58 protein-coding genes (2 of these 58 only partly in view) are annotated in these 54,775 nt (G+C 72.1%); 32 read left to right on the top strand and 26 right to left on the bottom strand.

Features of this window, described 5'->3' with window-relative positions; translation table 11 throughout:
* Positions 1-427: the start of a glycosyltransferase family 4 protein gene (locus IF61_RS0122920; RefSeq protein ID WP_030368390.1), read on the bottom strand. It extends 1,718 nt beyond the left edge of the window; the window shows 427 of its 2,145 coding nt (coding positions 1-427); its start codon is at positions 425-427; its stop codon lies beyond the left edge, outside the window.
* 147 nt (positions 428-574) lie between these two features.
* A complete protein-coding gene (locus tag IF61_RS0122915; RefSeq protein WP_030368389.1) occupies positions 575-2,740 on the bottom strand; it encodes a glycosyltransferase family 4 protein in 2,166 nt (721 codons plus the stop codon).
* A 176-nt stretch (positions 2,741-2,916) separates the two neighbouring features.
* On the opposite strand from IF61_RS0122915, the gene IF61_RS0122910 reads away from it, so the two are divergent.
* Positions 2,917-3,738, top strand: coding sequence for a hypothetical protein (locus IF61_RS0122910; protein ID WP_030368388.1), 822 nt, complete (start codon positions 2,917-2,919; stop codon positions 3,736-3,738).
* A 223-nt stretch (positions 3,739-3,961) separates the two neighbouring features.
* Here IF61_RS0122910 and IF61_RS32570 read toward each other — a convergent pair whose 3' ends face one another.
* Positions 3,962-4,972, bottom strand: a complete 1,011-nt coding sequence (locus tag IF61_RS32570; RefSeq protein WP_245684585.1) for a hypothetical protein — start codon at positions 4,970-4,972, stop codon at positions 3,962-3,964.
* A gap of 65 nt (positions 4,973-5,037) precedes the next feature.
* On the opposite strand from IF61_RS32570, the gene IF61_RS0122900 reads away from it, so the two are divergent.
* The 4 genes from IF61_RS0122900 to glmM all read left to right on the top strand — a co-directional run bounded on the left by IF61_RS0122900 (position 5,038) and on the right by glmM (position 9,475).
* Positions 5,038-6,666, top strand: a complete 1,629-nt coding sequence (locus tag IF61_RS0122900; RefSeq protein WP_030368386.1) for an ABC-F family ATP-binding cassette domain-containing protein — start codon at positions 5,038-5,040, stop codon at positions 6,664-6,666.
* Between the two features lie 253 nt (positions 6,667-6,919).
* Positions 6,920-7,366 (top strand): 50S ribosomal protein L13, encoded by a 447-nt coding sequence (gene rplM / locus IF61_RS0122895; protein WP_030368385.1) that lies wholly within the window; start codon positions 6,920-6,922, stop codon positions 7,364-7,366.
* Positions 7,367-7,412: 46 nt separating this feature from the next.
* Complete coding sequence (gene rpsI, locus IF61_RS0122890; RefSeq protein ID WP_030368384.1) at positions 7,413-7,922, top strand: 30S ribosomal protein S9; 510 nt, start codon at positions 7,413-7,415, stop codon at positions 7,920-7,922.
* A 194-nt stretch (positions 7,923-8,116) separates the two neighbouring features.
* Complete coding sequence (gene glmM / locus IF61_RS0122885) at positions 8,117-9,475, top strand: phosphoglucosamine mutase (RefSeq protein ID WP_030368383.1); 1,359 nt, start codon at positions 8,117-8,119, stop codon at positions 9,473-9,475.
* A 128-nt stretch (positions 9,476-9,603) separates the two neighbouring features.
* Here glmM and IF61_RS0122880 read toward each other — a convergent pair whose 3' ends face one another.
* Positions 9,604-10,557, bottom strand: a complete 954-nt coding sequence (locus IF61_RS0122880; RefSeq protein ID WP_030368382.1) for a DUF389 domain-containing protein — start codon at positions 10,555-10,557, stop codon at positions 9,604-9,606.
* 27 nt (positions 10,558-10,584) lie between these two features.
* Positions 10,585-11,577, bottom strand: a complete 993-nt coding sequence (gene coaA, locus IF61_RS0122875) for a type I pantothenate kinase (RefSeq protein WP_030368381.1) — start codon at positions 11,575-11,577, stop codon at positions 10,585-10,587.
* Positions 11,578-11,797: 220 nt separating this feature from the next.
* Between coaA and IF61_RS0122870 the strand changes: the two genes are divergently transcribed.
* The 3 genes from IF61_RS0122870 to IF61_RS0122860 all read left to right on the top strand — a co-directional run bounded on the left by IF61_RS0122870 (position 11,798) and on the right by IF61_RS0122860 (position 14,341).
* Complete coding sequence (locus tag IF61_RS0122870; RefSeq protein ID WP_030368380.1) at positions 11,798-12,037, top strand: hypothetical protein; 240 nt, start codon at positions 11,798-11,800, stop codon at positions 12,035-12,037.
* A gap of 91 nt (positions 12,038-12,128) precedes the next feature.
* Positions 12,129-13,976: a glutamine--fructose-6-phosphate transaminase (isomerizing) gene (gene glmS, locus IF61_RS0122865; RefSeq protein WP_030368379.1), complete on the top strand. Its 1,848-nt coding sequence runs from the start codon at positions 12,129-12,131 to the stop codon at positions 13,974-13,976.
* Positions 13,973-14,341: a holo-ACP synthase gene (locus IF61_RS0122860; RefSeq protein ID WP_030368378.1), complete on the top strand. Its 369-nt coding sequence runs from the start codon at positions 13,973-13,975 to the stop codon at positions 14,339-14,341. The genes glmS and IF61_RS0122860 overlap by 4 nt, the downstream gene beginning before the upstream one ends.
* Before the next feature lie 115 nt (positions 14,342-14,456).
* Here IF61_RS0122860 and IF61_RS0122855 read toward each other — a convergent pair whose 3' ends face one another.
* Together IF61_RS0122855 and IF61_RS0122845 are read right to left on the bottom strand one after the other, a co-directional pair.
* Positions 14,457-14,918: a hypothetical protein gene (locus IF61_RS0122855; RefSeq protein ID WP_030368377.1), complete on the bottom strand. Its 462-nt coding sequence runs from the start codon at positions 14,916-14,918 to the stop codon at positions 14,457-14,459.
* Positions 14,919-15,261: 343 nt separating this feature from the next.
* Positions 15,262-15,495, bottom strand: a complete 234-nt coding sequence (locus tag IF61_RS0122845) for a chaplin (protein WP_030368376.1) — start codon at positions 15,493-15,495, stop codon at positions 15,262-15,264.
* A gap of 176 nt (positions 15,496-15,671) precedes the next feature.
* Between IF61_RS0122845 and IF61_RS0122840 the strand changes: the two genes are divergently transcribed.
* Positions 15,672-16,631: a MerR family transcriptional regulator gene (locus IF61_RS0122840; protein WP_030368375.1), complete on the top strand. Its 960-nt coding sequence runs from the start codon at positions 15,672-15,674 to the stop codon at positions 16,629-16,631.
* Between the two features lie 119 nt (positions 16,632-16,750).
* Here the strand turns inward: IF61_RS0122840 and IF61_RS0122835 are convergent, their stop codons facing one another.
* A complete protein-coding gene (locus tag IF61_RS0122835) occupies positions 16,751-17,527 on the bottom strand; it encodes an SDR family NAD(P)-dependent oxidoreductase (RefSeq protein WP_030368374.1) in 777 nt (258 codons plus the stop codon).
* 156 nt (positions 17,528-17,683) lie between these two features.
* On the opposite strand from IF61_RS0122835, the gene IF61_RS37490 reads away from it, so the two are divergent.
* Entirely contained in the window at positions 17,684-21,004 is a 3,321-nt protein-coding gene (locus tag IF61_RS37490) for a serine protease (RefSeq protein WP_107043104.1), read from the top strand.
* A 59-nt stretch (positions 21,005-21,063) separates the two neighbouring features.
* On the opposite strand, the gene IF61_RS0122825 is transcribed toward IF61_RS37490, so the two are convergent.
* From IF61_RS0122825 to IF61_RS0122815, 3 genes are all read right to left on the bottom strand, one after another.
* On the bottom strand, positions 21,064-21,444 hold the full coding sequence (locus IF61_RS0122825) for a PIN domain-containing protein (protein ID WP_030368372.1): 381 nt from the start codon (positions 21,442-21,444) through the stop codon (positions 21,064-21,066).
* Positions 21,441-21,695 carry a hypothetical protein gene (locus tag IF61_RS0122820; protein ID WP_043190259.1) on the bottom strand — a complete coding sequence of 85 codons (255 nt, stop codon included), beginning with the start codon at positions 21,693-21,695 and terminating at the stop codon, positions 21,441-21,443. The genes IF61_RS0122825 and IF61_RS0122820 overlap by 4 nt, the downstream gene beginning before the upstream one ends.
* Positions 21,696-21,805: 110 nt before the next feature.
* On the bottom strand, positions 21,806-23,254 hold the full coding sequence (locus IF61_RS0122815; protein ID WP_030368370.1) for a bifunctional ADP-dependent NAD(P)H-hydrate dehydratase/NAD(P)H-hydrate epimerase: 1,449 nt from the start codon (positions 23,252-23,254) through the stop codon (positions 21,806-21,808).
* Positions 23,255-23,437: 183 nt separating this feature from the next.
* On the opposite strand from IF61_RS0122815, the gene alr reads away from it, so the two are divergent.
* The 4 genes from alr to IF61_RS0122795 all read left to right on the top strand — a co-directional run bounded on the left by alr (position 23,438) and on the right by IF61_RS0122795 (position 27,003).
* Positions 23,438-24,631 carry an alanine racemase gene (alr, locus tag IF61_RS0122810; RefSeq protein WP_030368369.1) on the top strand — a complete coding sequence of 398 codons (1,194 nt, stop codon included), beginning with the start codon at positions 23,438-23,440 and terminating at the stop codon, positions 24,629-24,631.
* A 99-nt stretch (positions 24,632-24,730) separates the two neighbouring features.
* On the top strand, positions 24,731-26,014 hold the full coding sequence (locus IF61_RS0122805) for an alpha/beta fold hydrolase (protein WP_078660419.1): 1,284 nt from the start codon (positions 24,731-24,733) through the stop codon (positions 26,012-26,014).
* 108 nt (positions 26,015-26,122) lie between these two features.
* Entirely contained in the window at positions 26,123-26,665 is a 543-nt protein-coding gene (gene tsaE, locus IF61_RS0122800) for a tRNA (adenosine(37)-N6)-threonylcarbamoyltransferase complex ATPase subunit type 1 TsaE (protein ID WP_030368367.1), read from the top strand.
* A 143-nt stretch (positions 26,666-26,808) separates the two neighbouring features.
* Complete coding sequence (locus IF61_RS0122795; protein WP_030368366.1) at positions 26,809-27,003, top strand: hypothetical protein; 195 nt, start codon at positions 26,809-26,811, stop codon at positions 27,001-27,003.
* Positions 27,004-27,125: 122 nt separating this feature from the next.
* Here the strand turns inward: IF61_RS0122795 and IF61_RS0122790 are convergent, their stop codons facing one another.
* Entirely contained in the window at positions 27,126-27,740 is a 615-nt protein-coding gene (locus tag IF61_RS0122790; RefSeq protein WP_030368365.1) for a hypothetical protein, read from the bottom strand.
* Between the two features lie 239 nt (positions 27,741-27,979).
* On the opposite strand from IF61_RS0122790, the gene tsaB reads away from it, so the two are divergent.
* From tsaB to IF61_RS0122765, 5 genes are all read left to right on the top strand, one after another.
* Positions 27,980-28,648: a tRNA (adenosine(37)-N6)-threonylcarbamoyltransferase complex dimerization subunit type 1 TsaB gene (tsaB, locus tag IF61_RS0122785; protein ID WP_030368364.1), complete on the top strand. Its 669-nt coding sequence runs from the start codon at positions 27,980-27,982 to the stop codon at positions 28,646-28,648.
* Positions 28,649-28,671: 23 nt separating this feature from the next.
* Entirely contained in the window at positions 28,672-29,175 is a 504-nt protein-coding gene (gene rimI, locus IF61_RS0122780) for a ribosomal protein S18-alanine N-acetyltransferase (RefSeq protein ID WP_052392952.1), read from the top strand.
* Complete coding sequence (gene tsaD / locus IF61_RS0122775) at positions 29,159-30,307, top strand: tRNA (adenosine(37)-N6)-threonylcarbamoyltransferase complex transferase subunit TsaD (protein WP_030368362.1); 1,149 nt, start codon at positions 29,159-29,161, stop codon at positions 30,305-30,307. Before rimI ends, tsaD begins: the two co-directional genes overlap by 17 nt.
* A gap of 84 nt (positions 30,308-30,391) precedes the next feature.
* A complete protein-coding gene (locus IF61_RS0122770) occupies positions 30,392-30,946 on the top strand; it encodes a hypothetical protein (RefSeq protein ID WP_052392942.1) in 555 nt (184 codons plus the stop codon).
* A 51-nt stretch (positions 30,947-30,997) separates the two neighbouring features.
* On the top strand, positions 30,998-31,363 hold the full coding sequence (locus tag IF61_RS0122765; protein WP_030368360.1) for a hypothetical protein: 366 nt from the start codon (positions 30,998-31,000) through the stop codon (positions 31,361-31,363).
* 17 nt (positions 31,364-31,380) lie between these two features.
* Here IF61_RS0122765 and IF61_RS0122760 read toward each other — a convergent pair whose 3' ends face one another.
* The 4 genes from IF61_RS0122760 to IF61_RS0122745 form a co-directional block, all read right to left on the bottom strand.
* Positions 31,381-31,668 (bottom strand): hypothetical protein, encoded by a 288-nt coding sequence (locus IF61_RS0122760; protein ID WP_030368359.1) that lies wholly within the window; start codon positions 31,666-31,668, stop codon positions 31,381-31,383.
* Positions 31,665-32,042, bottom strand: coding sequence for a DUF6247 family protein (locus IF61_RS0122755; RefSeq protein ID WP_030368358.1), 378 nt, complete (start codon positions 32,040-32,042; stop codon positions 31,665-31,667). Before IF61_RS0122755 ends, IF61_RS0122760 begins: the two co-directional genes overlap by 4 nt.
* 122 nt (positions 32,043-32,164) lie before the next feature.
* Positions 32,165-32,320 carry a hypothetical protein gene (locus tag IF61_RS35965; protein ID WP_157848651.1) on the bottom strand — a complete coding sequence of 52 codons (156 nt, stop codon included), beginning with the start codon at positions 32,318-32,320 and terminating at the stop codon, positions 32,165-32,167.
* On the bottom strand, positions 32,317-32,535 hold the full coding sequence (locus tag IF61_RS0122745; RefSeq protein WP_052392941.1) for a hypothetical protein: 219 nt from the start codon (positions 32,533-32,535) through the stop codon (positions 32,317-32,319). The genes IF61_RS35965 and IF61_RS0122745 overlap by 4 nt, the downstream gene beginning before the upstream one ends.
* A gap of 105 nt (positions 32,536-32,640) precedes the next feature.
* Here IF61_RS0122745 and IF61_RS0122740 point away from each other — a divergent pair, with 105 nt between their 5' ends.
* The 3 genes from IF61_RS0122740 (at position 32,641) to IF61_RS0122735 (ending at position 34,778) form a co-directional block, all read left to right on the top strand.
* Positions 32,641-33,435, top strand: coding sequence for a helix-turn-helix domain-containing protein (locus tag IF61_RS0122740; RefSeq protein ID WP_030368356.1), 795 nt, complete (start codon positions 32,641-32,643; stop codon positions 33,433-33,435).
* 21 nt (positions 33,436-33,456) lie between these two features.
* Positions 33,457-33,558, top strand: a complete 102-nt coding sequence (locus IF61_RS37485) for a DUF397 domain-containing protein (RefSeq protein WP_078660418.1) — start codon at positions 33,457-33,459, stop codon at positions 33,556-33,558.
* A 266-nt stretch (positions 33,559-33,824) separates the two neighbouring features.
* The gene (locus IF61_RS0122735; RefSeq protein ID WP_030368355.1) at positions 33,825-34,778 is read left to right on the top strand and encodes a hypothetical protein; all 954 of its coding nucleotides are present in this window, start codon (positions 33,825-33,827) and stop codon (positions 34,776-34,778) included.
* Positions 34,779-34,851: 73 nt separating this feature from the next.
* Here IF61_RS0122735 and IF61_RS33495 read toward each other — a convergent pair whose 3' ends face one another.
* The 4 genes from IF61_RS33495 to IF61_RS0122720 all read right to left on the bottom strand — a co-directional run bounded on the left by IF61_RS33495 (position 34,852) and on the right by IF61_RS0122720 (position 37,225).
* Positions 34,852-35,328 carry a hypothetical protein gene (locus IF61_RS33495; protein ID WP_052392939.1) on the bottom strand — a complete coding sequence of 159 codons (477 nt, stop codon included), beginning with the start codon at positions 35,326-35,328 and terminating at the stop codon, positions 34,852-34,854.
* 123 nt (positions 35,329-35,451) lie between these two features.
* Positions 35,452-35,766 carry a hypothetical protein gene (locus tag IF61_RS0122725; protein ID WP_030368353.1) on the bottom strand — a complete coding sequence of 105 codons (315 nt, stop codon included), beginning with the start codon at positions 35,764-35,766 and terminating at the stop codon, positions 35,452-35,454.
* A gap of 109 nt (positions 35,767-35,875) precedes the next feature.
* On the bottom strand, positions 35,876-36,028 hold the full coding sequence (locus tag IF61_RS36615; protein WP_211264923.1) for a hypothetical protein: 153 nt from the start codon (positions 36,026-36,028) through the stop codon (positions 35,876-35,878).
* Positions 36,029-36,034: 6 nt separating this feature from the next.
* Complete coding sequence (locus tag IF61_RS0122720) at positions 36,035-37,225, bottom strand: THUMP-like domain-containing protein (protein WP_043190255.1); 1,191 nt, start codon at positions 37,223-37,225, stop codon at positions 36,035-36,037.
* A gap of 135 nt (positions 37,226-37,360) precedes the next feature.
* On the opposite strand from IF61_RS0122720, the gene IF61_RS0122715 reads away from it, so the two are divergent.
* The 3 genes from IF61_RS0122715 (at position 37,361) to groL (ending at position 40,730) form a co-directional block, all read left to right on the top strand.
* Positions 37,361-38,272 carry a polysaccharide deacetylase family protein gene (locus tag IF61_RS0122715; protein ID WP_107043102.1) on the top strand — a complete coding sequence of 304 codons (912 nt, stop codon included), beginning with the start codon at positions 37,361-37,363 and terminating at the stop codon, positions 38,270-38,272.
* A 432-nt stretch (positions 38,273-38,704) separates the two neighbouring features.
* Positions 38,705-39,013: a co-chaperone GroES gene (gene groES, locus IF61_RS0122710; RefSeq protein WP_030368351.1), complete on the top strand. Its 309-nt coding sequence runs from the start codon at positions 38,705-38,707 to the stop codon at positions 39,011-39,013.
* A gap of 94 nt (positions 39,014-39,107) precedes the next feature.
* Positions 39,108-40,730, top strand: a complete 1,623-nt coding sequence (groL, locus tag IF61_RS0122705) for a chaperonin GroEL (protein WP_030368350.1) — start codon at positions 39,108-39,110, stop codon at positions 40,728-40,730.
* Positions 40,731-40,888: 158 nt separating this feature from the next.
* Here the strand turns inward: groL and IF61_RS0122700 are convergent, their stop codons facing one another.
* The 3 genes from IF61_RS0122700 to IF61_RS0122690 form a co-directional block, all read right to left on the bottom strand.
* Entirely contained in the window at positions 40,889-41,587 is a 699-nt protein-coding gene (locus tag IF61_RS0122700; RefSeq protein WP_030368349.1) for an ester cyclase, read from the bottom strand.
* Positions 41,588-41,678: 91 nt separating this feature from the next.
* A complete protein-coding gene (locus tag IF61_RS0122695; RefSeq protein ID WP_030368348.1) occupies positions 41,679-42,452 on the bottom strand; it encodes an SDR family NAD(P)-dependent oxidoreductase in 774 nt (257 codons plus the stop codon).
* Positions 42,453-42,600: 148 nt separating this feature from the next.
* Positions 42,601-43,275, bottom strand: a complete 675-nt coding sequence (locus tag IF61_RS0122690; RefSeq protein ID WP_030368347.1) for an MOSC domain-containing protein — start codon at positions 43,273-43,275, stop codon at positions 42,601-42,603.
* An 80-nt stretch (positions 43,276-43,355) separates the two neighbouring features.
* Between IF61_RS0122690 and IF61_RS0122685 the strand changes: the two genes are divergently transcribed.
* On the top strand, positions 43,356-44,267 hold the full coding sequence (locus tag IF61_RS0122685; protein WP_030368346.1) for a LysR family transcriptional regulator: 912 nt from the start codon (positions 43,356-43,358) through the stop codon (positions 44,265-44,267).
* Between the two features lie 211 nt (positions 44,268-44,478).
* Here the strand turns inward: IF61_RS0122685 and IF61_RS0122680 are convergent, their stop codons facing one another.
* The gene (locus IF61_RS0122680) at positions 44,479-44,784 is read right to left on the bottom strand and encodes a WhiB family transcriptional regulator (RefSeq protein ID WP_030368345.1); all 306 of its coding nucleotides are present in this window, start codon (positions 44,782-44,784) and stop codon (positions 44,479-44,481) included.
* A 400-nt stretch (positions 44,785-45,184) separates the two neighbouring features.
* Here IF61_RS0122680 and IF61_RS0122675 point away from each other — a divergent pair, with 400 nt between their 5' ends.
* The 4 genes from IF61_RS0122675 (at position 45,185) to IF61_RS0122660 (ending at position 49,690) form a co-directional block, all read left to right on the top strand.
* The gene (locus tag IF61_RS0122675; RefSeq protein ID WP_003948568.1) at positions 45,185-45,796 is read left to right on the top strand and encodes a response regulator transcription factor; all 612 of its coding nucleotides are present in this window, start codon (positions 45,185-45,187) and stop codon (positions 45,794-45,796) included.
* Between the two features lie 368 nt (positions 45,797-46,164).
* Positions 46,165-46,767 (top strand): sigma-70 family RNA polymerase sigma factor, encoded by a 603-nt coding sequence (locus tag IF61_RS0122670; RefSeq protein WP_030368344.1) that lies wholly within the window; start codon positions 46,165-46,167, stop codon positions 46,765-46,767.
* Between the two features lie 163 nt (positions 46,768-46,930).
* Positions 46,931-48,433, top strand: a complete 1,503-nt coding sequence (guaB, locus tag IF61_RS0122665; RefSeq protein ID WP_030368343.1) for an IMP dehydrogenase — start codon at positions 46,931-46,933, stop codon at positions 48,431-48,433.
* Positions 48,434-48,562: 129 nt separating this feature from the next.
* A complete protein-coding gene (locus tag IF61_RS0122660) occupies positions 48,563-49,690 on the top strand; it encodes a GuaB3 family IMP dehydrogenase-related protein (protein ID WP_030368342.1) in 1,128 nt (375 codons plus the stop codon).
* A gap of 91 nt (positions 49,691-49,781) precedes the next feature.
* On the opposite strand, the gene IF61_RS0122655 is transcribed toward IF61_RS0122660, so the two are convergent.
* Positions 49,782-50,369 (bottom strand): hypothetical protein, encoded by a 588-nt coding sequence (locus tag IF61_RS0122655; RefSeq protein ID WP_030368341.1) that lies wholly within the window; start codon positions 50,367-50,369, stop codon positions 49,782-49,784.
* A 152-nt stretch (positions 50,370-50,521) separates the two neighbouring features.
* Here IF61_RS0122655 and IF61_RS0122650 point away from each other — a divergent pair, with 152 nt between their 5' ends.
* Positions 50,522-51,673 (top strand): rod shape-determining protein, encoded by a 1,152-nt coding sequence (locus IF61_RS0122650; RefSeq protein WP_030368340.1) that lies wholly within the window; start codon positions 50,522-50,524, stop codon positions 51,671-51,673.
* Between the two features lie 105 nt (positions 51,674-51,778).
* On the opposite strand, the gene IF61_RS0122645 is transcribed toward IF61_RS0122650, so the two are convergent.
* Entirely contained in the window at positions 51,779-53,050 is a 1,272-nt protein-coding gene (locus IF61_RS0122645; RefSeq protein WP_030368339.1) for a nucleotide sugar dehydrogenase, read from the bottom strand.
* A gap of 220 nt (positions 53,051-53,270) precedes the next feature.
* On the opposite strand from IF61_RS0122645, the gene IF61_RS0122640 reads away from it, so the two are divergent.
* Positions 53,271-54,775, top strand: the 5' portion of a protein-coding gene (locus IF61_RS0122640) for a glycerol-3-phosphate dehydrogenase/oxidase (protein WP_030368338.1). It continues 202 nt past the right edge of the window; only the first 1,505 of its 1,707 coding nucleotides appear in the window; its start codon is at positions 53,271-53,273; its stop codon lies beyond the right edge, outside the window.

Genomic DNA, 54,775 nt, shown 5'->3' with positions numbered 1-54,775 from the left:
GGGTGCCGTAGATCCGGTGCTCCTGGCCGATCCGCAGGTAGCGGTCCTGCCCGAACTCGGCCAGGTACATGACGAGGCCGGGGCGGGTGGCGATGACGACGTCGGCGTCGGTGCGGGCGAGGTGCTCGGCGACGCGCTTGTCGGTCAGGGCGCTGAAGTGGGCGCCCTTGGCCTCGACGGACGGGATGTGGGCGCTGTCCTGCTCCAGCAGGGGGTTGTCCCGGTCGGCGCCGGTCTCGGCACGGGTGTCGATCAGGTGGACCAGCTTCACCTTGCGGTGCAGGGGGAGCTTGGGCGTGCCACCCGTCCTGTGGATCGACACGATCTCCACGTCGTGCCGGGCGGCGAGCGCGCCGGCGACGTTGAAGGTGGAGCGGATCGTGCCGCCGATGCCGTAGGCGTTCTGCAAAAGGAAAGAGATCTTCATGGCGGTGTGTGCGCGGCGCGAGCGGGCGGCGCGTCCGTCCTTCCCCCTGGCCTGGGTGTACGGGTCTCCCCTCGGCCGGACGCCTCGCTGGTCCGGTCCGATCCGTCGGTTAAGACCGTTGGGAGGGATTTCGGTTGCCTGTGCAGGTTACATTGTGGCTTGAGTCACATCGTTCACGTCAAGGGTGAGATCGTTCTCCGGGTCGAAGACGGGGCGCACGGCGACGGTGCCGCGCACGGGGTGTCCGAGGGTCCGCGCCGGGTGGACGTCGGTGCGTTTGCGGTCGACGCCGTCGCCCGTGAGACGCCCGATCGGGACGTGCGGTTCCGCGGGCGCGGGGCGCAGCGCGATGCGCCAAACGTCGTGTGCGGTGCCGCGGCGGGCGAAGAGCAGGTCGTACGGGACGGTGCAGCGCAGCTGCCGCGGGCCGAGGGCGGTGAGCGGCACGTCCACGTCGTACGAGCTGTCCTCGGGTGAGACGAGGACGAGGCGCGAGGCGGGCGTGAGCGGCGCTGCGGTGCCGTGCACGGTGGCGGTCACGGTGAGGGAGGCCTCGCCGACGGTGATCGCGTCGAGTTCGGCGTGGGCGGGGCGGCGCCAGGTGCGCAGGGTCAGCGAGCCGGCGGCGGTGACGTAGGGCACCCACGCCGTGACGTGGCCGTCGGCGTCGAGGCCCAGGGGCAGGGTCAGCAGGCGGGCCTGTTCGACGAGGTCGGCGGCGACGCGGGCACGCTTGCCGTCGTCGGCGCGCTCGGCGAAGAAGTCCCAGCGGCCCTCGGCGAGCGGGGTGGCGGCCCGGTCGAGGACGGCGGTGAGCGCGCCCTTGCCGGTCGCGGGGCGGGTGAGGGGGAGCTCGATGCGCTCGCCCTCGCCGGTGCCGTCGGTGCCGCGCAGGCGGGCCGTGAGCGTCAGCCGCTCGCCCGTGACGCCCGCGCGGGGCAGCCGCACGGCGAGGCCGCCGTCGGCCGTGGCGCGGGCGGAGGCGCGGGGGCGCAGCGGCTTCAGGGGTGCGGGTTCTTCCGGGACGGCCGCGGGCCGGGCCGGGCGGAGGGCCTTGGTCGCCTTGCGGCGCAGTGGCCGTACGAGGCGGGCCGCGGTGCGGCGCAGGGCGGCGGAAGCGGGTGCCGGCGTGGGCGCCGCGGCCTTGTCCACCCGCTCCGGCAGGAGCTCCGGCCGCACCTCGCGCACGATCTGCTCGAACCGTTCGGCGATCTGCGCGGGGGCGTAGCGCTGCGCGGAGGCGCGGGCGGCGCGGCCCATGGAGCGGCGCAGCTCCTCGTCGTCGATGAGCTTCAGGAGGCCCTCGGCGATCGCGCCGGCGTCTCCGGGGCGGACGAGCAGGCCGTCCACGCCGTCCTCGATGATCTCGCGCGGCCCCTGGGGGCAGTCGGTGGCGACGACCGGCACGCCGCAGTGCATGGCCTCGACGATGGTCATGCCGAAGGACTCGAAGTCGGAGGTCACGGCGGCGATCGAGCCCTTGGCCCACTCCGTCTCGATGGGCGAGTGCGGGCCCATGAGCGCGATGTTCTCGCCCAGGCCGAGCGCGTCGATCCGCTCGCGCAGGGCGGTCCGCTCGGGGCCGCGGCCGTAGATGCGCAGGCGCCAGTCGGGGCGCTCGGCGACGACCTCGGCGAAGGCGTCGACCAGCAGCCCGTAGCGCTTGACGGGGATGAGGCGGCCGGCGGCCACGACGAGCTTGGCGGAACCCTCGGAGGGCTCGACGGCGGCGGCCGAGACGCCGTTGGGCAGCGCCGCGATGTGCGTACGGGCCTCCGGCAGCTTTGCGCGGTGCGTGGCCGCGTCGGCCTCGGAGACGGTGGTGAGGGCGTCCAGGAGCGGGATCGCGGCGTCCTGGGCGGCGCGGACCTCCGGGTGGTGGCCGTCGTAGATGAGGTGTTCCTGGCCGATGCGCACGTACGTGCGCTCCGTGGCGAGGCGGGTGAGGTGCACGAGGAGGCCGGGGCGGGTGGCCACGACGACGTCCGCGTCCGTGGCCTCCAGGTACTGGGCGACGCGCAGGTCGGCGAGGCGGGTGAAGGCCTTCACGTCGCGCTCGCGGGCCGGGAGGAGCGCGCTGGGCTGCTGCTGCAGCTCGTTGTCCGTCTCCGAGCCCGGCGCGTCCTTGCGGATGTCGATCAGCGACGTGAGGCGGACGCGGCGGCCGGCGGGGAGCTTCGGGGCGTCCGCGCTGCGGTAGACGGAGACGAGCTCGACGTCGTGGCGGGCGGCGAGGGCGCTCGCGAGGTTGCCGGTCGCGCGGATGGTGCCGCCGATGCCGTAGGCGTTGTGGATCAGGAACGCGATCTTCATGGGCGTGCGGGCGGTCCTCCCTCCGGGGGCGGTGCGTTCTTATGTTCGGGCGAGCGAACTGTAGGGGCAGCCGTGAAGCCCCTGTCAAGCCGTGCGTCGAACGGCAGTCCAGAGGGTAACCGTGTGGCCCAGCGTGGCGCGGGCACGGACCCGGTGGGCGCTGGGACCCTGGGCCTGTGAAGGCGATGGTGGCGGTCTCCGCGGTCGTGGCCCTCGGGCTGACCGCCGGATGCGGCGGCAGCGGCAGTGGTGGCGGGAACGGCGGTCCCGGCGGCGGAGGGAACCGCGGCGGCTCCCGGGGCGAGGCCAAAGGCACGCGCAATGCCGTGCGGATACTGAGCCCCGCCCAGCTGCGGCACGTGGAGCTCGGGGCCCGTGAGGTCCCCGGCTTCCAGATCGAACGCGCCGGCAGCAGCGCGGCGGGCCTCGGGCGGCCCGGTACGGACGCCGCCGCCTGCCGGCCGCTCGTCGACGCCCTCGGCTCCCAGCCGCGGCCCGCGCCGGCCGCGTCCGTCGTCAACACCTTCGCCAAGGCCGGCGAGGACCTCGACTTCCAGGGCCTCATGGGCATGATCCGCGTCTCCGCCTACCGCGGCGACGGCGCCGCCGCCACGCTCCGCGGGCTGCGCTCCGCGGCGGATCGCTGCGCGGGCGGCTTCGCCATGCTCACGGGCGAGGGCGAACCGCAGGAGTTCCGCGCCGTGCGGACCCTCGCCGCGCCGCGGCTGGGCGACGAGGCCGTCGCCTACCGCCTGGAGAACGCGGCGGAACGGGCGCCGAGCCTGATCACGGTCGTCCGGTCCGGAGCGACGCTCGCCATGTTCTTCGCCACGAGCCTCGGCGACCCCGAGAACGTCGAAATCCCGCCGGACCTGGTGGCGGCGCAGGTGGAAAAGGTCGAACGGGCAGGCCGGAAAGCCCCCACGGCGCCGCCGCCGTCATCTCCGATGGCGGCGGGGGAGGGCGGGGAGGCGGGTGACGGGGGTGACGGCGGGTGACGGGGTGACCTGCGGTCGGTCGTGGCTGGTCATGGGTGCCGTGCACCTGTGAATCCGCCGGGTCGCGCCGCGGGGGCTTGGCGCCGTCGCGGCGGGATTTCCTGCCTGCGGCAGAGGGGCGGGGCCGCTGTCCACCGGGCCGGGCCATGGGTGCCGCGCACCTGTGTATCCGTCGCGGCGGCGGGGGTTCTCTGCCTGCGGCAGGGAGGGCGGGCCCGCCCCCTTACGCCTGCTTCTTCGTGCCCGGGGACGGCGTGGCCACCGACGCCGACGCCTGGGCGTTCGCTCGGGCCATGATGCGGCGGAACGTGTAGCCCGCTACGTCGCGGCCCGCCTGGAGGGCTTCCTTGTCGTCGTCGGGGACGGCCTTGCCGTTCGTGTAGCCGGAGACGGTGAAGTACGCGTAGCGCCCCTCCGCATTGGCGGTGAGGCGGCAGGCCGTGGCGCGGCAGAAGGACGGGCCGTCCCCGGCGAGGGACTCGATGTTCCCCGTGGACTGCTCCTTGGCCTTGTCCGCCGCGGCCTTCGTGTCGAAGACGGCGACGCCGACCGTCACCGCGACCCCGTCCCGTACGTACGTGGCCCGCAGCACCTGGCGGCAGCCGTTGCCGGTGAGGACGGAGCCGAGGCCGCCCTGCGCGGCCGTGGCGCAGTCCTCGCTGGTGGCCGTGGCGGTGCGGTCGTACTTGCGCTTGTCGAGGGACGGCTTGCTGTGCGGGAACAGCGTCTTCGTGCTCAGCGGGGCCTTGTCCTTGTCCGCGCTCGCTATGAACTCGCGCGGGTTCGGCGGAGGCGGCGGCGCGACCTGCGAGAACGACGGCTCGGGCGAGCCGGAGGAGCTCGGGAGCTTCTGCGGCGAGGGCAGCCCGGAGGCGCTGCTGCTCTTGTTGGAGCCGACGACGAGCGCCGCCACGGTGCCGGCGACGGCGACCGTGGCCACCGCGCCGCCGCCGACCAGCAGCCACTTGCGGCGGCGGCCGCGGGCGGCGGTGGTGTTCGCGAGGGCGTCCCAGTCGGGCGTCTGCGAGGCCTGGCCCGGGGCGGCGGGCCCCCACGGCGCCGGCGGCTGGGGCAGCGGCTGAGGCTGCTGCGCCTGCTGCGCAGGCTGCTGCGGCGGCAGCACCGGCGGCGGCCCGAACTGCCCGGCCGGTGGCATCGGCTGCCCGCCCGGCTGCGGTCCCGGCTGCTGCGGATCACCCGGGGCCCCGTACGGCCCTCCCTGCCCAAAGCTCATGGCGTGCATCGTAAACCGCGAAAACTGGTTGGTCGCCCCCTGTGGAAACAGGGAGAATCCCGCCCATGGGACATGTCGAAGCGGGCCACCTGGAGTACTACCTCCCTGACGGGAGGGTGCTCCTCGGCGATGTCTCCTTCCGCGTGGGCGAGGGGGCCGCGGTCGCCCTCGTCGGCGCCAACGGCGCGGGCAAGACCACGCTGCTGCGCCTGATCGCGGGCGAGCTGCAGCCGCACGGCGGCGCGGTCTCGGTCAGCGGCGGGCTCGGCGTGATGCCGCAGTTCGTCGGCTCGGTCCGGGACGACCGCACGGTCCGTGACCTGCTGGTCTCCGTCGCCCAGCCCCGTATCCGCGAGGCGGCGAAGGCCGTCGACGAGGCCGAGCTCGCGCTCATGGAGCGTGACGACGAGGCCGCGCAGATGGCGTACGCGCAGGCGCTCTCCGACTGGGCCGAGGCCCGTGGCTACGAGGCCGAGACCGTGTGGGACATGTGCACCACGGCCGCCCTCGGCGTCCCGTACGAGAAGGCGCAGTGGCGCCAGGTCCGCACGCTCTCCGGCGGCGAGCAGAAGCGGCTCGTCCTGGAGTCCCTGCTGCGCGGCACGGACGAGGTCCTGCTGCTGGACGAGCCGGACAACTACCTCGACGTTCCCGGCAAGCGCTGGCTGGAGGAGAAGCTGCGCGAGACGAAGAAGACGGTGCTCTTCGTCTCCCACGACCGCGAGCTGCTGGCCCGCTCCGCCGAGAAGATCATCAGCGTCGAGCCGGGCCCGGCGGGCAGCGACGTCTGGGTGCACGGCGGCGGCTTCGCCACGTACCACGAGGCGCGGAAGGAGCGGTTCGCCCGCTTCGAGGAGCTGCGCCGGCGCTGGGACGAGAAGCACGCCCAGCTGAAGAAGCTCGTGATCACGCTGCGGCAGGCCGCCGCGGTCAGCCACGAAATGGCCTCGCGGTACGCCGCGGCCCAGACCCGGCTGAGGAAGTTCGAGGAGGCGGGCCCGCCGCCGGAGCCGCCGCGCGAGCAGGACATCCGGATGCGGCTGCGCGGCGGGCGCACGGGCGTACGGGCCGTGACCTGCGCCGGGCTGGAGCTGACCGGCCTGATGAAGCCCTTCGACCTGGAGGTCTTCTACGGGGAGCGGGTCGCCGTCCTGGGCTCTAACGGTTCGGGCAAGTCCCACTTCCTGCGGCTCCTGGCCGGGGACGCCGAGAATCCCGTGGCGCACACCGGCTCCTGGAAGCTGGGCGCCCGCGTCGTGCCGGGGCACTTCGCGCAGACGCACGCCCACCCCGAGCTGCTGGGCCGCACGCTCGTCGACATCCTGTGGACGGAGCACGCCAAGGACCGCGGCGGGGCGATGTCCGCCCTGCGGCGGTACGAGCTGGAGAAGCAGGGCGACCAGCCCTTCGAGAAGCTGTCGGGCGGGCAGCAGGCCCGCTTCCAGATCCTGCTGCTGGAGCTGGCCGGCACGACGGCCCTGCTCCTGGACGAGCCCACGGACAACCTGGACCTGGAGAGCGCGGAGGCCCTCCAGGAGGGCCTGGAGGCGTACGAGGGGACGGTGCTCTGCGTCACACACGACCGCTGGTTCGCCCGTACGTTCGATCGCTTCCTGGTCTTCGGGGCGGACGGCCGCGTCCGGGAGGTCCCGGAGCCGGTGTGGGACGAGGGGCGCGTGGCGCGCAGCCGGTAGTGGGCCGGGTGGCCGCGCCCCGGCGCCGGTGAGACCATGTGTTTTGACCCCGCCGGTGGGCGCCCGGTACTCTACGAGTTCGTTATGCGTATTGGCTTGGTCGTTCTCACGCGAGGGGCCCTTACGCTTGCCCACCAGAGTGGCCGCCAGCGGCATGCACCCGGGTTGCGTCCCCGGAGTGCGTCCCTCGCAGGCAGCCGCCTCCGGCGGGCCGTGTCAGGACCCACTCACTGAAGAAGCGAAGGCTACGACCGTGCGTACGTTCAGCCCCAAGCCCGGCGATGTCCAGCGCCAGTGGCACATCATCGACGCGCAGGACGTCGTCCTGGGCCGTCTGGCCTCTCAGGCCGCCAACCTCCTGCGCGGCAAGCACAAGCCCGTGTATGCGCCGCACATGGACATGGGTGACTTCGTCATCATCATCAACGCCGACAAGGTTCACCTGTCCGGCAACAAGAAGACCCAGAAGATGGCCTACCGCCACTCGGGCTTCCCGGGCGGTCTGCGTTCGGTTCGTTACGACGAGCTGCTCGACAAGAACCCGGAGAAGGCCGTCGAGAAGGCCATCAAGGGCATGGTTCCCAAGAACTCCCTGGGCCGTCAGATGCTCTCGAAGCTGAAGGTGTACTCGGGCAGCGAGCACCCGCACGCCGCCCAGCAGCCGGTCCCGTTTGAGATCACCCAGGTCAAGCAGGGCTAGTCCCGGCCACACCGCCGAACCAGACAGAAAGCATCTGAGGAGAATCGTGGCTGAGACCACCGCCGAGACCCCCCTTGAGACCGAGGGCGTCGAGGAGTACACCACCGAGACCGAGGTCGTTGAGTCGGAGTACACCTCCGAGTCCCTCGCGTCCCGCTTCGGCGACCCGCAGCCGGCCGCCGGCCTGGGCCGTCGCAAGAACGCCATTGCCCGCGTCCGGATCGTTCCGGGCACCGGCAAGTGGAAGATCAACGGTCGCACCCTTGAGGACTACTTCCCCAACAAGGTGCACCAGCAGGAAGTCAACGAGCCCTTCAAGGTGCTCGAGCTCGACGACCGCTACGACGTCATCGCCCGCATCGCGGGTGGCGGCGTTTCCGGCCAGGCCGGCGCCCTGCGCCTCGGTGTGGCCCGCGCGCTGAACGAGGCGGACGTGGACAACAACCGCGGCCCGCTGAAGAAGGCCGGCTTCCTGAGCCGCGACGACCGTGCGGTCGAGCGCAAGAAGGCCGGTCTGAAGAAGGCCCGCAAGGCTCCGCAGTACAGCAAGCGCTAATCACGCGGCTTCGCTGCTCTGCTCGAACGCCCCGGCGGCACGCTCCGTGCCCGCCGGGGCGTTTCGGCTATCGGTCACCCGGGACGTATCGGCGTATACCTGAAGTCAACGTTCCGGCTGTGGACCCGACACTTTTGTTTGCGGGGCCCGTTCACAGGCAGGCCCCGTATCCGCGCGTTTTTCGGAGGACACCAGTGGGACGACTCTTCGGTACGGACGGTGTGCGCGGCGTCGCCAACGCCGATCTGACGGCCGAGCTCGCACTCGGCCTGTCGGTCGCTGCGGCGCACGTGCTCGCCGAGGCGGGGACGTTCGAGGGCCACCGCCCGGTGGCCGTCGTGGGCCGTGATCCGCGGGCGTCCGGGGAGTTCCTGGAGGCCGCCGTCGTGGCCGGCCTGGCCAGCGCCGGCGTCGACGTGCTGCGGGTGGGCGTGCTGCCCACGCCCGCCGTCGCCTACCTCACCGGCGCGCTCGGCGCCGACCTCGGCGTGATGCTCTCCGCGAGCCACAACGCCATGCCCGACAACGGCATCAAGTTCTTCGCCCGCGGCGGCCACAAGCTCGCCGACGAGCTCGAGGACCGCATCGAGCAGACCTACCGGGCGCACGCCTCCGGCGAGCCCTGGGACCGGCCCACCGGTGCCGGCGTCGGCCGCGTCCGCGAGTACGACCAGGGCTTCGACAACTACGTCGCCCACCTCATCGGTGTCCTCCCCAACCGCATGGACGGCCTGAAGGTCGTCATCGACGGCGCCCACGGCGCCGCGGCCCGCGTCTCCCCGGAGGCCTTCGCCCGCGCCGGCGCCGAGGTCATCACCATCGGCACCGAGCCCGACGGCCTCAACATCAACCACGAGTGCGGCTCCACGCACCTGGACAAGCTCCGGGCCGCCGTCGTCGAGCACGGCGCCGACCTGGGCGTGGCGCACGACGGCGACGCCGACCGCTGCCTCGCCGTGGACCACAAGGGCAACGAGGTCGACGGCGACCAGATCCTCGCCGTCCTCGCCCTCGCGATGCGCGAGGCGGGCTCGCTGCGCAAGAACACCGTCGTCGCGACCGTGATGTCCAACCTGGGCTTCAAGCTGGCCATGGAGCGCGAGGGCGTCGAGCTCGTCCAGACGGCCGTCGGCGACCGCTACGTCCTGGAGGAGATGAAGGCGCACGGCTTGGCCCTCGGCGGCGAGCAGTCCGGCCACGTCATCGTCCTCGACCACGCCACCACCGGCGACGGCACGCTGACCGGCCTGATGCTGGCCGCCCGCGTCGCCGCCACGGGCCGCTCGCTGGCGGACCTGGCCGGTGTGATGGAGCGCCTGCCGCAGATCCTCATCAACGTCCGCGACGTCGACAAGACCCGGGTGAACTCCTCGGAGGAGCTCGCCGCGGCCGTCGCCGACGCCGAGCAGCAGCTGGGCTCCACCGGCCGGGTGCTGCTGCGCTCGTCCGGCACCGAGCCGCTCGTCCGGGTGATGGTGGAGGCCGCCGACATCGAGCAGGCGCGCACGGTCGCGCAGCGGCTCGCCGACGCGGTGAAGTCGGCGCTGGGGTAGTCCCGGGTTCAGGGCCCGGTTCCGGGCCCTGTCCGGCGCATTCCGCCGGGCCCTCGCCGTGGTGGCGGAGCGCCGTGGCGGCAGCGCGCCGTGGCGGCGGAAGAAGGCGAGCGGGCTTGCCGCCGCCGTCAGCGCTTCAAGTTGCTTCCCCCTGCGGAGCGGCCCCGTTGCCGTATCCAGAACCACTTCTGCGCGAGCAACGTCAGCGTTCCCGCCACCACGATGCCCGCGAGGTTCAGGGCCAGCTGCACGGCCGACCCGCGGGTCTCCGCCCAGTCGCCGTACGACAGGGCGACGGCCGCGTTCGCCGCGGCCGGCACCGTCGTCACCGAGATCGCCACGCCGATCAGCGCTCCGGACTTCGCCGAGGTCAGGGAGAGGATGCCGGCGATCCCGGCCAGGAACGCCACCACGAAGGAGAAGGCGTCCGGTTGCCAGATGAAGGACGTCTGGGGGCGGGGGGCCAGGAACTTCGCCTCGTGGAAGAGCCCGAGCGCGTCCATCAGGAGGCTGAAGCCGCCGGTCAGGAGCATCGCCACGGGGAAGCCCACGAGCAGCGCGGCCATCGACCGCCAGGCCAGCCCCGGCGCCCGTCGCACGATCGCCGTGCACAGCCCGGCCAGCGGGCCGAACTCCGGTCCCACCGCCATCGCGCCCACGATCAGGATCGCGCTGTCCATGATCACGCCGCAGGCGGCCAGCATCGTCGCCACCGTCAGGAACGCCAGGAACGTGACGGTGAGCGTCGACTCCTCGTGGGTCTCCTCGACCAGCGACTCCCACACGATCGCGTCCGCGCCCGAGCCGGGCGCGGCCAGCTCGGCGTGCTGCGCGCGCCGGGAGAGCACCAGGTCGACGTCCTCGACGGCGACCGAGCCGACCTCCGGCAGGCCGCTCGCGCGCAGGGCGCCCAGCAGTTCGTCGGCCGCCTCGCGCGCGACGTCGCACAGCACGATGTCGCCGTGCGGGTCGCGGCCCGCGCCGGGGATGACGGCCAGATGTGTGGCGCCCACGGTCTTCTCGACGAGGGCGACCACGTCGTCGGTGCGCGCGGGCGGGCAGATCATCCGCAGGTGGAGCATGGGCGTCCCGGTCTGGTCGTTGGTCCGTCAGAGCTTGCGCAGCGACAGCCGCTGCACCTTGTGGTCCGGCCCCTTGCGCAGGATCAGGTTCGACCGGCCGCGCGTGGGCGCCACGTTCTCCAGCAGGTTGGGCTTGTTGATGGTCCGCCAGTTGCGGCGCGCGTAGTCCAGGGCCTCCTCCTCGGAGACCTCGGTGTAGCGGCTGAAGTACGAGTCGGGGTCGGTGAAGGCCGTGGCGCGCAGCTTCTTGAACCGCTCGTAGTACCAGCCTTCGATGTCCTCCGCGCGCGCGTCCACGTACACGCTGAAGTCGAAGAAGTCGGCGAGCCCGACGCGCGTGCGGCCGTCCTTGCCGGGCAGGGCCGGCTGGAGGACGTTGAGGCCCTCGATGATGAGGATGTCGGGGCGGTGCACGGTCAGCCGCTCGCCGGGCACGATGTCGTAGATCAGGTGGGAGTAGACGGGGGCGGAGACCTCGTCCTTGCCGGCCTTCACATCGGCGACGAAGCGGGTCAGGGCGCGCCGGTCGTACGACTCGGGGAAACCTTTCCGCGACATCAGGCCGCGGGCGTGCAGCTCGGCGTTGGGCAGCAGGAAGCCGTCCGTGGTGACCAGCTCGACGCGCGGGTGCTCGGGCCAGCGGGCCAGCAGCGCCTGCAGGAGGCGGGCGGTGGTCGACTTGCCGACCGCCACGCTGCCCGCGACCCCTATGACGAAGGGCGTGCCGGGCTGGGAGTGGGAGCCGTGCCCGTCGCCCACGTCGCCCAGGAAGGTGTTCAGCGTGGCGCGCAGCCCGCTGGTGGCCTCGACGTACAGGTGCAGGAGCCGGGACAGCGGCAGGTAGACCTCGCGGACCTCGTCCAGGTCGACTACGTCCCCCAGGCCGCGCAGCCGCTCGACCTCGTCGGCGGTCAGCGGCAGCGGTGTGTCCTCGCGCAGGGCGCTCCACTCGGCGCGGGTCAGGTCCACATAGGGGGACGAGTCGGCGCGGCGGCGCTGCTGCTCTGTGGTGGTCGGCACGGGCCCATTGTGCGCGGCCGGGGCGCCGCGCTCACTTCCGGGTGTCGGGAGCGGGCGTTCTCGTGGGATTTGGGCCCCTCGTACGGGCGGTAACCGGCCGCTCCCGTTGGGTGAACTTTCATCTAACCCTGTACCTACTGACCGGTCAGGCACTACGTTCCGCTCGCAGGCCGCACGCTCACCCGCCCCCCCACGTGGCCGCATCACGCTAGGAACCACCGTGTTCGCTCTCCGAAACCATCCCCGCGGCCCCCGCCGGCGCTCCGCCGAGGCCGACCGGGAGGCCCTCGCCGCCCGAGTGTGCGCCGAGCTGGCCGACGACCTGCCCGACGAGGACCTCACCCAGGACCTGGACGACTGCCTCGACCGCTACGAGCTCGGCAGCAAGCCGCGCTGCGAGGAGGTCGAGTACCTGGAGATGGTGCAGGACGCGATCGACAGGATCGAGCGGGGCCGCTGATCCGCCGGGGTGTCCGATCCGCCGCCGCCGGCGGTGACGGTTGCGCCGTTGCCGCCACGCGCGGGGCCGCCCGGGCCGTAACCTGCTCCGCATGTGCGGAATCGTTGGCTATGTGGGAGGGCAGTCCGCCCTCGATGTCGTATTGGCGGGGCTGCGGCGGCTGGAGTACCGCGGCTATGACTCGGCCGGGGTCGCGGTGCTGGCCGACGGCGGGCTCGCCGCCGCGAAGAAGGCGGGCAAGCTCGCCAACCTGGAGAAGGAGCTGTCCGACCGGCCGCTGCCGTCCGGCCCCACCGGCATCGGCCACACCCGCTGGGCCACGCACGGCGCGCCCAACGACGCCAACGCCCATCCCCACCTGGACAACCCGGGCCGCGTCGCCGTCGTCCACAACGGCATCATCGAGAACTTCGCCGCGCTGCGGGCCGAGCTGACCGAGCGGGGCCACGACCTCGGCTCGGAGACCGACACCGAGGTCGTCGCCCACCTGCTGTCCGAGGCCTTCTCCTCCTGCGGCGACCTCGCCGAGTCGATGCGGCAGGTCTGCCGCCGCCTGGAGGGCGCGTTCACGCTGGTCGCGGTGCACGCGGACGAGCCCGACGTGGTGGTCGGCGCGCGCCGCAACTCCCCGCTCGTCGTCGGTCTCGGCGACGGCGAGTCCTTCCTCGCCTCCGACGTCGCCGCGTTCATCGAGCACACCCGCGAGGCCGTCGAGCTGGGCCAGGACCAGGTCGTCGAGCTGCGCCGCGACGGCGTGACCGTCACCGGCTTCGACGGGGCGCCCGCGGACGTCCGCCCGTACCACGTCGACTGGGACGCCTCGGCCGCCGAGAAGGGCGGCTACGACTACTTCATGCTCAAGGAGATCGCCGAGCAGCCGAAGGCCGTCGCGGACACGCTGCTGGGCCGGATCGACGCCGCGGGGACGCTGTCGCTGGACGAGGTGCGGATCCCGGCGTCCGTGCTGCGCGAGGCCGACAAGATCGTCATCGTGGCGTGCGGCACGGCGTACCACGCGGGGATGATCGCCAAGTACGCGATCGAGCACTGGACCCGCATCCCCTGCGAGACCGAGCTTGCCAGCGAGTTCCGCTACCGGGACCCGATCCTGGACCAGCGGACGCTGGTGATCGCCATCAGCCAGTCCGGCGAGACGATGGACACCCTGATGGCGCTGCGGCACGCGCGGGAGCAGGGCGCGAAGGTCCTCGCCATCTGCAACACCAACGGCTCGACGATCCCGCGAGAGTCGGACGCGGTCCTGTACACGCACGCGGGCCCGGAGGTGGCCGTCGCCTCGACGAAGGCGTTCCTCACGCAGCTGGTGGCCTGCTACCTCGTGGCGCTGTACCTGGGGCAGGTGCGCGGCACCAAGTGGGGCGACGAGGTCGTCTCCGTGATCCGCGAGCTGTCGCAGATCGCGGGGCAGGTGGAGGAGGTCCTGGAGACCATGGAGCCGGTCCGCGAGCTGGCGCGCTCCCTGGCGGACAAGAACACGGTGCTGTTCCTCGGCCGGCACGTGGGCTATCCCGTGGCTCTGGAGGGCGCGCTGAAGCTCAAGGAGCTCGCGTACATGCACGCGGAGGGCTTCGCGGCGGGCGAGCTCAAGCACGGGCCGATCGCGCTGATCGAGAAGGACCTGCCGGTGGTGGTGGTCGTGCCGTCGCCGCGGGGCCGGTCCGTCCTCCACGACAAGATCGTGTCGAACATCCAGGAGATCCGGGCGCGGGGCGCGCGGACGATCGTGATCGCCGAGCGGGGCGACGAGGCGGTGCGGCCGTACGCCGACCACCTCGTCGAGATCCCGCCGACGCCGGTGCTGCTGCAGCCGCTGGTGGCCACGGTGCCGCTGCAGGTCTTCGCGTGCGAGCTGGCGACGGCCCGCGGCAACGAGGTCGACCAGCCGCGCAACCTCGCGAAGTCGGTGACCGTCGAATGATCGTGGGAGTCGGCATCGACGTCGCCGAGATCGACCGCTTCGACGCCGCCCTGAGGCGTACGCCCGGCATGGCGGCGCGGCTGTTCCTGGAGCGGGAGCTGTACCTGCCGAGCGGGGAGCGGCGCGGCATCGCGTCCCTTGCGGTCCGCTTCGCCGCGAAGGAGGCCCTGGCCAAGGCGTTGGGCGCGCCGGGGAACCTGCTGTGGACGGACGCGGAAGTGACGACGGAGACGAGCGGTCAGCCGCGGCTGGTGGTGTCGGGGACGGTCGCGGCGCGGGCCGAGGAGCTCGGCGTGACGTCGTGGCACGTGTCGCTGAGCCATGACGCGGGGGTGGCGTCGGCGGTGGTGATCGCCGAGAAGTAGCCGTTACGTCAGCCGTTACGTCAGTCGCCGCGTCAGCCGCCGCGTACGGAGCCGGGGGAGCTTGCTTGCGGTCTCGTCGTCCGCAGGCAGGCGACGAGATCCCCGGTGGGCGTGATCAGGTACGCCGGGCGGAGAAGGCGGAGCGCATCTGCTTGCCGTTCACGGCCAGTACGACACCGAGCAGCAGGAGCCCGCAGACGGCCTGCTCCGCCTTCAGCCACGCCGGGAACGTGCCGGGCAGCGCGACGATGACGGCGATCGCCACCACCATGGCCGCCGAGGACAGGCGCAGCCGGAGGTACGAGCGGCTGTGGCCGCGGGCCGTCCGGGCGGCGAAGGAGGCCATGAGCAGCGAAGCGGCGACGACGATGCTCGTCCGGACCCAGACCGCGCCGGTCACGATGTCGTGGTGGTCGCGCAGCGCGATGACGGCGGCGAGCGTGCCCACGCTGAGGGCGACGTAGCAGGTGATGAGCCGCTTGGTGCTGCGCAGTGTTCGTTGGACGCGCGGATGGCTCAGGCTCTCGGCGGGGGCGGCTGCGGGGGCGGCGGCTGCGGGTGTCGTGCGGCTTGCCATGGTGATCCTTCCTCTTCCCTGGGGGCCGTCACCAGGATCCGGGCCGTTCGCCGTCAGATCGTCGTTCGCCTGGACGAGTTGCGGCCCTCACGGCCTCAAGGGCCTGCGCGGGGTGACCCCGTAAGGGGATCCCCCATGGGCCTTCAGGGGCGGAGCTCCGGCGGGAAGCCCGTCCAACGGAGCTCCGGGGGAAGGTGGTTCGCGTCGTTGTGGACGAGCCGGCCGGTGAGGAAGCTTCGGGTGACGACGAGCTCGTGGCGGGGCTCGGCGCCCGGGCGCGGGGCCCGTGCGGGGGAGGGGCGCCGCCGGCCGTGGACCGGTTCCCGGCGGCGGCCGGGCGGGGCTAGTCGGTGATGCAGACGTTCCCGGAGGCCTGGTTGAGCAGGCCGACGACGTTGATGGGGAAGGAACACAGTGTGATGGGCACACGGATGGGGATCTGGATCGTGTTGCCCGAGATGACGCCGGGGGACTTGGCGGCGCCGCCGACGGCGACGCTGTCGGCGGTGGCCGCGCCCGAGGCGGCGAGGAGCGTCGCGGTGGCGGCCGCGGTGGCGGCCTTGGCGGAGGGGGTCATGGGAGCTCCCGGGGATGGGGGTTGTTGCGCGGGAAAGTCTCCCGCATAATTCTCCCTTTTTGTCTCATTTGCTGTGTTGTGCCGTATCCCGGCGGGGGTGACGGCGCGCCGGGATACGGAAGGCCCGCGGACCCGGTGTTGACTCTCCAGCGACCGGAGACTCCAAGGTGAGGGACATGGACGACGACACCTCGTACCCCTCGGGTTCCCTGCACTCGATCGGGGAGCTGGCCCGGCTGACCGGGCTGACGGTCAGGACGATCCGGTTCTGGTCCGACACGGGCGTGGTGCCGCCGACCGACCGCACACCCGCGGGCTACCGCCTCTACGGCCCCGACGCGCTCGCGCGCCTCGGTCTCGTGCGGACGCTGCGCGATCTCGGCGTGGGTCTGCCCGTCATCCGGCAGGTGCTGGAGCGGGAGATCACCGTCGCCGAGGTCGCGGCCGTCCACGCCGAGGCCCTGGACGTGCAGATCCGCACCTTGCGGTTGCGTCAGGCCGTGCTGCGGGCGGTGGCCGGGCGCGGGTCGACACCGGAGGAGATGGAACTCATGCACAAGCTCGCGACCCTGTCGGACCAGGAACGGCGCCGGCTGATCAACGAATTCATCGACAGCGCCTTCGAGGGCCTGGACGTCGACCCCGACTTCCTCGCCTCGATGCGGGGCGGCATGCCCGAACTGCCGGAGAACCCCTCGCAGGAGCAGCTCGACGCCTGGGTGGAGCTCGCGGAGCTCGTCCAGGACGAGGGGTTCCGGGCCGGGATCCGGCGGGCGGCCGAGGACCAGACGCGCGTGTGGAAGGAGTCGGGGCGGCCCGACGGCGAGCGGACGAAGCGGGCCGCGCAGGCGATCAAGGAGAGGTCGGAGGTCGCGCGGCAGGCCGGGATCGCGCCGGACAGCCCGGAAGCCCGGCCGCACGTCGACGAGATGGCCGCGGTCTGCGCGGAGATCTCGGACCGGGAGGACGGGCCGGAGTTCCGGGCCTGGCTGCTGGAGCGGCTGGAGACGGGCAACGACCCGCGCTACGGCAAGTACTGGCGGCTCGTCGCCGTGATCAACGGCTGGACGCTGCCGGACATGGAGCCGGCGACGGAGTGGTTCACGGCGGCGGTCCGGGCGGCGGTCCGGGGGTAGGGCGTCAGGGGCGTAAGAGGGGTAAAGGGTGTAAGGAGGTACGGAGGGGCGCGCCGGCTGTCGGCGCGCCCCGGTCCTTCAGGGCCTGTGCCCGGTCCTTCAGGTCTGCGCCCGGTTCCTCAGGCCGTGAACCCCCCGTCCACCTCGATCGACGCCCCCGTCACGTACCGGCCCCCGTCCCCCGCCAGGTAGACGACCGCGGCCGCGATGTCGTCCGGCTCGGCGTAGCGGCCGAGGGCGGTGAAGCCGCGGATGGTGTCGGCGTTCGGGTTGGTCGCGGGGTCCGCCGGGTTGGCATCGGTGTCCGTGGGGCCGGGGTGGACCAGGTTGGCGGTGATGCCGCGCGGGCCCAGGTCCCGGGCGAGGCCCTTGGTCATGCCGGTGAGGGCGGTCTTCGTGAGGGAGTAGAGGGTGAGGCCGGGGAAGACCGTACGCCCGGCGATGTTGCTGCCGATGCTGATGATGCGGCCGCCGTCGGTCATGTGGCGCACGGCCGCCCGGGCCGCGAGGTAGGGCGCGCGGACGTTCACCGCGACCGTGCGGTCGAACTCCTCGGCGCCGAGGTCCTCTACGGTTCCCACGGGGAAGAGGCCCACGTTGTTCACCAGGATGTCGAGCCGGCCGAAGGCCGCGGCGGCCCGGTCCACGGCGCCGGTGACGGCGTCGGGGTCGCCGCTGTCGGCCCGCACGGCCAGGGCCCGGCGCCCGCCGGCCTCGATGCCGTCGGCCACGGCCGCGGCGAGGCCGGAGCTCCGCTCGTAGGTCAGCGCCACGTCGGCACCCGCCTCTGCCAGCCGCCGGGCGATGGCGGCGCCGATGCCGCGGCTGCCACCGGTGACGAGGGCGGCCTTGCCGGCGAGGGGAAGGGGGCGAGCGCTGTTCTCGATCTTGTTCATGGGGCCAGCCTCGCCGTCCGCGCCCCGCGAGTCCGGCGGGAATCGGCCATGGCGTTCGGCCGCGGGGCCGGCTGCCGCACTTGAGCGGAACCCCCTGTCACCGTAGCGCTACTGACGTATCGTCGGTCGGCGGAAACGTGGTCGGAGGGGATACGGGTGCACCCTGCGAAGGAACGCATTGCAGCGGTTTTCGGACGGAGTCAGGGCAGTGGATACCTCCTCGCCCCGAACCTGGTGCTGACGGCCGCACACGTGATCGGCGACTGCGCGCACCCGCGCGCGATCGTCCCCGGCGGGGCGGGCCAGGTGCGCTGCAGGGTGGTGTGGGCGCGAGACGACAACCGGCGGTGCGACGTCGCGCTGCTCGTCGGCGAGCGCGACCTCGTCCCCGAGGACGTCGCCGCGGCCTTCGAGCCCCTCGTCTGGGGCCGCGCCTACGACCTGCGGGTCTGGCCCGCCGCCCAGGCCGTCGGCTTCCCGCACGTCCAGCGGGACGCGGCCGGCGAGCTCGACACCGAGCAGGTCGTCGGCTCCCTCAAACCCGGCAGCAACCTGCTCAGCGGCCGGCACGTCCTCGACAGCGAGCACGGCCCCCCGCTCCCGCCCGCCGGCGGCGGCTCGCCCTGGGCCGGCATGTCCGGCGCCGCCGTCTTCGTCGAAGGCCTGCTCGCGGGCGTCGTCTGCGCCGACCCGCACGGCTGGCAGCACGGCCGCCTCACGGTCACCCCGTCGGCCACGCTCTGGCAGGACTTCGCCTTCCTCAGCGCGTGCCTGCTCGAAGGGCACAAGCCCGAGTCCCGCTCCCTCGCCTCTCCGCGCCAGCTGGAGATCGAGGCGTTCGAACGCCGCCTGCGCGCCTACGTCGTCGAGAAGTCCGGCGAGCTGACGATCATCGGCCTGACCCTCTCCGACGGCGAGGGCGAGACCTGGCCCCTGGACACCGCGTACCTCAGCCTCGAACTCACCGGAGGTGGCGCGCAGAGCAGCGGTTACGCCGAGGCGCGCGTCCCGGACGAGTGGGCCGCCGAGAATTCCACGCCCTCACCCAAGCGCGCCGAGGAAGCCCTCGCCGGCCGCCGCCGCGTCCTCCTGCGCGGCGCCGCCGGCTCCGGCAAGACGACGCTGCTGCAGTGGCTCGCCACCCTCACCGCCCGCGGCGACCTGCCGCCCGGCCTCGGCCACCTCAGCGGCTGCATGCCGCTCACGCTCCCCCTCCGCACGCTCATCCGCCGCGGCGAACTCCCGCAGCCCGAGGAGTTCCTGGCCGCGGCCGCCGGCCCGCTCGCCGGCCTGCCCGCCGCGCAGGGCTGGGTGACCCGCCGGCTCACGGAGGGCACGGCGCTGCTGCTGATCGACGGCGTGGACGAGGTCCCCGAGGCCGACCGCCGCCGCACCCTCACCTGGGTCAAGGACCTCCTCGCCGCCTACCCCGACGCCCGCTACGTCATCACCACCCGCCCCTCCGCCGTACGGGAGGGCTGGCTCGCCGACGCCGGCTTCACCGAGCTGGAACTGCTCCCCATGAGCCGCGGCGACGTCATCTCCTTCATCGACCGCTGGCACGACGCCGCGGGCGCCCGCCACCACGAGCCGCTGCGCGCCTTCCGCGACGCCCTCACCACCGCCGTCGTCACCAAGCGCGATCTCGGCATGCTCGCCACCAACCCGCTGATGTGCGCCCTGATCTGCGCCCTCAACCGCTCGCGGAAGGGCTATCTCCCGCACGGGAGGATGGAGCTCTACCGCGCCGCGCTGGAGCTCCTGCTCGTACGGCGGGACCGCGAGCGGGGTGTGGTGGTCGGGGCGGACGGCCCGGAGCTGGAGCACGCCCAGCAGGTCGCCCTGCTGCAGAAGATCGCCTACTGGCTGATCCGCAATGGCCGTTCGGTCATCGAGTGGCACAAGGCCGTCGAGATCCTCGACCGGGCCCTCCCCGCCATGCCGGCCGTGGCCGCCCGCGGCAGCGCGGAGGACATCCTGCGCCACCTCGTCCTGCGCAGCGGCCTGCTGCGCCGCCCCACGACCGAGACCCTCGACTTCATCCACCGCACCTTCCAGGACTATCTGGGCGCCCAGGCCGCCGTGGACGACTGGGACTTCGACGTCCTCGTCAACCACGCCCACGACGATCAGTGGGAGGACGTGCTGCGGATGGCCGTCGGGCACGCGCCGCCGCGGGCCCGGGCGGAGCTGCTGCGGATGCTGCTGGAGCGGGGCGACGGCGAACCGGTGCACCGCGCCCGGCTCCACCTCCTGGCCGCGGCCTGCCTCGAACACGCGACGGAGGTGGACTGGGAGGTCCGGGCGCGCGTCGAGAAGGCGGCGGGGGAGCTCGTACCGCCGCGGGACCTGGAAGCGGCGAAGGAGCTGGCGGCGGCGGGGCGGGTGGTGCTGGATCTCCTCCCGGGGCCGGAGGGGCTCACGGACGAGGTCGCGCACGCGGTGGTGGTCGCGGCGACGACGGTGGCGGACGAGAGGGCCCTGCCCTTGCTTTCGCGGTACGTGGACCATCCGCACCAGCAGGTGCGGGCGCAGCTGGCGTGGGCCTGGGACCGGTTCGAGACCGAGGCGTACGCGGAGGCGGTGATCGGGCGGCTGGAGTACGAGGGCGAGGCGTACGAAGCGCTGGAGTTCGTCGCGAAGACCGAGGAACACCTCGCCGCGCTCAAGCGCCTCGGTGGGCGGCCGCGGGTGCAGCTACGGGCCTTGCCGCCCGGCGGGGACCTGTCGGACCTGGCCACGCCGGTGCTCAGCCATGTCACGTTCTGGGGGCACGGAGAGACCATCGACCTGCGCGTGCTGCGCGGATGTCCTCCGCTGCGGGGGCTGAGCGCTGTCGACTTCGGGCGCCTCCTCCACCTGGATGCGCTGGATGTGCGGGCCTTGCAGAGCCTGCACTTGTGGCTGGCCGAGCACCTCTACGACTTCGGAACCATGCGGCGCATGACGGAGCTGCGCGAGCTGACGTTGTCCGGACGGGCGACGGCCCCGTTGCGCTCCCTGGAGCTGTCCATGCCCCCGAAGCTCCGGTATCTGAACCTCGGATCAGGCCCGTGCATGGTCTCGGGCTTCTGGGGCCTGGAGGGGCATCCGGCGCTGGAGGAGCTGGCGTTCCGTGCCGGCGGCGGCTACCGGAGCGCGTTTGCCCTGCCGTCCCTGCCGGCTCTGCGGACCCTGCGGATCTGGGGGGAGGACCTGAGAACCGTGAGGTGGGCGGGGCCCGTGCCGCAGGTGGAGACGCTCAACTTCACCGAGGCGTACGGCATGGCCGGGCTGGGTGACGTGCGGCGCACCTACCCCGGGCTCAAGGAATTCCAGCTCATCGACCCCGTGGTCACGGACAACAGCCCCCTCGACCTGGCCCCCCTCGCCGACCTCGGCCCGGTCAAGATCCTCGTCCGCCACCCGGGCCCCGTAATCAACCAAGAAGCGCTCCCCGAAGGCTCCGAACTGACCCTCCTCACCCAGCGGCAGTGAGCACGCCCCCCGCACCCCCTCGCAGCCCCTCCGCTATCAGCGGCGCTCCCGCCTCGCCTTCAAGGCCTGATGTCGAGCACCCGCACGAGTTCTCCCGCCCAGCGTCCGGGCTCCGCCGTGGCGATGAACGCCCCGTCGGGCCGCTCGGGGTTCGGCTCGGCGGCGTGCCGGGTGTGTGCGCCGGCCCAGCTGCCGCTGCTTGCAATGGCCAGTGCGGCCGGCAGGTCCAGGTCGAGGACGGTGACGCCGGGGAGTGAGGCGAGGTGCTCGGCCGTGCCGGGGCGGGCCCGGTCGGCCTCGACCAGCGCGCAGGCCGGTGCGTACAAGTGCCATCCCGCTTCCATGTGCGCGCGGTGGATGAGCCGGGAGGCGACGGCATTGCCACGACCGGCGGCCACCATGGCCGTGTCGTCGAGGACGATGTGCAGCTGGTCGCTCACCGTGCAGCCTCGGAGAGCCGCCGGTCCAATTCGGCGTCGAGCCGTTCTTCTTCGTCCTGGCTGGGGTCGTAGCCGTTCCACTCGCGCAGCATTCGACGGGCTCGTTCGGCTTGCTCGGCGCGCTCGGCCGGGGTGAGGAGCTCGTCGGCCAGGCGGGAGAGATAGGCGCGCAAGGACATGCCTTCCGCCGCGGCGACCTCGGCGAGGCGGTTACGGGCATCCGCGGGAATGCGGATGTTCGCGTCTGCCATGGGTAATCCTCTGTTCAACATGGAGGAAGGGTATGGGTACGTACCCGTACCCATATCTCATTTTCTTGGATTTCTCTCGAACGAGTGGCTTCCTGGTGTCGTGGCTGACGTCACCCCGCCATGCCCCTCCACACCCCCCGCAACTCTTCCGCCACCCCCACCGCCGTCAGCGGCGCCTCTCCCGACTTCCGTGCCGCCAGCCCGTGCAAGTACGCCCCCACCGACGCCGCGTCCCGCCCGCTCAGCCCCGCCGCCAGCAGTGACCCCGTCAAGCCGGACAACACATCGCCGCTCCCCGCCGTCGCCAGCCATGGCGTCCCCGTCGGGTTGACCCGCACCGTGTGGTGCCCCCGGCTGCCCGGGGCCGCCGCGATCAAGGTCGTGGAGCCCTTCAGCAGGGCCGTGGCGCCGAAGCGCTCGGCCAGGGCGCGGACCGCCGCCAGCCGCCCGGACTCGACCCGTTCGCGCGCAACGCCCAGCAGCGCGGCCGCCTCACCCGCGTGCGGGGTCAGTACGGTCTCCGCCGTCCGGGCCCGTACCGCGTCCGGCGACATCAGCCGCAGCCCGTCCGCGTCCACGAGCACGGGAACGTCCGAGGCCAGGACGTCCTCCAGCGCCTGCCGGGCGTCCGTGCCGTCGCCGAGGCCGGGGCCGACGACCCAGGCCTGGACGCGGCCGGCCTTCGACGGGGGGCCGGACGAGACGAGGGTCTCGGGGAAGCGGGCGATCACGGCGTCCGCCGCCGGGCCCGCGTAGCGGACCGCGCCCGCGCCGCCGTGCAGGGCGCCCGCGACGGCGAGGACGGCCGCGCCGGGGTAGCGGGCCGAGCCCGCGACGACGCCGACGACGCCCCGCCGGTACTTGTCGCTCTCCGCCTCCGGGCGCGGCAGCAGCGCCGCGACGTCCGCGTGCTGCAGGGCCTCGGCCTCGGGCCGGGTGGGCAGCTCCAGTCCGATGCCGACGAGCCGCAGCGCGCCCGCGTGCTCGCGCGCCGGGTCGATGAGCAGCCCGGGCTTGTACGAGCCGAAGGTGACCGTCGCGTCGGCGCGTACCGCCGTGCCCCGTACCTCGCCGGTGTCGGCGTCGACGCCGCTCGGCAGGTCGACGGAGACGATCACCGCGCCGCCGTCGGACGCGGCCCGGGCGAGCTGGGCGGCGTCGGGGCGCAGGCCGCCCTTGCCGCCGATGCCGACGATCCCGTCGATGACGAGGTCGGCGCTGCGGACGGCCCGGTCCGCGGCCTCGGCGGAGGAGACGCGCCCGCCGGCGGCGAGCAGGGCGGCGAGCCCCTCGGAGTGTGCCCGCTCGGGGTTCAGGAGCACCGCGGTCACCCCGGCGCCGCGCCGGGCGAGCCGGGCGCCGGCGAAGAGGGCGTCGCCGCCGTTGTCGCCGCTGCCGACGAGCAGGGCGATGCGTGCCCCGTACACGCGCCGGAGCAGGCCGGCGCAGGCGGCGGCGAGCCCGGCGGCGGCGCGCTGCATCAGGGCGCCGTGGGGGAGCTGGGCCATGAGCGCGCGCTCGGCGGCCCGTACGGTCTCGACGCTGTAGGCAGTCCTCATGCCCCCAGTCTCACAACCGTGCGCCGTTCACGCCCCCGAAAAGACATCTGGAATGACACCCCGGGCGGCACCTCGGGCGGCACCTCGGGCGGCACCCGAAATGACACGTGAAGTGACACCCTGCACCCCTGCCTGAGCCCCACCCCTCACCCCCTCCCCGGCCGTCCTGAGAGACTGACGTGGATGAACGAGACTCCGCTTCGCGCCGGCGAGACCCCGATGCGCGCCCGTGCCCTGGTCGACCTGGCCGCGCTGCGGGCCAACGTACGCACGCTCAAGGCCCGCGCGCCCCGGTCGCAGCTGATGGCCGTGGTCAAGGCGAACGCCTACGGCCACGGCGCGGTGCAGTGCGCCCGCGCGGCCCGCGAGGCCGGCGCCGAGTGGGTCGGCACGGCGACGCCGGACGAGGCGCTGGCGCTGCGCGCGGCGGGTGACACGGGCCGGCTGATGTGCTGGCTGTGGACGCCGGGCAGCCCGTGGCGCGAGGCCGTTGAGGCGGACGTCGACGTGTCGGTGAGCGGGGTGTGGGCCCTCGCGGAGCTCTGCGAGGCCGTACGGGACGCGGGCCGTCCCGCCCGCGTCCAGCTGAAGATCGACACCGGTCTGGGGCGCAACGGCTGCCAGCCCGACGACTGGCCGGAACTGATCGCCGCGGCGCGCGAGGCGGAGGACGCGGGCCTGGTGAAGGTGACCGGCATCTGGTCGCACTTCGCGTGCGCCGACGAGCCGGGCCACCCGTCCATCCAGGCCCAGCTGCGGGTCTTCCGGGACGCGGTGGCGTACGCGGAGCGGCAGGGCGTCGAGCCCGAGGTGCGGCACATAGCCAACTCGCCGGCGACCCTGACGATCCCCGAGGCGCACTTCGACCTCGTCCGGACGGGCATCGCGATGTACGGGGTGTCGCCGAGCCCCGAGGTCGGCACGCCGCAGGACTTCGGCCTGAAGCCGGTGATGACCCTGTCGGCGTACCTGGCGTCGGTGAAGCGGGTGCCGGGCGGGCACGGCGTCTCGTACGGGCACCACTACGTCACCCCCGGCCCGACGACGCTCGCCCTCGTCCCCGTGGGCTACGCGGACGGCATCCCGCGTGCGGGCTCCGGCACGGGTCCGGTGCTGGTGGGCGGCAAGTGGCGGACGGTGGCGGGCCGGGTGGCCATGGACCAGTTCGTGGTCGACCTGGGCGGCGACGACACGGCGCGGGTGGGCGACGAGGCGGTGCTGTTCGGGCCGGGCGACCGGGGCGAGCCGACCGCCGAGGACTGGGCGCGTGCCACGGGCACGATTGCCTACGAGGTTGTCACGCGCATCTCCAATCGGGTGCCGCGCGTCTACGTCGGTGAGAACGTGGACGGATACGTTGACGGATACACCGAGTAAGTCCGGGTAGGTCCGGCAGGGCGCCGGACCCGGACCGGCGCACGAGCACGACGAGTACGCGGACGTGGACATGCCGAAACGGGGACACGGGGGCGCGCGATGAGCAGGGACAGCGGTAGCGCGGGCGCAGCGGCGGCCGAGGCCGCCGGGGCGGTCGAGGCCATCGAGGCGATCGTCGGGAGCGGCGCGGCGCAGGGCGCGGGCGGCGGCTGGCGGCGCGGGGCGGGTGTCGCGGGCGCGGCGCTGGGCGTCCTGGCCGCGGGAGCCGCGGTCGGCGTGGCGGTCGAGCGGCTGACGGTGGGGCGCGGCATGCGCCGCAAGGCGCGGCTGGCCCTGGACGCCTCGGGCCCGTACGGGACGCTGCGGGGGACGCCGGGCACGGTGGTCGCGGAGGACGGCACGCGGCTGTACTACGAGGTGGACGAGCCGGGCGGGCCGGACGGGGAGCCGCAGGCACCGGCCTCCCGCCGGCTGTTCGGCGGCCGGCGCGCGCCCGCCTCCCCGCCCCTCACGGTCGTCTTCAGCCACGGCTACTGCCTCAGCCAGGACTCCTGGCACTTCCAGCGCGCCGCCCTGCGGGCCGCCGGCGTCCGCGCGGTCTTCTGGGACCAGCGCAGCCACGGCCGCTCCGAGCGCAGCCGTACGGAAGCGGTCTCCATCGACCTCTTCGGGTGCGATCTCCGGGCCGTCATCGACGCCGCGGCCCCCGAGGGACCGCTGGTGCTCGTGGGGCACTCGATGGGTGGCATGACGACGATGGCGCTGGCCGCGCAGCACCCCGGCCTGATCGCCGAGCGCGTCGTCGGCACGGCCTTCCTCGGCACGTCCGCGGGCGGGCTCGCGGAGAACACGTACGGGCTGCCGGCCGCCGGGATGAGCCTGGTGCGGCGGCTCGTCCTCCCGGGCGCCTTCAAGCTGATGGCGACCCGGCCCGAGCTGATCGAGAAGGGCCGCCGGGCCACCGCCGACCTGTTCGCGGGCGTGCTCCGCTGGTACTCCTTCGGCTCGAAGGACGTGGATCCGGCGGTCGTGCGGTTCGCGGAACGGCTGATCGAGGCCACGCCCGTCGACGTCGTCGCGGCGTTCTACCCGGTCTTCGCCGAGCACGAGAAGCGGGAGGCGCTGTGCGCCTTCGAGCGCCTGCCGGTGGTCGTCGTGGCCGGCGACAAGGACCTGCTCACGCCGAGCGAGCACAGCGAGGCCATCGCCGAGGCCCTGCCCGACGCCCGGCTCCTCCTCCTGGAGGACACCGGACACCTGGTGATGCTGGAGCGGCCCGAGGTCGTCGTCGCCCAGCTGGGCGACCTGCTCGCCGCGGCGGCGGACGGCGGGGCGCTGGAGCACGGGCAGCGCGCGGCGGCGGGGGCGCGCGGCCGCGGGTGAAACGCGCCGGGGCGCGTGCGGGCATACGCGCCGGGGCGGCCCGGCCCCGTACCATCGGCGGATATGAGCGCCCAGCCTGAGACGACCGCCGCCGCCCCGGAGACCCCGATGCCTGCCGAGACGCCTGCCGAGACCAGCGCAGAGCTCACGGTCAGGACCGCCGAGGCCATGCGGGACCTGGGCCGCCGGCTGGCCGGCCTGCTGCGCCCCGGCGATCTGGTGCTGCTCACGGGTGAGCTCGGCGCGGGCAAGACGACGCTGACCCGCGGCCTCGGCGAGGGCCTCGGCGTCCGCGGCGCCGTCACCTCCCCGACGTTCGTCATCGCCCGCGTCCACCCCCACCTCTCCGGCGGCCCGGCCCTCGTCCACGTCGACGCGTACCGGCTCTCCGGCGGCCTGGACGAGATGGAGGACCTGGACCTCGACGTCTCCCTCCCCGAGTCCGTGATCGTCGTGGAGTGGGGCGACGGCAAGGTCGAGGAGCTCTCCGACGACCGGCTGCACGTCGTCATCCACCGGGCGGTCGGCGCGAGCGCCGCGGACGCGGCGGACGTGGCCCACGCGGCGGAGGACACGGACGACGTGCGGAGCGTGCGGGTGACGGGCGTGGGCGCGCGCTGGGCGGGCGCGGACCTGTCGCAGCTCGGCTGACGGCGCGCGCTGCCGCACGCCGCTGTACGTTCCGACAACCCGTCGGGAAGATGTTGCATCGGCGGCTGCGGGCGTGGTCACATGGTAGGCAGAGACACGGTTAGGTCTACCTAACCTTGCCCAGATGCCCCCCAGGAGGCACCATGCCGGCACCGGAGCAGCCGCAGCAGCCGCCGACCGAGCTCCGCTCGGAGCCCTCGGAGCCCTCGGAGGAGAGGCCCCCGTCGACCTCGACTTCGATGCGCGACCTGCTGGCCTCCTGCGCGGCCGCGGATGCGGTGTCGAAACCGCCGCCGTCGCCGGAGACGCAGGGAGACGGCGAGCAGAACGCCGCATAGAGCAGGACGCCGCATAAATGACGCCGCATGAATTCAGCCCGTCCGGCGTTTGAGGACGTCACGCGTCAGCGCGGACAGGGGGTCCGGGGCGCAGCCCCGGAAAGGGTCCTCAGGGGAAACCGCTAAGCGACCACGACAACCTTCGTGCCGTTGACGGCGAAGTCCCACATCGCCCGCCCGTCCGCAGGACTCTCCCGCACCGCACCCGTCTTCTTGCCCGACGCGGGATCCGGCAGCGACCCGTCCACCGCCGCGCTGAAGCCGAAGACGACCCCCGCCGTGTTCTGGTGGAACCGCACCACGTGCTCGATGGCCTTGCCGTCCGAACCCGTGCCCGTAGCGTCGCGCGAGGTCACCTTGTAGGGGCCCGGCTGCGGGTTCACCGTGCTGGGCGCGACCTCGAAGCTGTGGGTCGCCTTGCCGTCCGCGCCGATCAGCCACACCCGCTTCTGCCCGAGCGCGTAGACGACCCGCTGCCCCGTGCCGGAGCCCGCGGGAACGGCGGGGACGGCCTTCTCCTGTCCCTGGCCGCCGTCCTTGCCGGAGCCGTCGCCGGAGCCGCCGTCGCCCGGAGTGCTGCCGTCCTTGCCCTTGTCCTTGGCCTCGCCGGAGGCGCTCGCGTGCGAGGCCTGCGGCTTGTCGGGCGCGGCCTCGGCCTGGAAGGCGAGGAAACCGACTCCCGCGAGGGCCGCCGCGGTGAGCGCGGCCACGATGACCCCCGAGCTGCTGCGTGCCACGGCTGCGAACCCTTCTCTTCCTGCGTACGTATCCTGCGCACGTATCTCTTCGTGCGTACATACGCATACGGCGTTGCGGTGACCGTAGCACTCGCGGCCACCCGCTCCGCGCCGCCGAAGCGGCGCTCGCGCCACGCCGCCGGAGCCACGCGCGCATCGTGCTGCCGGAGCCGCCCGCACGGGCACGCCGCACCGCCGCCCCCCGGCGAGCCGCATGCCGCGCGCCGTAGGCTGTCAGTGTGCTGCTGCTCGCTCTTGATACCGCCACGCCCGCCGTCACCGTAGCCCTCCACGACGGCGACAAAGTCGTCGCCGAAGCGCGTCAGATCGACGCGCGCAGGCACGGTGAGCTGCTGCTTCCCTCCGTCGACCGGGTGCTCCGCGAAGCGGGCCACAAGCTGGACGCCGTCACGGACATCGTGGTCGGCGTCGGCCCCGGCCCGTACACCGGCCTGCGGGTCGGCATCGTCACCGCCGCCACCTTCGGCGCCGCGCTCGGCGTGCCCGTCCGCGGCCTGTGCTCGCTCGACGGCATCGCGTACGCGGCCGGGCAGGCGGGCCTGGAGGGCGAGTTCGTCGTGGCGACGGACGCCCGCCGCAAGGAGGTCTACTGGGCGCGGTACGCGGACGCCCGTACCCGCGTCACCGAGCCCGCCGTGGACCGCCCGGCGGACCTCACCGAGAAGCTGGCCGGCCTGACGGTGGTCGGCGCGGGCGCCGTGCTCTACCCCGACGCGTTCACGGACGTACGGGCCGACATGCCCGAGCACCAGTCGGCCGGAGCCCTGGCGTCCCTCGCCGTGGAGCGCCTGCGCACGGGCGGCGAGTTCCTGCCGGACCAGCCGCTCTACCTGCGCCGCCCCGACGCCCAGGTGCCCGCCAACTACAAGGTGGTCACCCCCAAGTGACCACGAACGTGCGTGTCCGCGAGATGCGCTGGTGGGACATCGGGCCGGTGCTGGAGCTGGAGCGCGCGCTGTTCCCGGACGACGCCTGGTCCAAGGGGCTGTTCTGGTCGGAGCTGGCGCACGCGCGCGGCGCGGGCGCGACCCGCCGCTACGTGGTGGCCGAAGAGGCTTCCGGCAGCGAGGGCGGCCGGGGCGGCCGCGTCGTCGGCTACGCCGGCCTGGCCGCGATCGACGGCACCGGCGACGTCCAGACCATCGCCGTCGCCCAGGAGCAGTGGAGCACCGGCCTCGGCTCCCGGCTCCTGCGCGAGCTCCTGACCGCCGCGACCGACTTCGAGTGCCGCGAGGTGCTCCTCGAAGTGCGGGTCGACAACACCCGGGCCCAGCGCCTGTACGAACGCTTCGGCTTCGAAGGGGTCGGCGTCCGCCGCGGCTACTACCAGCCCGGCAACGTCGACGCCCTCGTGATGCGCCTCTCCGATCCCCTCTCCGCAGTGCAAGGAATGACCCATGGCTCGCAAGGCTGACGAACCCCTCGTCCTCGGCATCGAGACCTCGTGCGACGAGACCGGCGTCGGCATCGTCCGCGGGCACACGCTGCTCGCGGACGCGGTCGCCTCCAGCGTCGACGAGCACGCGCGCTTCGGCGGCGTCGTCCCCGAGGTGGCCAGCCGCGCCCACCTGGAGGCGATGGTCCCGACCATCCAGCGCGCGCTGGACGAGGCCGGCGTCTCCGCGAAGGACCTCGACGGCATCGCGGTCACGGCCGGCCCGGGCCTGGCGGGCGCGCTGCTCGTCGGCGTCTCGGCGGCGAAGGCGTACGCGTACGCGCTGGGCAAGCCGCTCTACGGAGTGAACCACCTGGCCTCCCACATCTGCGTCGACCAGCTGGAGCACGGCCCGCTGCCGGAGCCGACGATGGCCCTGCTGGTCAGCGGCGGCCACTCCTCCCTGCTGCTCGCCCCCGACATCACCTCCGACGTCCGCCCGCTCGGCTCGACCATCGACGACGCGGCCGGCGAGGCCTTCGACAAGGTCGCCCGCGTCCTGAACCTCGGCTTCCCCGGCGGCCCGGTCATCGACCGCTACGCCCGCGAGGGCAACCCGGACGCCATCCGCTTCCCGCGCGGCCTCACCGGCTCCCGCGACCCGATCTACGACTTCTCCTTCTCCGGCCTGAAGACGGCCGTGGCCCGCTGGATAGAGGCCAAGCGCGCGGCGGGCGAGGAGGTGCCGGTCGCGGACGTGGCCGCGTCGTTCCAGGAGGCCGTCGTGGACGTCCTCACGCGCAAGGCCGTCCGCGCGTGCAAGGACGAGGGCGTCGACCACCTCATGATCGGCGGCGGCGTCGCGGCGAACACGCGCCTGCGGGCGATGGCGCAGCGCCGCTGCGAGGACGCGGGCATCACGCTGCGCGTACCGCGGCCGAAGCTGTGCACGGACAACGGCGCGATGGTGGCGGCGCTGGGCGCGGAGATGGTGGCGCGGGGGCGTGCGGCGTCGTCGTGGGAGCTGTCGGCGGACAGCTCGCTGCCGGTGACGGAGACGCATGTGCCGGCGGAGGAGGACGCTCATTCGCATGAGGGTCATGCTCATGCCCACTCCCACGACCATGACCACGTCCACGAGATGAGCAAGAAGAACCTGTACGAGTCGTAGGTCGTAGAACGAACGATGGGAATATCGCATCTGCCCCCTGCACCCCCGCCATGGCACCTGAGCACGTGGCCGAACCGGGAAGCCGTGCTGGCGGACCGGGAGAGGGCGCTGGACGCCCTCATACGTAAGACACTGTCGCCGGGCCGCCTGCTGCTGGGGTGGCTGCTGACGGGCGTGTTCATGCTGGGCTGGATGCTCGCGGTCCTGGGCCTGAAGTCCGTGGCCGAAGGCGGTGTGGAGTACGTCTACGCGGCGGCGTACCTGATCCTGGCGGCGGGGGCAGTGATCCCGTCGCTGCTGGGCATCCGCGCCGGACTCCGTACCGGGAAGGAAGCCCGGCGGCGGCTGCGCCTCTGGGCGGCCCTGGACCGCGACGCGATGCGCGACCCCGGCCTCCGGGCAGGCGGCCGCGTGTGGTTCTGGCTGCTGATGTCACTGCTGCCGTGCGCGGGCGCGCTGGCGGTGGGCGGCGCGGCCGTGACGGAGATGCTGACGACGACCACCGCACCGAAGGACGGCTCGGGCCTGGCCTACGCGTGGGGCCTGACGGCCCCTCTGGCGGCGGTCGGCGCGTACGGCGTGGCCACAGCCCTGGCCCACCGCCGCTGGTTCCGCTCCCTCAACGCGCCGCAGCGCTGAGCGTATTCTGGCGAGGGAACGGACAGGGCGCGCGGCGGGGAGGAGCCGGGCATGGATTGGCTCTGGTGGGTGCTGATCTTCTTCGGCGTGGGCGGCTTCACCAAGGTCGCCGACACCGCCCGTACGGCTTTGCGCACCCGCCACGAGCGCAAGCTGGAGCTCCTGGAGACGGAGCGCGCCGAGCGCGCGGCCCTGGAGGCCGCCTCCAAGCCGCCCCAGCCCATATGCGGCTGCACGCACCACTTGGCCAAGCATGACAAGCAGGGCAAGTGCCATGAGTCGGTGGAGACTCCGGTCGCCTGGGACGCGGAGAAGAAGCCGACGGCGTACGAGCTGAGGCAGTGCAACTGCCAGCAGTACGTGGGCCCGCAGCCGCTGACGACGTTCTATGCGGAGGATCTGACGGATCTGGCGTGAGGGTGCGAGGGCCGGGGTCAGAGGTGTTCGAAGGGCGGGACGATGCGGGTGACGACGATGAGCTTCCTGCGGGGAAGTGCCATCACGTACATCCACCCGTTCGGCGGGAGCCTCAGTTCCCGCATTCCGCCGGGACCGCCGTGACGAGGCCCCTTACCGATCCCGGTCACGTCGACCCCCAGCGCAGCGAGCTCCACCAGATCCTGCGCCGCCTTCTCGGCCAGAGCTACTACGGTCTGGGGTAATCCCGTGATGACGTGGTCCCGATCAGGGTCGTAGACCCACTTCCACTCCTCGTCGCTCACCGACCGGCCGCCCCACGGCCGAGCCCGGCCTCGGCAAGAGCCTGATCCAGGATCCGCCCGATGGCGGAGATCGCTGCCAGCGCTTCGTCATCGGTGTCGGCTTGCTCGGCGGTTACCTCAAGGCGCCGCATCAAAGCCGCACGCTCCGGGTATCTCTCGATGGCGACGAACACCGCCCACTGCCCGACCAAGCGCTGCATAGGGCCCGCGATGCCGCTCTCCCGGGCCTGCTTGAGGGCTTCCGTGCGCTCGGCGTCGAAGGCTGCCAGCGATCGCGGTGCCACCTGGGCGATCGCGGCGCGCAGGTCCTCGGGGTTGTTCGCCGGCTGGGGGATCAAGGGGAAGTCCGGCTCTTCGGATGCAGCGGTGCTCATGGGACAGCACTCTCCAGGGTCGCGTCGGCCGCACCGCTGACGGTCCCCGGTGGCACCGGCGCTGCGGTGTGCTGAGTGGAGCACCTCAAGCTTAGAGGGGGCGGCGGGAAAACTGCTGCTGATCACCGGGGCTCGACCTCCGGGGCCCCGGTCCCCGCGGCGCGGCTCAGCTCCGCGACGGCGGTGTGGGCCGCGTCCGGGGACTCGGCCGCGGCGACCGCCGCGCGGAGGTCGTCCGGGGTGTGGCCGGACGGCTCCTCCGGCGCGGCGGCGCTCACACGAGCCTCCGCATGAGGTTCGCCTCGATGACGCGGGCGCGGAGGTAGATCCGGAGGGCCGTCACCTCGATCGAATCGACCGGGCAGTCCCAGCCGGCGCCTCCGCCGGGCGGGTGCAGGTGCAGCAAATCGCCTGTGACCGTGATGACTTGACCGACCCGGTCGGTCCGCGTGTCGATGACGTACGCCCCGAGAGGCGGAATTTCCTTGTTCACGCCACCAAGGGTTACGGCCCGTCGTTAGCCTCGGGAGTTCGTGCGGCGGTACTCACGGCGAGGGTACCGGTGATCTTCACAGGAAGGTGGGGCGCGGTGACGAGTATGGGCTCTCAACCACCGATGACGTGGCGACTTTGCGGCAACCAGGCGAAGCTCTGGCGCACGCGGGCGGGGGTCACGCGGGAGGAGTTGGCGCGCGAAGCCAACTATGACTTCGAGACCGTGAAATCCATGGAGCAGGGGCGTCGGAGGCCGACGGAGCGGTTCCTTCAGGTGACGGATGACATGTGCGGGGCGCATGGGTTTCTGATCGCGATGCAGGACTATTTGGGGCCGGAGCCGGCCGTGAACCAGGGGGAGGACTTCTTCCGCTACGAAGCGGAGGCGATTTCGTTCAGTTCGTACGAGCCGCTGCTCATTCCTGGATTGCTCCAGACCGAGGGGACGATGCGCGCGCTCTTCGGCAGCGCGTGGCCTCCGCTGAATGATGAGGTGATCGAAGAGCGGGTGACGGTGCGACTGGGCCGTCAATCCTTGCTGGACAAGCGATCCGTGGCTTTCGCCTTCGTAATCGGTGAGGATCCTCTTCGCCACCCGGCCGGTGACGTAGAGGCTCACAGGCGTCAGCTCGCGCACGTGCTGGAAGTCGGTCAGCGACGCAACGTGGTGATTCGGGTGATGCCCGCAGGCCGCTGCAAGATTGGCAGTTCTTTCGTGATGCTGGAGATGCCCAGCAGGAATCGGGTCACCTATCAGGAGGCCAATGGCGTAGGCAGGTTGGACGCGAGCATCGAGCGGGTAAGTGCCTTCGCTCAGCAGCAAGCGGAGGTGGGCTGGCTGGCGTTGAACCCCACCGAATCGACTCGCTTCGTCGAGAAGGTGATGGGGGAGCTGTAAGTAAAGGGGGTTGGTGGCGCCGTGCGCGTGCGGGACTCCAAGCAAGCGCCCGGCGCCCAACTGGGCTTCCCCGCACGGGCATGGGCCGCCTTCGTGGGCTACGTGACGGGTCGCGAGACCTGACCGTGCGCTCCGGGCTTCGGGTGTCGGACCCCGAGCTCTCTTTCTGTGGAATGGGTGGGGTGATAACCCACCCACCCACCCTTCCGCGTGCGCGGCATGCGCGCCGCGTGGTCAACCGCCCCGCATACCACACGAGTTCATTTTCGGAGACCGGGTTGCGACGAACGGTCACGGCCCTCTAGCGTTCGCAGCAACAAATCAGCCCCGGCAGGTGCGCCAACACCTAACCGGGGCTTGACCACCAAGATCGACAGGACCTCGATCCCATGGCTGAGGCCAACTCTAACGCCGACGCGCGTCCCGCACACGTACACCCCAAGGCCAAGCCCGGCTACGGCAAGCGAACCGCTCCCGACCAGGCACGCCGCACCTCGAACGACTTCGCGCACCTCCCGGCCCGGGAGGCGTCGATCGCCGCATTCATCGACCGTCTGCCCGAAGGTGCGGCGATGGATGCGAAAACCCTTGCGGCGCACATCCCGGACTACGGACAGGCGGCCTGCCGCACCGCCCTGCACCGCCTCACCGACGAAGGCCACCTCCGCAGGGTGACGGAGCGGACCAGGGGTGACGACGGCAGCAACCACTGGGTGACCAGGACGTACTTCTCGCGGACGCCGCGGGACGACGACTGGTGGGCGGACTTCCAGGCGGGAAACGTCCCGGAGTCGCGACCGCGCCCGGAGCCGAGCCCCGAACCGCGCCCCGAACCACGTCCGGAGCCTCCGGAGCAGCCGGAGTCGCAGCCGCGAGCGGCAGGTAAACCGCCCCGCTCGCAGGCGTACGAGGGGCTGGCGTTGGCGGGCCGCATGGATCCGCGGATGACGCTGTCGGCGAGGGACTGCAAGACGCTGGAGCCCCTCGCAGAGGAATGGCTGGCCAGGGGAGCGAGCCAGGAGGACATCGCACGGGAACTCACGGCCGGCCTGCCGCCGGAGGTCCACCACGCGGCCTCCGTGGCGCGCTACCGCCTCCAGGAGAAGCTCCCTCCGGAACGCCCGGCACCGGAACCGGCCGCCACGGGCCGGGTCATCCGCATCATGGAGTGCATGCTCTGCCGGGCACCGGGCCGCCCGGAGGCGCTGCCGGGCGGCTTCTGCCGCGACTGCCGCAGCGAACCGGCACCGCCCGTCACGTACGCGATCCCGCCGCAGGAGGTCCGTCGCCGCGCAGACGCGATCCGAGCGTCCATCCGAACCCCCGAAAGGAGCACAACGTGAGCGTTCAGGAATTGCCCTGCCTCACCGTGGAAGGTGTTGCCCCGCACCCCGCTCCGCACCCCGTCCCGCGCGGTCACTGCCCCCCGAACCGGTTCTCCTGCTGGTTGTTGTCACCCGCCTGGAACGCCGTCGGCCCGCGGAAGACCTTTCCCGACACCTGGCCACCCGCCCCCGCCCCCGCCTCCACCGGCGTCTCGAATTCCTTCACCAGAGCCCGCAGTTCCTCCGCCACCGGCTCCCGCTCCTCCGCCGGAAGGTCTTCCAGCAGCGATTCGAAACGGCTCTGCCAGGCGCCCTCCTGGCGGTCCCGTACCCGCGCGGCATCGCCGGAACCGGGACCGGAACGGGGACCGGAACCGGAATCCGCCGCCGCGAGCACACCCGCCGTGCGGTCGAGCCGCTCCAACTCCGCCCGCTCGCGCGCCTCGTCGCCCCTCCCGAACCACCGCGCGACCCGCTCCCGCAGCCCGGTCCACGCGTCCGTCCCCGCGGCCTGTACGACCGCGGTGCCGCCCGCGGCGGCCACCGTCACCAGTGCCTCGCTCAGCATCCTGCTCGCCCCTCGTCGCAATACGGGTCCCCAAGCGGGCCCCGTGCCCGGACGCGACGCACGCTAGCGCCGAACGGACCGCCGCAGCGCCCATTTGGCAGGAAATACGACCGGCTGCCGACGTCAGTCGGATTCGCGTGCGAGCTGGAGCGCGAGGGTCTGCAGGATCTCTTCCGTCGGCGACTCCGGCGCCGTCTCGTCGTACGCGTCCGCGACCGCCTCGAAGGCCACCATCAAGCCGCTGATCAGCGCGCTCATCGGCTCGGAGAGCTGGTTGAGCACCGCGAGCCCGACCTCTTTCGCCTCCGCGCCGACCGGCACCATGAACTCGTCGGGGATGACCTCGCCGAGCAGGCTGGAAACGTAGTCCGTCCCGACACCCCCGCGCAGGGCGGTGAGCGCCGCGATGGCCTTGAGCTTGATCTCGTTCTCGGTCATGGGGCGAGCGTAGGAGCAATGGCGGCCGGGGCGGCGGCCGCCGCTCGGCAGGCCCCTGGCTGTCGCCCGGACGGGCACTCCGGGGACGGCCCCTGGCGGCTTGCCCGTCTCAGCCCTTGTGGGCCTTGCGATATGCCTCGTCCAGCTCGGTGGGCTTGCGCCGCAGAATGTAGAAGTCGGGGATGGCCAGGGAAACGGTCAGGCTTGTCCACCGGCTCGGTGATGGGATCGGCGGCCATCGCTGGCCTCCCTTGTCGCCCATGCCAGGCTACGCCCGGACCGGATGCCCCAGCAGCATCGTCGGAGCCCCCGCCACGCGCGTGAGTACGATCAGACAAGAGTTCACCCCTTCGAGTTTCAGCTTCTTGCGGAGCTCCTCCGGCTCGATCGCCGAGCCGCGCTTCTTCACGGTCACGACCCCCACCTTCCGCTCTCGCAGCAGCGCCTTCAGCTTCTTCAGGTTGAACGGGAGCACGTCGGTGATCTCGTACGCCGACGCGTAGTCCGTGGCCCGCAGCTCGTCGCTCGTCACGTACGCGATCGTCTCGTCGATCAGGCCGCCGTCGCCCAGCTCCGCCGCCACGTCCGCCACCAGGTGCGCGCGGATCACCGCGCCGTCCGGCTCGTACAGATAGCGGCCCACTGCCCGGACCGCCGGGTCCGGGAGCCCCGCGCCCACGAGCGAGTGACCGCCCGGCAGCAGCGTCGCGCGCCGCGCGCCCGGGGCCGTGCCGAACCACAGCACGGCCTCCTTCACGTCGCCCCCGTCGGAGATCCACTCGGCCTCGGCGTCGTCCGGGATCGCCTCGTGCGGCACCCCGGGTGCGATCTTGAGGGCGGCGTGCGGGGCGCGGCGGGCGGCTTCGATCGCCCATGAGAGGGGCGGGGAGTACGCCTCCGGGTCGAAGATGCGGCCGCGGCCGCCGCGGCGTGCCGGGTCGACGAAGACCGCGTCGTAGCCCGCGGTGTCCACCTCGGCCACGTCCGCGCAGCGCACCTCGATGAGCTCCGCGAGCCCCAGCGCCTGCGCGTTCGCGCGCGCGACCTCGCAGGTCAGCGGGTCGCGGTCGACGGCGAGGACGCGGATGCCCAGCCGGGCCAGCGCGATCGCGTCGCCGCCGATGCCGCAGCACAGGTCCGCGACCGAGCGGATGCCGAGCGCGGCGAAGCGGGCCGCGCGGTAGTCCGCCACGGAGCGGCGCGTCGACTGCTCCACGCCGTTCGGCGTGAAGAACATCCGGTACGCGTCCTCCGCCCCGAACTTCGCCACCGCCCGCTGCCGCAGCCGGGCCATGCCGAGCGCCGCCGAGACGAGCTCCGCGGGGTGGTCTCGGCGCAGCCGGGTCGCCGTGGCCAGCTCCTTGGCCGGGTCGTGGTCGCGCAGCTCGGCGAGCAGGCTCCGGCCCTCTTCAGTGAGGAGGGCGCTGAAGGCGGTGAGGGATTCGTTCGGTGCTGGCACCCGGTCATTCTCGCCCAGCGCCTCCGGCGGGCAGCCCCCGACGGGCGGGCGCGACGGGCGCGGGCAGGCCGCCCCTTCTGCCCAGCCTCTGCCCGACTTCTGCTCGGCTCGAACGCATGCACAACAATCGGAGGTGTGAGCTCCCCTATATCCGGTCCGATAGCCGCCCGCGCGGTATCCGCCCGCCCGGTATCCGCCCGCGCGGCCGCCGTCACCTCGCTCCTGCTGGCCCTGCTCCTCAGCGGCTGCTCCGGTTCCTCCGGCGGCGGCAAGGGGCCCGCGGCGTCTCCCGCTCCGCGTACGGACACGGCGGCCTCGCCCTCGGCCTCCTCCGTTTCCTCCGCCCCCGACGCCGCCGCCTACCGCCGCTGGGGCCTCGACAAGCCCCTCGCCGCGCCCCCGGCCCCGCCCTCCGCCAAGCTGACCGACGGGTTGAAGCCCGGAGCCGCCCCCAAGGTGATCCGGCGCGTGCCCACCAACGACAAGGTCGTCTTCCTGACCTTCGACGACGGTGCGGAGAAGGACCCGGAGTTCGTGAAGATGGCCAAGGACCTCAAGCTGCCCTTCACGATGTTCCTCACCGACGACATCGCCCGCGCGGGCACCGGCTACGGCTACTTCGAGCAGCTGCGCGGCGAGGGGAACCGCAACAGCATCAACAACCACACGCTCTCCCACCCCAACCTGCGCACCCTCTCCGCCGACGCCCAGCGCCGCGAGATTTGCGGGCAGCAGGACGTCCTGGAGAAGCGGTACGGCGGCAAGCCGCCCCTTTTCCGTCCGCCCTACGGCAACTACAACGACGCCACCCTCGCCGCGGCCGGCGGCTGCGGGGTCAAGGCGCTACTGCTGTGGGAGGCGACGATGCAGATCAACGACATGCGCTACGCGGAGGGCGACAAGCTGCGCCCCGGCGACATCGTCCTCGCCCACTTCCGCGGGCCCTCGGAGCTCAAGGGCACGACGATGGCCAAGATGGTCGCCAACATGCTGCGCAGCATCGAGCGGCAGGGCTTCACCGTGGCCCGTCTGGAGGACTACGTATAGGCCCGGGCGGGCAGAGCCGGGTGCGGGCCGGGCACGTAGAGCACCGCAGGAGCACCGCAGGAGCACCGCAAGAGCGCTGCAGGAGCACCGCAAGAGCGCTGCAGGAGCACCACAGGGGGATCCGGAGGATTACGACCCGCGGCCCGCGGGCAGATCCACTTCCGCGTCGCTCCGGGGCTCGTCCGGCCGTGGGCGTACGCCCGCACGGCCGGGGGCTTACCCCCAGGGGTGAACCGCAGGCTCGCCGCACGGCGAATTGGCACTCCGCTTGACCGAGTGCTAACCGCGTCATAGTCTCGGCTCCGTTGGCACTCTCCACCCGGGAGTGCCAAACGCAGCGACGGGCAGAATCCGGCACCCGCGACGACGGATCTACCTGGTCGCCACCTCAGACAGATAACCCCGTGAATCTCCGAAGGGGGAGGTCGGATCGTGACGACCGCCAGCTCCAAGGTTGCCATCAAGCCGCTCGAGGACCGCATCGTGGTCCAGCCGCTCGACGCCGAGCAGACCACGGCCTCTGGCCTGGTCATTCCGGACACCGCCAAGGAGAAGCCCCAGGAGGGCGTCGTCCTGGCCGTGGGCCCGGGCCGCTTCGAGGACGGTCAGCGTCTTCCGCTCGACGTGAGCGTCGGCGACGTCGTGCTCTACAGCAAGTACGGCGGCACCGAGGTGAAGTACAACGGTGACGAGTACCTCGTCCTCTCGGCTCGCGACGTGCTCGCGATCATCGAGAAGTAATTCACCCCGTTTGATGTGATCTGCGCCCTGGTTCCCGTGTGTGTATGCCGCCGGGGTCCGGGGCGCAGTTCGTTTGAGAGGACTTGAAGCAACCATGGCGAAGATCCTGAAGTTCGACGAGGACGCCCGTCGCGCTCTCGAGCGCGGTGTCAACAAGCTGGCCGACACGGTCAAGGTGACGATCGGCCCCAAGGGCCGCAACGTCGTCATCGACAAGAAGTTCGGCGCCCCGACCATCACCAACGACGGCGTCACCATCGCCCGCGAGGTCGAGATCGAGGACCCGTTCGAGAACCTGGGCGCCCAGCTCGTCAAGGAGGTGGCGACCAAGACCAACGACATCGCGGGTGACGGCACCACCACCGCGACCGTCCTGGCCCAGGCGCTGGTCCGCGAGGGCCTGCGCAACGTCGCCGCCGGCGCCTCCCCGGCCGCCCTGAAGAAGGGCATCGACGCCGCGGTCAAGGCCGTCTCCGACGAGCTGCTCGCGACCGCCCGCCCGATCGACGACAAGGCCGACATCGCCGCCGTCGCCGCCCTGTCCGCCCAGGACAAGCAGGTCGGCGAGCTCATCGCCGAGGCGATGGACAAGGTCGGCAAGGACGGTGTCATCACCGTCGAGGAGTCCAACACCTTCGGCCTGGAGCTGGACTTCACCGAGGGAATGGCCTTCGACAAGGGTTACCTGTCGCCCTACATGGTCACCGACCAGGAGCGCATGGAGGCCGTCCTCGAGGACCCGTACATCCTCATCCACCAGGGCAAGATCTCCTCCATCCAGGACCTGCTGCCCCTGCTGGAGAAGATCATCCAGGGTGGCTCCTCCAAGCCGCTGCTGATCATCGCCGAGGACGTCGAGGGCGAGGCCCTCTCCACCCTCGTCGTCAACAAGATCCGTGGCACCTTCAACGCCGTGGCCGTCAAGGCCCCGGGCTTCGGCGACCGCCGCAAGGCGATGCTGGGCGACATGGCCACCCTGACCGGCGGCACCGTCGTCGCCGAGGAGGTCGGCCTCAAGCTCGACCAGGTCGGCCTGGACGTGCTGGGCTCCGCCCGCCGCGTGACCATCACCAAGGACGACACCACGATCGTCGACGGCGGCGGCGACTCCGCCGACGTCCAGGGCCGCGTCGCCCAGATCAAGGCCGAGATCGAGTCCACGGACTCCGACTGGGACCGCGAGAAGCTCCAGGAGCGCCTCGCCAAGCTCGCCGGTGGCGTCTGCGTCATCCGCGTGGGTGCGGCCACCGAGGTCGAGCTCAAGGAGAAGAAGCACCGTCTGGAGGACGCCATCTCCGCGACCCGCGCCGCGGTCGAGGAGGGCATCGTCTCCGGTGGTGGCTCCGCGCTCGTCCACGCCGTCAAGGTGCTCGAGGGCAACCTGGACAAGGAGGGCGACGAGGCCACCGGTGTCGCCGTCGTCCGCCGCGCCGCCGTCGAGCCGCTGCGCTGGATCGCCGAGAACGCCGGCCTCGAGGGCTACGTCATCACCTCCAAGGTCGCCGAGCTCGACAAGGGCCAGGGCTTCAACGCCGCCACCAACGAGTACGGCGACCTGGTGAAGGCCGGCGTCATCGACCCGGTCAAGGTCACCCGCTCCGCCCTGGAGAACGCCGCCTCCATCGCCTCCCTGCTGCTCACGACCGAGACCCTGGTCGTCGAGAAGAAGGAAGAGGAAGAGGCTGAGGCCGGTCACGGCCACGGTCACTCGCACTGACCTCACGCCGCGGAGCGGCGGTAGCCGCACGACAGCGGTAGCCGCACGGCGGTAGCGATCCGGAGCCCGGCACCCCTGGTGGGTGCCGGGCTCCGGCCGTTCACATCCGCGCTCTCAAGTGCTTCGCTCAAGCGCTTCGCTCAAGTACTTGAGGACGCCTACACCGGGCCCGACTCCAGCTGCCGCTTCAGCCCCAGCATGTCGTAGACCCACCAGCCCTCGGCGATCTTCCCGGCCCGGAAGCGGAACGTGGTGGAGCCCTCCATGGTCACTTCCTGCCCGGTGGGCTGGTGGCCCATGAAGTCGCCCTGGTGGGTGCCGCGCCAGGTCCAGCGGGTGGCGACCTCGTCGCCCTCGGCGAGCTGGGAGTGGAGGGCGAAGTCGAAGTCGAACGCGCCCCGCCAGCCCTCGACGTCGGAGCGCATGGCGTCCAGGCCCACGACGGTGGGCTCCTCCTTGCCGATGTCGTGGTCGCGGTAGTCGGCGGTGAAGAGCTCGTCCATCAGAGCGAGGTCGCCGTCCCGCGCCACGTCCTCGAAGAAGCGGCGGGCGGTGGTCCTGTTGAGCTGCTCGTCGCGGACCACGTCGAGGTCGGTGAAGACCGGCATCCCGTCGCAGAGCGCGACCATCTCGGCGAAGATCCGGTCGGTCTCGGGGAGCTTGGAGTTGCGCATCGCGTCCTCGTAGGACGGGAACTCCACGATCTCCACGTAGTGGCCGTCCTGCGCGCGGTCCCTGCCCACGATCGAGTGGGTGGCGGTCCGCTTCCCCTCGGTCGCGGCGACCCAGTCGTCCATCAGCCGGTTCATGTCCTCGTACCGGCTCGTCCTACAGTCGATGATCTGTACGAATGTCATGGCGCCTCCCGGGTGATATGTCCAGGTTAGTCCTGGAGGGATCACCCGGGAGGGTGCGGATGAGAGCGGGGGTGAGGGCCCGTACCGCGCGCTACTTCAGCCCGTACTTGCGGCCCGTCGTCGACGACGCACGCGACACCACCCTGCGCGGTGCCAGCTTCATCAGCCCGGTCATGGCCTTGTACCGCGGGTCGGGCACCGACAGCGTCTTGCCCTGCGACAGGTCCCGCAGCGCCGCCGTCACCACCTTGTCGGCGTCCAGCCACAGCCAGCCCGGCACGTTGTCCGTGCCCATCCCGGCCCGCTGGTGGAATTCCGTCCGGACGAAGCCGGGGCACAGCGCCATCAGCCGCACCCCGCTCCCGGCCAGGTCGCGCGCGGCGCCCTGGGTGAACTGCACGACCCAGGACTTGCTCGCGCCGTACGTGCCGCGCGGGACGAACGCGGCCACCGACGCCACGTTGACCACCGCGCCGCGCTTGCGCTCGCGCATCCCCTCGGCCGCCGCGGACGTCAGCCGCAGCACCGCCTCGCAGTGCACCCTGAGCATCTTGAGCTCGTCGGCGAGGGACACCTCCAGATAGCCGCCCTTGTTGCCGAACCCGGCGTTGTTGACCAGCAGGTGCACCGGGCGCTCGCGGTCGCGCAGCCGCGCCTCGACCGCCTCGATGCCCTCGTCCTGGGAGAGGTCCGCCGGGAGGATCTCCACCTCCACACCGTGCCGGTCGTGGAGCTCGGTCGCGTGCCGGCCGAGCCGCTCCTCGTCGCGGGCCACGAGAACGAGGTCGTGCCCGTCGCCCGCCAGGCGGCGCGCGAACGCGGCGCCGATCCCGGCCGTCGCCCCTGTGATCAAAACAGTCGTCATACCGGAACGGTAGAGCCCGGCAGCCGCCCGCGCAGATGCCGTACGACGTTTTGACGGCTTGTCGGGCGCTGATTGACGGTCACCGGGCAGCGGACGGAGCCCTTCGGGCCGCCGGCCGGCCCTCACCGGCCGGCCGCCCGGGGCGCCGTCAGAGGCTCGCCTGGTACGCCAGGACCTTCTTGCGTGTCTCGGGGTGAAGGGCGTCCCCGGCTGCCAGAACGCGGGGGAGCAGCGTCCGCTCGACCGTGTTCGCACGGAAGAGGAAGGACACCGTCACCTCGTGGTCCGGGCGGTGGACGACGGTGACCGGATCCCCCGCGCGGATCTCGCCCGGCTCTATCACCCGAAGGTAGGCGCCGGGGGCTGCCTCCTGGGTGAACCGCTTGAGCCAGCCCGCCTCGCCCAGCCAGGTGGCGAACGTACGGCAGGGGATACGGGGCGCGCTGACCTCCAGCACCAGATCGGGGCCGATGCGCCAACGCTCACCTATGCGCGCGCCATTGACGTCGACTCCGCTGGTGGTGAGGTTCTCGCCGAAGGAGCCGTTGGGCAGGGGGCGGCCGAGCTCCTGCTCCCAGCGGTCCAGGTCCTCGCGCGCGAACGCGTACACCGCCTGGTCGTCCCCGCCGTGGTGGCGCAGGCTGACGATCGTGTCCCCCGCGAGGCCGCTGCCGCCTATGCCCTTGGGGCCGGGAGCGGCCACGGCGACCGGGCCGTCGACGGGGCGCTTGTCGATCGCGGTGGCCAGGCCGGCCTCGAAGCCGGGCACGCCCGGGATGTCCGCCGTACCGGCGCGGCCCACATTCACGGAGAGCAAGTACATGAACTGAGAGTAATCGGCGATGACCCAAAGGCGCCACCGATTATTTCGCGACGCCCCCAAGGTGGCCTTATGCTCGCCGTATGATCGAGGCTCGTCATCTGAGGGTGCTGCGCGCGGTGGCCCTGACCGGTTCGTTCTCGGCCGCTGCCCGGGAGCTGGGCTGCACCCAGCCCGCCGTCAGTCAGCAGATGAAGGCGCTGGAGCAGTCCACGGGCACGCCGCTGCTGGTGCGCACGGGTCGCGAGATGCGCCTCACCCAGGCCGGCACGGCCCTCGTCCGGCACGCCTCCGGAATCCTGGCCGGGCTGACCGCGGCCGAGGAGGAGATCGCGGCCATCGCCGGGCTGCGGGCGGGCCGCGTGCGGCTCGTGTCCTTCCCCAGCGGCAGCTCGACGCTCGTGCCGGGCGCGCTCGCGCAGATGCGGGCGGCGCACCCGGGCACCGAGATCTCCCTGGTCGAGGCGGATCCGCCGCGCTCGGTGGAGATGCTGCGCGACGGCGAGTGCGAGATCGCGCTGGCCTTCCGCTACCCGGACGTCCGCGGCTCGGACCCCGCCGCGAGCGCGGAATGGGAGGACCTCGTCGTCCGCCCGCTGCTGACCGACCGGCTCATCGGCGTCGTCCCGGAGGGCCACCGGCTGGCCGGGGCGGACCGGATCGGCATCACCGACCTGGCCGAGGAGCCCTGGATCGCGGGCTGCCCGCGCTGCCGGCGGCACCTGGTGGAGGTCTGTGAGAGCGCGGGCTTCACTCCGCGCATCGACTTCGCGACCGACGACTATCCGGCCGTGTTCGGCCTGGTCGGCGCGGGGCTGGGCGTCGCGGTGATGCCGGAGCTGGCGCTGGAGACCGTACGCCCCAAGGGGGCGCGGGTGGTTCCGGTGGAGCCCGCCGTGCACCGTGAGATCGTCGCCCTGACCCTGCCGGACCTGGCGCGGGTGCCGGCGGTGGACGCGATGCTGGACAAGCTGGCGGGCACGGCGGGGCGCTAGGGCCTCCGGCGGGCCTTCGCCGGGGGTTGCGGGCGGTCCGGCACTCGCCGGCAGGCGTCGCTGTGCCGGGGCAGGAGGGGGCGGCCCGGCGGGGCAGGGCAGGCCGGAGGAGACCCGCCGCTACGGCGCATCACCCCTACGGCGGCGGTCCGGCGGGGCGCCGGATCCCCGCGTCCCCGCGTCCGGTGATCCGCCGGGCGGGCTGTGGCGCTTACGAGCCGGCCGCGGCGATGGCTCTGTGTCGCGCGCGGCCCATCAGCTCCTCACGCTCGTCCTCGGTGAGGCCGCCCCACACGCCGTAGGGCTCCCGTACGGCCAGCGCGTGCGCCGCGCATTCCGCGCGGACCGGACACCGCATGCACACCTCTTTCGCCGAGGTCTCGCGTGCGCTGCGGGCGGCGCCGCGCTCGCCCTCCGGGTGGAAGAACAGCGAGCTGTCGACCCCGCGGCAGGCTGCCAGGAGCTGCCAGTCCCACAGGTCGGCGTTGGGACCGGGAAGCCGGGAGAAATCTGCCATTGCTATCCCCTCGAAGCGAACGGTCTGCCGGGCGGATGTAAATATGACTGATTGCGAATCTAGTCATAGACACCAGCAAATGGGAAGAAAAACTGCTCCTCATGGGCAAATGGGGCATAGCGCAGTTGTGACGCGGGTGGGGCGGGGTTGTGGCAGGGGTGGCGCGGCGGGCGCCCCCAATGCGCCCTGCTCCGTGTCCACGCCCTCACGTAGAGTGCCGAACGTGCTCGACCGACCCCGTAACTCTTTCGGGTGACCGTCGTTGAGAGGGCGGAGGCGGTTGACGGATGAAGCAGTCGGGCAGGTGTCCGACCCGGCGCCAGAGTCGTCGATCGCACAGGTGACGATCAGTACCAGCCTGGAGGCTCAAGGTGACGCGCATCAGCTGCGGAGGACGGTCATGACATCCGTCCTCGTCTGCGACGATTCCCCGCTTGCCCGTGAGGCGCTCCGCCGTGCGGTGGCGACCGTGCCCGGTGTCGAGCGTGTGACGACGGCAGCCAACGGCGAGGAAGTCCTCCGCCGCTGGGGAGCCGATCGTTCGGACCTGATTCTGATGGACGTACGCATGCCCGGACTCGGCGGTGTCGAGACCGTTCGCCGGCTGCTGTCGGCGGACCCCGGGGCCCGCATCATCATGCTCACCGTCGCCGAGGACCTCGACGGTGTCGCGCTCGCGGTCGCCGCCGGAGCGCGCGGATACCTGCACAAGGACGCCTCGCGCGCCGAGCTGCGGGCCACCGTGACGCAGGCCCTCGCCGACCCGACCTGGCGGCTCGCCCCGCGCCGGCTCCGCTCGGCCGAGATGGGCGCCGCACCCACGCTCACCGCGCGCGAGATCCAGGTGCTCGAGGGGATGAGCCACGGCCGCTCGAACGCGGAGATCGGGCGGGAGCTCTTCCTCTCGGAGGACACCGTCAAGACGCACGCCAGGCGCCTCTTCAAGAAGTTGGGTGCCTCGGACCGGGCGCACGCCGTGGCGCTCGGCTTCCGCTGGGGCCTGGTCCGCTAGGGCGCGGCGTGGCGCGCAGCGTCGTGAGGTCGCGGTGCGCGCCACCCCCGTGGGCGATCCGCACCGCGGCCCCACCGCTCGGCGCCCGACGCCGAAACTCCGAGGGATGCCGCATCCTTGGAGTGTGACTCCTCCCCGGCAGGAGCCGAGGCATCGCACTCGGCCCCAAGAGACCTCATGACGGAAAAGCCTTGCCCCGTGCCGCGCGGCGCGGGCACAAGCTATCGGTGGAGTCGTGAGTGCTGGGGCGGGCATACCCGAAAGGGGAGGCGCTAGACGTGAGTGCGAGGACACCGACGCGTAACGGTTCTACGGACAACCACGAGGGTGGTGCCGAGGAAGCTGCCACGCCGAGGCACCATGGACCGATGCGCGAAGACGACACCAAGGGGCCTCCGGCGGCGGCCGCCCCGGGAGAGATCGGCGCCCTTGTCGCCCGCGCTGTCGAGGGTGACCGGCGGGCCACCCACGATCTGCTCGCCCTGGTGCACCCGCTCGCGCTGCGCTACTGCCGCACCCGGCTGTCGCGCCTGCCGGGTGATGCCCGTCACTTCGTGGACGACCTCGCGCAGGAGGTCTGTCTCGCCGTCCTGTGCGCCCTGCCGCGCTACCGCGACACGGGGCGCCCCTTCGAGGCCTTCGTCGTGGCCATCGCCGCGCACAAGGTCGCCGACCTCCAGCGGGCCGCCATGCGCCACCCCGGCAGCACGGCCGTGCCCTCCGACGAGATGCCCGAGCAGCCGGACGATTCGCTCGGGCCGGAGGAGCGGGCCCTGCTCAGCAGCGATGCCGAGTGGGCCAAGAAGCTCCTCGCCAGCCTTCCGGAGAACCAGCGCGAGCTGGTCCTGCTGCGCGTCGCCATCGGTATGACCGCCGAGGAGACGGGTCAGATGCTGGGCATGTCGCCGGGTGCGGTGCGGGTCGCGCAGCACCGGGCGCTCAGCAGGCTGCGCGCCCTGGCCGAGCAGTAGCCGAGCAGTGGCCGTGGCGGCGTGGATCTCCACCACCTCCTCGGCAGCCCCTCTTCGTACGAATCTCCAAGTGACGCGATCCTCAGCCGTCGTGGAATGGGACACGTGTGACGGCCGTTAGCATGGGAGTCCGCGCTGGGGCAAGACCATTTGGGAAGGTGTCATGACTGACAACGTCGACGGAATGCCCGGGAAATTCGCGATGCTCGGTCTGACTTACGACGACGTCCTGCTGCTGCCGGGCGCTTCGGAGGTCCTGCCGAACGCCGTCGACACCTCCTCCCGGGTCTCGCGCAACGTCCGGGTGAACATCCCGCTGATGTCGGCGGCGATGGACAAGGTCACCGAGGCACGCATGGCCATCGCCATGGCCCGCCAGGGCGGCGTGGGCGTCCTGCACCGCAATCTCTCCATCGAGGACCAGGCCAACCAGGTCGACCTGGTCAAGCGCTCCGAGTCCGGCATGGTCACCGACCCGATCACGGTCCGCCCGGACGCCACCCTCGCCGACGCGGACGCCTTGTGTGCGCGCTTCCGCATCAGCGGCGTGCCGGTCACCGACGCCGCCGGCAAGCTGCTCGGCATCGTCACCAACCGCGACATGGCCTTCGAGCTGGACCGCAGCCGCCAGGTGCGCGAGGTCATGACGCCGATGCCGCTGGTCACGGGCAAGGTCGGGATCTCCGGCGAGGACGCCATCGAGCTGCTCCGCCGCCACAAGATCGAGAAGCTGCCGCTGGTCGACGACGCCGGCGTGCTCAAGGGCCTCATCACGGTCAAGGACTTCGTCAAGGCCGAGCAGTACCCGAACGCCGCCAAGGACTCCGAGGGCCGCCTGATCGTCGGTGCCGCCGTGGGCGTCGGCGACGAGGCCTACGAGCGCGCCCAGGCGCTCGTCGAGGCCGGTGCCGACTTCCTGGTCGTCGACAGCGCCCACGGCCACAGCCGCGGCATCCTCGACATGATCGCCAAGGTCAAGTCCAACATCAACGTCGACGTCGTCGGAGGCAACGTCGCCACCCGCGACGGCGCCCAGGCGCTCATCGACGCCGGTGTCGACGGCGTCAAGGTCGGCGTCGGCCCGGGCTCGATCTGCACCACCCGTGTCGTCGCCGGCATCGGCGTCCCGCAGGTCACCGCGATCTACGAGGCCGCGCAGGCGTGCCACGCCGCGGGCGTGCCGATGATCGGCGACGGCGGCCTGCAGTACTCGGGCGACATCGCCAAGGCGATCGCCGCCGGTGCCGACGCGGTGATGCTCGGCTCGCTGCTCGCGGGCTGCGAGGAGTCGCCGGGCGAGATGGTCTTCATCAACGGCAAGCAGTTCAAGTCCTACCGCGGCATGGGCTCGCTGGGCGCCATGCAGTCGCGCGGCCAGGCCCGCTCCTTCTCCAAGGACCGCTACTTCCAGGACAACGTCCTCTCCGAGGACAAGCTCGTGCCCGAGGGCATCGAGGGCCAGGTGCCCTACCGCGGCCCGCTGGGCTCGGTGGCCCACCAGCTCATCGGCGGCCTGCGCGCCTCCATGGGCTATGTCGGCTCGGCCAACATCCAGGAGCTCAAGGACAAGGGCACCTTCGTCCGCATCACGTCCGCGGGCCTCAAGGAGAGCCACCCGCACGACATCCAGATGACGGTGGAGGCGCCGAACTACTCCCGCCGGTAGGTCTCCCTACTCCCGCCGGTAGTAGTACGTGTTTCAAGCACTTTACGGAGCCCGCGACCGCTCAGGCCGCGGGCTCCGCCGCGTCGGGGATACTGGATGCGGCAGGACGTAGAAGGAAAGGCCACACACGTGACTGAGATCGAGATCGGGCGCGGCAAGCGCGGCCGCCGGGCGTACGCATTCGACGACATCGCCGTCGTCCCGAGTCGCCGTACCCGCGACCCGAAGGAGGTCTCGATCGCCTGGCAGATCGATGCCTACCGCTTCGAGCTGCCGTTCCTGGCCGCCCCGATGGACTCGGTCGTCTCGCCCGAGACCGCCATCCGGATCGGCGAGCTGGGCGGCCTGGGCGTCCTCAACCTCGAGGGCCTGTGGACCCGCTACGAGGACCCGGAGCCGCTGCTCGCCGAGATCGCCGAGCTGGACGAGACCGCCGCGACCAAGCGTCTGCAGGAGATCTACGCCGCCCCGATCAAGGAAGAGCTGATCGGGCAGCGCATCAAGGAGGTCCGCGACTCCGGTGTCGTGACCGCCGCCGCGCTCTCCCCGCAGCGCACCGCGCAGTTCTCCAAGGCCGTCGTCGACGCCGGCGTGGATATCTTCGTGATCCGCGGCACCACCGTCTCCGCCGAGCACGTCTCCGGCGCCGCCGAGCCGCTGAACCTCAAGCAGTTCATCTACGAGCTCGACGTGCCGGTCATCGTCGGCGGCTGCGCCACGTACACCGCCGCCCTGCACCTGATGCGCACGGGCGCTGCCGGTGTCCTCGTCGGCTTCGGCGGCGGCGCCGCGCACACCACCCGCAACGTCCTGGGCATCCAGGTCCCGATGGCGACCGCCGTGGCCGACGTGGCCGCCGCCCGCCGCGACTACATGGACGAGTCCGGCGGCCGCTACGTGCACGTCATCGCCGACGGCGGCGTGGGCTGGTCCGGCGACCTGCCCAAGGCCATCGCCTGCGGTGCCGACGCCGTCATGATGGGCTCCCCGCTCGCCCGCGCCACCGACGCGCCGGGCCGGGGCTTCCACTGGGGCATGGAGGCCGTCCACGAGGACGTGCCGCGCGGCAAGCGCATGAACCTGGGCACGGTCGGCTCCACCGAGGAGATCCTCACCGGTCCCTCGCACACCCCGGACGGCTCGATGAACATGTTCGGCGCGCTGCGCCGTGCCATGGCCACCACGGGCTACAGCGACCTCAAGGAGTTCCAGCGGGTCGAGGTGACGGTCGCGCCGTCGCAGCACGACAAGCGCTGACGTAAGCGCTGATGTAGGGCAGTTCACCGGAAGGGCCCGTACCGCTGCGGCGGTACGGGCCCTTCGACGTGCCGGGGCAGGGGTGCGGCCGTCAGCCGCCGAGCTTGCGGGCGGTCTGGAAGGCGCCCACGGCGCCGAGTATGAAGAAGACCGCGTCGATCGGCTCCAGGTATTCCTTCCACGCCTTGTTCAGCGCGTCGAAGTGCTCGGTGAAGACCTGGCTGACCGGGATGTTGGCGATGTCGCTCAGCTCCAGGGCGATGCCGAAGATCTGACCGAGGTAGACGCCGAGCATGCCGAGGAGCACGCCCACGACTGGAAGCGCCGTGTTGCGCCCGCCGGCCTTGCCGAGGGCGGCGCCGATCAGGGCGCCCGTACCGATGGCGGCGTAGCCGATCTGGCCGCCGTCGGAGGCCTTGAGGATCCCGCCGTAGATTCCGGAGCCGACGAGCATGGCCACGATGCCGAGGACCACGGCGAGCGCCGGATTGCCCCGGCGGACCGGCGCGGGCGGCGGCGGGAAGCCGCCGGGGGCGCCGTACGGCGGCGGGGGCTGCTGCCCGTAGCCGTAGGGCTGCTGGGGCTGGTGCGGCGGGTACGGCTGCTGCGGCTGCTGACCGTACGGGTTGTGCTGAGGCGGCTGCTGCGGGTGCTGCGGCTGCTGCCAGGGCTGGCTCATGGGTGATGTCCCCCGAATGTCTTTGGTGTTGAGTAAGGGCCAAGTAAGGGCCAAAAGGTATCAGCGTGCTACGACGGCAATCTGTTACCCACAGCGAGCGCGCGGCTGTGAACGCCGTATAAAAGTTCGACCGTAAGGAATAATGGCAACTTATGGCGCAAAGCAAGTCGTTCAGCGGCAGGGACATGGGGATCGACCTCGGCACGGCGAACACCCTGGTGTACGTGCGCGGGAAGGGAGTGGTGCTCAACGAACCGTCAGTCGTCGCCGTGAACGCGGATGACGGCGGCGTGCTCTCGGTCGGCTCCGAGGCCAAGGAGACCATCGGCCGGACCCCCTCGAACATCGTCGCGGTCCGGCCGCTGCGCGACGGCGTCATAGCCGACTTCGAGATAGCCGAGCGCATGATGCGGCACTTCATCAAGAAGGTCATGGGCAACCGCTTCTTCGCCCGCCCGCGCGTCGTGGTCTGCGTGCCCTCCGGCATCACCGGCGTCGAGCGGCGCGCCGTCATCGAGGCCGCCTCGCGCGCCGGCGCCCGCCAGGTGCATCTCGTCGAGGAGCCGATGGCCGCGGCCATCGGCGCGGGCCTGCCCGTCAGCGAGCCGACCGGCTGCATGGTCGTCGACATCGGCGGCGGCACCACGGAGGTCGCCGTGATCTCCCTGGGCGGCATCGTCACCGCCCGCTCCGTCCGTACGGCCGGCGACGCGATGGACGCGGCGATCATCTCGTACGTGAAGAAGGAGTACTCCCTCGCGATCGGTGAACGCACCGCGGAGGAGATCAAGATGAACATCGGCTCCGCCGCCCCGACGGGCTACTGGTCCGCGGCCGGGCTGGCCGCCCTCGCCAAGCAGCTGGAGAAGGACACCGGCCTGGAGGAGGTCGGCGGGGACCCGGAGGAGACCCAGGGCCTCAAGCCGCCGGAGCGCTGCACCATCCGCGGTCGCGACCAGGTCAGCGGCCTGCCGAAGACGCGCGAGCTGACAGCCGACGAGATCCGTCACGCGCTGTCGGAGCCCGTGGACGCCATCGTCATGGCGGTCCGCCAGACCCTGGACGAGACCCCGCCCGAGCTGTCCGGCGACATCATGGACCGCGGCATCGTCCTCACGGGCGGCGGCGCGCTCCTGCGCGGCCTGGACGTGCGGCTGAGCAAGGAGCTCGACATCCCGGTCATCATCGCCGACGACCCGCTGGACTGCGTGGCCGTCGGCACGGGCCGCTGCGTCGAGAACTTCGCGGCCCTGAGGACGGTCCTGGACGCCCCGAACAGGGCACTGGGGCTGGGGAGGCTGTAGGAGTTCCTGCGCGGGCACGGCAGCCTTGCACCATCTCAGCCCGTCCGGCGCTTGAGGACAGCGCCGTCAGGCGCTTCACCTGACGCACGCGCGGGGTTGCCGCACCTACAACCGGTGCCCCGCGCCAGCGGGAATCGCTCCGCGCGTGTCCAGCAGCAGCTGTGCCTTCACGGCAAGACCTTGCAGGTCGTACGTGCGGTGATGCTGCAGCAGCACCGTGAGGTCGGCCGCGGCCGCGGCCTCGTACACGCTGTCAGCCCGCGGCACCGGCCGCCCCATCACCCGCCACTGCGCCACGTGCGGGTCGTGGTAGCTGAGCTGGGCGCCCAGCTCCATCAGCCGTGAGGCGATCTCCCGCGCGGGTGCCCCCTGCTGATCGGAGACGTCGGCCTTGTAGCTGACGCCCAGGAGCAGCACCCGCGCGCCGCGCGCCGACTTGCCGTGCTCGTTGAGGAGCGTGGCGCACCGCTGGGTGACGTACCGCGGCATGCGCCCGCTGACCTCCTGCGCGACCTCCACCATCCGCAGCGGGTAGCCGAGGCTGCGCCCCTTGTACGAGAGGTAGTTCGGGTCGATGGGGACGCCGGGGCCGCCCACCCCGGGGCCGGGGCGGAACGCCTGGAAGCCGAACGGCTTGGTCTCGGCGCAGCGCACGACGTCCCACAGGTCGACGCCGATGTCGTGGCAGAAGACGGCCATCTCGTTGACCAGGGCGATGTTGACGTACCGGTAGTTGGTCTCCAGGACGCGGACCGCCTCCGCCTCGCGCAGGCCGCGCGCGCGGACGACCTTTTCGCAGACCCGCCCGTAGAAGGCGGCGGCGGCCTCCGTGCAGGCGGGGGTGAGGCCGCCGATGACCTTGGGGATGCCGGCGTAGCCGTGGTGCTTGCTGCCGGGGTCGACGCGGCTGGGGGAGTAGGCCAGGTGGAAGTCGTGGCCGGCGCGCAGCCCGGAGCCGGATTCGAGCAGGGGGCGCAGGAATTCCTCCGTGGCCCCGGGGTAGACGGGGGACTCCAGGAGCACGGTGGTGTGCGGGCGGAGGCGTACCGCGAGGGCGCGGGCGGCGGCCTCGATGGCGCCGAGGTCGAGGGCCCGGTCCTCGCCCAGCCGGGCGGGTGCGCAGATGACGGCGGTCCGCACCTTGCCGAGCTCGGCGTCGGCGGTGGTGGGGCGGAAGCCCGCGGCGAGCATCCGGCGGACCTCGGCGGCGGTGAGGCAGCCGTCGGCGCACTCGGGGGGCAGCCGGCCGGCGCGCAGCTCGGCGACGGTGTGCGGGTCGGGGTCGTAGCCGATGGTGTCGATGCCGGCGGCGGTCGCGGCCTGGGCGAGGGGGAGTCCGAGGTGGCCGAGTCCGATGACGGCGAGATCTGCGGGCATGGCGAGGCGGTCCTTCCCGGGGAGCCGGGGGTCTTCGGCACGCGTACGAGTTACATCAGGTTAAGCGGATATATGACTGTTATTCGGGAGCAACGCGGCCCGGGCTCGCTCCCCTGCGCCACCGGCGCGGCCAAACCGGCGGATCTGGGGCAGCATCGAAGGAGCAGCAAGCGAAGCGCGGAGACCAGCGGAGCAACCGGCGGCCGAAACGGAGGCAGCGGTGAGGACAGCGACACTCGGGCCGGACGAGCGCGGTGCGGCACTCGCCCGGATGGCGGAGCGGGAACTGGACGTCCTGGTCGTGGGCGGCGGCGTCGTCGGTGCGGGCACCGCGCTCGACGCGGCCACCCGGGGGCTGACGACCGGCCTGGTCGAGGCGCGCGACTGGGCCGCGGGCACCTCCAGCCGCTCCAGCAAGCTCATCCACGGCGGTCTGCGGTATCTGGAGATGCTCGACTTCGCCCTCGTGAGAGAGGCCCTCAAGGAGCGCGGGCTGCTGCTGGAGCGGCTCGCCCCGCACCTGGTCAAGCCCGTCCCGTTCCTCTACCCGCTGCAGCACCGCGGCTGGGAGCGCCTCTACGCCGGTACGGGCGTGGCGCTCTACGACGCGATGTCGGTCTCCTCGGGCCACGGCCGGGGCCTGCCCACGCACCGCCACCTCACCCGCAAGCGGGCCCTGCGTGTCGCCCCGTGCCTGAAGAAGGACGCCCTGGTCGGTGCGCTGCAGTACTACGACGCCCAGATGGACGACGCCCGCTACGTCACCACCATCGTGCGCACCGCCGCCGCGTACGGCGCCGACGTCGCCAACCGGGCACGAGTGACGGGTTTCCTGCGCGAGGGCGAGCGGGTGGTCGGCGCGCGGGTGCGCGACCTGGAACAGGGCGGAGAGTTCGAGATCAGGGCCCGGCAGATCGTCAACGCCACGGGCGTGTGGACGGACGACACCCAGAAGCTCATCGCCGAGCGCGGCCAGTTCCACGTACGGGCCTCGAAGGGCATCCACCTGGTGGTGCCCAAGGACCGCATCCACTCCACCACCGGGCTGATCCTGCGCACCGAGAAGAGCGTGCTCTTCGTGATCCCCTGGGGCAGGCACTGGATCGTCGGCACGACGGACACCGACTGGGACCTGGACAAGGCCCACCCCGCCGCCTCCAGCGCGGACATCGACTACCTGCTGGAGCACGTGAACTCCGTCCTGGCCGTGCCGCTGACCCGGGACGACGTGCAGGGGGTGTACGCGGGGCTGCGCCCCCTGCTGGCCGGCGAGTCGGACGCGACGAGCAAGCTCTCGCGCGAGCACACCGTGGCCCACCCCGTGCCGGGGCTGGTGGTCGTGGCGGGCGGAAAGTACACCACGTACCGCGTGATGGCCAAGGACGCCGTGGACGAGGCGGTGCACGCCCTCGACCGGCGCGTGGCCGAGTGCGTCACGGAGGACGTGCCGCTGGTCGGCGCCGAGGGCTACAAGGCGCTGTGGAACGGGCGCGCCCGGATCGCCCAGCGCACCGGCCTGCACGTCGCCCGCGTCGAGCACCTGCTCAACCGGTACGGCTCGATGGTGGACGAGGTGCTGGAGCTCGTCGCCGCCGACCCGTCCCTGGGCGACCCGCTCACCGGCGCCGAGGACTATCTGCGGGCCGAGGTCGTCTACGCCGCCTCGCACGAGGGCGCGCGCCACCTCGACGACGTCCTCACCCGCCGCACCCGGATCTCGATCGA

It is taken from the genome of Streptomyces roseoverticillatus, from assembly GCF_000719265.1.
Lineage (GTDB): Bacteria > Actinomycetota > Actinomycetes > Streptomycetales > Streptomycetaceae > Streptomyces > Streptomyces roseoverticillatus.
The sequence above is the reverse complement of the archived record's forward strand: the minus strand, read 5'-3'. Positions and strand labels throughout refer to the sequence as shown.

Excerpts from the sequence above, each read along its gene's own strand:
- IF61_RS0122915 (WP_030368389.1), bottom strand. The coding sequence starts at position 2,740 with ATGAAGATCGCGTTCCTGATCCACAACGCCTACGGCATCGGCGGCACC.
- IF61_RS32570 (WP_245684585.1), bottom strand. The coding sequence starts at position 4,972 with ATGAGCTTTGGGCAGGGAGGGCCGTACGGGGCCCCGGGTGATCCGCAG.
- IF61_RS0122900 (WP_030368386.1), top strand. The coding sequence starts at position 5,038 with ATGGGACATGTCGAAGCGGGCCACCTGGAGTACTACCTCCCTGACGGG.
- IF61_RS0122880 (WP_030368382.1), bottom strand. The coding sequence starts at position 10,557 with ATGCTCCACCTGCGGATGATCTGCCCGCCCGCGCGCACCGACGACGTG.
- glmS (WP_030368379.1), top strand. The coding sequence starts at position 12,129 with ATGTGCGGAATCGTTGGCTATGTGGGAGGGCAGTCCGCCCTCGATGTC.
- IF61_RS0122860 (WP_030368378.1), top strand. The coding sequence starts at position 13,973 with ATGATCGTGGGAGTCGGCATCGACGTCGCCGAGATCGACCGCTTCGAC.
- IF61_RS0122855 (WP_030368377.1), bottom strand. The coding sequence starts at position 14,918 with ATGGCAAGCCGCACGACACCCGCAGCCGCCGCCCCCGCAGCCGCCCCC.
- IF61_RS0122845 (WP_030368376.1), bottom strand. The coding sequence starts at position 15,495 with ATGACCCCCTCCGCCAAGGCCGCCACCGCGGCCGCCACCGCGACGCTC.
- IF61_RS0122840 (WP_030368375.1), top strand. The coding sequence starts at position 15,672 with ATGGACGACGACACCTCGTACCCCTCGGGTTCCCTGCACTCGATCGGG.
- IF61_RS0122835 (WP_030368374.1), bottom strand. The coding sequence starts at position 17,527 with ATGAACAAGATCGAGAACAGCGCTCGCCCCCTTCCCCTCGCCGGCAAG.
- IF61_RS0122820 (WP_043190259.1), bottom strand. The coding sequence starts at position 21,695 with ATGGCAGACGCGAACATCCGCATTCCCGCGGATGCCCGTAACCGCCTC.
- IF61_RS0122815 (WP_030368370.1), bottom strand. The coding sequence starts at position 23,254 with ATGAGGACTGCCTACAGCGTCGAGACCGTACGGGCCGCCGAGCGCGCG.
- alr (WP_030368369.1), top strand. The coding sequence starts at position 23,438 with ATGAACGAGACTCCGCTTCGCGCCGGCGAGACCCCGATGCGCGCCCGT.
- IF61_RS0122805 (WP_078660419.1), top strand. The coding sequence starts at position 24,731 with ATGAGCAGGGACAGCGGTAGCGCGGGCGCAGCGGCGGCCGAGGCCGCC.
- tsaE (WP_030368367.1), top strand. The coding sequence starts at position 26,123 with ATGCCTGCCGAGACGCCTGCCGAGACCAGCGCAGAGCTCACGGTCAGG.
- IF61_RS0122795 (WP_030368366.1), top strand. The coding sequence starts at position 26,809 with ATGCCGGCACCGGAGCAGCCGCAGCAGCCGCCGACCGAGCTCCGCTCG.
- rimI (WP_052392952.1), top strand. The coding sequence starts at position 28,672 with ATGCGCTGGTGGGACATCGGGCCGGTGCTGGAGCTGGAGCGCGCGCTG.
- tsaD (WP_030368362.1), top strand. The coding sequence starts at position 29,159 with ATGGCTCGCAAGGCTGACGAACCCCTCGTCCTCGGCATCGAGACCTCG.
- IF61_RS0122765 (WP_030368360.1), top strand. The coding sequence starts at position 30,998 with ATGGATTGGCTCTGGTGGGTGCTGATCTTCTTCGGCGTGGGCGGCTTC.
- IF61_RS0122755 (WP_030368358.1), bottom strand. The coding sequence starts at position 32,042 with ATGAGCACCGCTGCATCCGAAGAGCCGGACTTCCCCTTGATCCCCCAG.
- IF61_RS0122740 (WP_030368356.1), top strand. The coding sequence starts at position 32,641 with ATGGGCTCTCAACCACCGATGACGTGGCGACTTTGCGGCAACCAGGCG.
- IF61_RS0122735 (WP_030368355.1), top strand. The coding sequence starts at position 33,825 with ATGGCTGAGGCCAACTCTAACGCCGACGCGCGTCCCGCACACGTACAC.
- IF61_RS33495 (WP_052392939.1), bottom strand. The coding sequence starts at position 35,328 with ATGCTGAGCGAGGCACTGGTGACGGTGGCCGCCGCGGGCGGCACCGCG.
- IF61_RS0122725 (WP_030368353.1), bottom strand. The coding sequence starts at position 35,766 with ATGACCGAGAACGAGATCAAGCTCAAGGCCATCGCGGCGCTCACCGCC.
- IF61_RS36615 (WP_211264923.1), bottom strand. The coding sequence starts at position 36,028 with ATGGGCGACAAGGGAGGCCAGCGATGGCCGCCGATCCCATCACCGAGC.
- groL (WP_030368350.1), top strand. The coding sequence starts at position 39,108 with ATGGCGAAGATCCTGAAGTTCGACGAGGACGCCCGTCGCGCTCTCGAG.
- IF61_RS0122700 (WP_030368349.1), bottom strand. The coding sequence starts at position 41,587 with ATGACATTCGTACAGATCATCGACTGTAGGACGAGCCGGTACGAGGAC.
- IF61_RS0122695 (WP_030368348.1), bottom strand. The coding sequence starts at position 42,452 with ATGACGACTGTTTTGATCACAGGGGCGACGGCCGGGATCGGCGCCGCG.
- IF61_RS0122690 (WP_030368347.1), bottom strand. The coding sequence starts at position 43,275 with ATGTACTTGCTCTCCGTGAATGTGGGCCGCGCCGGTACGGCGGACATC.
- IF61_RS0122685 (WP_030368346.1), top strand. The coding sequence starts at position 43,356 with ATGATCGAGGCTCGTCATCTGAGGGTGCTGCGCGCGGTGGCCCTGACC.
- IF61_RS0122680 (WP_030368345.1), bottom strand. The coding sequence starts at position 44,784 with ATGGCAGATTTCTCCCGGCTTCCCGGTCCCAACGCCGACCTGTGGGAC.
- IF61_RS0122675 (WP_003948568.1), top strand. The coding sequence starts at position 45,185 with ATGACATCCGTCCTCGTCTGCGACGATTCCCCGCTTGCCCGTGAGGCG.
- IF61_RS0122670 (WP_030368344.1), top strand. The coding sequence starts at position 46,165 with ATGCGCGAAGACGACACCAAGGGGCCTCCGGCGGCGGCCGCCCCGGGA.
- guaB (WP_030368343.1), top strand. The coding sequence starts at position 46,931 with ATGACTGACAACGTCGACGGAATGCCCGGGAAATTCGCGATGCTCGGT.
- IF61_RS0122655 (WP_030368341.1), bottom strand. The coding sequence starts at position 50,369 with ATGAGCCAGCCCTGGCAGCAGCCGCAGCACCCGCAGCAGCCGCCTCAG.
- IF61_RS0122650 (WP_030368340.1), top strand. The coding sequence starts at position 50,522 with ATGGCGCAAAGCAAGTCGTTCAGCGGCAGGGACATGGGGATCGACCTC.
- IF61_RS0122645 (WP_030368339.1), bottom strand. The coding sequence starts at position 53,050 with ATGCCCGCAGATCTCGCCGTCATCGGACTCGGCCACCTCGGACTCCCC.